This window comes from Pedobacter terrae, assembly GCF_036946585.1.
GTDB classification, from domain to species: Bacteria; Bacteroidota; Bacteroidia; order Sphingobacteriales; family Sphingobacteriaceae; genus Pedobacter; species Pedobacter terrae_C.
This window is the reverse complement of record NZ_JAQIIV010000012.1, coordinates 57,672-115,342: the sequence shown is the minus strand read 5'-3', so window position 1 is coordinate 115,342 and position 57,671 is coordinate 57,672. Positions and strand designations below refer to the sequence as shown.

Sequence of the window (57,671 nt, the reverse complement as noted above, 5' to 3'; positions counted from 1 at the left end):
AAAAAGATAGAAGCTGAACTTGAATTGACTGTTTTTGGTAATGATATCATGTTAAAAGGTTCGTTGGATATTGATAAAGCTATGAGTGATATCGGTGCTTTAATTACAGGTTTTGTAAAGGATAAACTATCTGCTAAAACGAATGAGGTAACCTCAAATATCAATAACGGCATTTTTAGAACGCTAAGTTCAGAAACGGATTATAATTCACTAACGCCTAAGTTACAAAGTATTGCACAAAATAAAAAAGACTATTACGACTTGCTGGAATTTCATGAAATGATAGATGATTTCCTGATCGAATCGAATAAAAGATACCTGGTTGAATATGAAAAACAACCCGATAAGTGGCAACAAAACATTTGCGAAATAGAAGAAGTGAAACTCAAAAACGAAGTGATACAGCGCCAATGTGTGGAAGCCTTTGATGATGAGTTTGTAAATTCATTGGACGAGGTAATTACAGTGGTACGGGATAGTCAGGTTAGGGGCGCCAATTCTGCATTGGACCAGCAGATGACTGATCTGTTGGACCTTGTTAGGAGTATAAATAATCAGAAAATTGTTGCGAGAAGTTTGCGGGGTGAAAAGCGTTCTTTGTATTCAAGAGTGGAGCGTGTTATCGAAGAAAATAATGAAGTTAAAAGATCATTTAAGGCCACTAATGATTTCGACATTGATCAGGCCAATGAGAATTATGCAGACGGACTGTCGGAATTGTTAAAAAAAACATTCCCAGATAATGCGAATGATTATGGTGATAAATTTAAAGATGCTGTGGCTGCAGCCATTTATCAATTTAGAAATCCTCCACAAGTTAACCCGAGAAGATAATGGACTTCCTCCGAAAAAATATTTATTTACTGCTCATACTGGTCGGACTATTAAGTTGCGGCAGTATCAGCAATGCCCAAAACTTGGAGCCTAAACGTAGTTTTGTACTGCTAATTTACATGAATGGATCAGATTTGGAGAGCGAGCATCAGTTGGCTACTGAAGACGTTAATGAAATTATCCATTGCTATAAAAACACGGATGATAATTTTGCAACGGTTATTCTGCATGGCGGAACTAAAAAATGGCATCTTTCTACGCCGATTTCCAGCGATAGCCTGACCTATAGTAAAGTGACTAAGGATGGTTTTGAAAAAGTAAAAGTAACAGCAAACAAAAGTATAGGAAATCCATCAACCTTGGTTGATTTTATTTCTTTTAACAAAAAGAACTTCCCGGCAGAAAGATATGGACTAATTTTTTGGAATCATGGGAGAGGCAGTGTACATGGTTTTGGTTATGATGAGGTATTTCCTGAAGATAGCTCGCTCTCGCTAGTTGAAATGGGAGAGGCTTTTGCTGATTTGAAAGGTAGTCAAAATGATTTAAGCCTGGATTTTATAGGTTTTGATGCCTGTTTAATGGCCACCATTGAAACCGCCACTGTATTGGCACCCTATACCGATTATATGGTAGCCTCTCAGGAACTAGAACCTGGCAACGGATGGAATTATCAGTATATTATCAACTCCTTATCTACTAATCCAAACCTTAAAACAACTGATCTGTTAGAAGGGATTGCAATATCGTATATTGATGCTTATTCTTCTCAACCTTATCTGCAAGCAACGTTATCCGTAATCGCGCTGAATAAAATAAATGCGTTGAACACAAGTGTAGGAAAATTGATCAGTAACATTTCTGCAAATTTAAACTCAACATATTCAGCTAAACAAGCTTTTAGACAGAAATCCAACTACAGGGCTAAATCCAAATCATTCGGGCTGCCTTCTTTTTCCTTCGTGGCTGAAGACATGATTGATATTTTGAGCTTTTTTAAGACCGCGACTAAAAGTACAGACACATTATTTATCGATTTCAAAGGGAAATTGCGAGATGCAGTTTTATTCAATATTTATTCAAAAAATTTGGATCAGGACGACATTTCGGGGCTTTCGGTATATTTCCCCTATTACAACAGAAAAACAGCAAGTCAATTAGCGGATTATCTGCTGACGCCATTCAACATAGAATTTAAAAAATTTATTGAAACATATGTAGCTGAATTGATTGGCGAAGACGCTGATAGCATTTTTGTTAAAGATTCGGGAAGAAAGCTAAATGCAACGATGTTAGTTAACACCAATAAGATTTACTTAAATATTAGAAGATTAACAGACGACAGTACGTTGGTGTCATACGGCTTGGATGCCTACGATACGAATGTAGACGACAGTGGGTATATCACCTTGTATGGTGGGAATCAAAAGTGGGATGCCAGGTGGATCAGTATCAACGATATCCATGTTTGTGTATTTATGGGACTTTCCAATCAAACGGGTATATCCTATAATGTACCTGTGCTTTGGAATGGAAAACAAGCCGAACTGATGGTGAAGTATTTTACTGTGGATGGGGAAAATCTGGCGAAGGTAATCGGATTCCGGGAGATTTCTGCTGATGGGGTTACCGATAAAATTAAGAGCCTTCAGGTACATGACGAAGTTGTTTTTCTAGGTCAGAATGTCATGAATGAATCGAAGAGTATCGAATTGGGTAAACTGATCATTACTGATCCTTCAGCTTTGGATATTAAACTTTTAGCTATGCCAAAAGGAAATTATCAGGTAGGATTTTGTATGCTGGATTTCTATGGAAATAAACACTATACCAAATTTGAAGATTATAAAATCAATTAAAAGATACATTAAGATATAGTTACTAATTAATAACTGGATGGTCAATCTGACCTAACTTTAGCATTAACTTTTCAGCATTAGATATAAAATAAAACATATGAAATTAACGCCTCAACAATACAAGGAAATCCTTTCGGCGGCTACCCATACCTTGCTTTTTGAAGAAAACTATCTGCATATTAAAAATGCAATTGACCAACTCCACCTGCTTTTTGCTGGCGTAACCGGAGTACATGCTGGTGACATTACTGATGAAGATATTTATCTGCCAGGTGGTATAGCCGTTTCAACTATTAAAGCTGCGCATTGTCTTAGAGAACTGGAACGAACACGAAGATTTATCAGGGGCATTAATCAAGCGATTGGACATTTATTAAACACCATGCCGGGACATACCATAAATATATTATATGCAGGCTGTGGTCCTTATGCCACATTGCTTACGCCCTTAACGTCCAGATTTAACGCGACAAAAATCAATTTTATTTTAATGGATATCAATCCTGATTCGCTGAATGCTGTAAAAGCCTTGTATGAGCAACTGGGTCTGTCAGACTATGTGATTGACTATGTTTGCGCCGATGCGACTATTTATAAATTTCCTCACAGCATGCGTATCGATATGGTAATTTCAGAAACCATGTTAAATGCTTTACGGAAGGAACCTCAATTGGCAATTATGAATAATTTAACCCCACAAATGCATCAAGAAGCTATATTTATTCCAGAAAATATTTCTGTTGAGGCGGTATTAACACAGTGGGAAGAAGAATATCGCCATTTTACAATACCTGATTATCAACCTAAAAGGATAAAATCAGGATTGTTATATCGTGCCAGCCGTCAGTTTAAGCTTCCTCAGCCAGTGGTTGTACAGGTGCCTGCCTCTGAAACCCATAACCAGCTTGATTTATTTACAGAAATAACTGTATTTGGCGAAGAGGTGCTAACTGCCTACAATTGCAGCTTAACAATGCCATTAGCCGTTTGTAAATTAGAAAATCAACAAGAGGGTAAGAGCGTGACATTTGAATACGTAATGTCTGATAATCCTGGCTATACTTATATATATTAAAAACTATACAATTATAGCCAATTTTTTTTCTGTGATAAATCTGAAGGCTGATAGTTGATATATTGTACAAATCTTGGTTTTGACGAAGTGTTTGGGCGGCTTCCATGTGGCAAAGCCTGGTGCCAGATAATAAAATCGCCCGCCTGTGCCGCAATAGGTAAACTGCCCAGTGCATGCAGGTCCTCTCTTCTTGGATTGGTACCCTCAGGAAGTGAGTTCAGCCATGCCGAAATACGATGATGAAATCCCGGAACTAAAGTAAAAGCACCCTGATTTGGCGCTGTATCAGCAAGATATAGTAAGCCTTGTAGGTTAAATGGAATAGGTAATTCCAGGCTGCAATCCCAATGTAGATCTGGACCAGGAAATTTCCATTTTTCTGTTTCTGGAGGATTAAAACCTACGCGATCAGTAGTTACCCAGATATCGGTACGTTGCCATAGTTGTTCATAAGCCATCCTGATGCGCTTTGTTTGTCTGTTTTTTTGTAGTAAGGGGTGTTGAAAAAGCTGTACCATAATACCCCGTCGAGAAGTATGGTCACCATACCAGGTGTCAGGGTCATCAAGTTTGACGTTCAGAAAGTCACATATCACATCAACAGTGCTTTGGCAATCATCCTTCGGAACGGCATTTTTAAGAATCAGATAGCCATTTTCTGCCCAAAAGGTAAGTTCTTCAGCACTTAGGACTGATGGTACGGGTTTGAGAATATCTGGCATTTCGTCAAACATGTTATTGAATTTATTAACCTGTTCGCTTGTAGGAACACCAGCGGTATTCACAATCCATTGTTCAAACTCTTCAAATGTAGGAGCATACTGAAAAACATAGGTGAGTGTTTGTTCGAGGCCAAGCCCCAATACGCTTAACAAGGTTTTATCCAGTTGCCATTCGTTTTCCCACTGTTCTTCATCAAATTGACCTGATCTTCTGAACATCATCTTTCTCCAAAACCGCTTTAGATGCATAAGGCCTGAAGCACTGGTTTCTGTTGATGGTGGTAAAGTAAAAGCTGATGTCATCTTTATTCTTCTGCTGTATGGTTAATATACATGTTTTGTTTACAGGTCCAGTGGATCATTTGTGGAAAAGATAGGTTGTTTTCCTGTCCTGGAGGATAAGTCATTCCATTCCACTGTAACAAAGGCACACCAAAAAAATTGCCGTTCTTAAAGTTATCCACAAGATTCTGGCCTCCACCTTTATACCCGTTATCATGGAAAACGATACGGGGATCAATATCCAAATTTACACATGCGGCGTACGACCAGGCAATAGCCATCATTTCGCCACCATTGTTGAGGTCATCGTTCGGTAGCGAATCGCTCATCTCCATGCGTATTTCAGCTGGCATACAGGCCAAATGACCAGCCTCGTGTAAGATATCCCCTGGATACAATAGCTTTTCGGTATCAATAATTAAAGTGCCGCCGCTAAGTTTGAGCCCGGGTAAAAACGTTTCTTCTATAATTTTCTCCAATTGGTATTCTAATCCGATTTCAGAAATAAAATTAAGTAGTTTAGCCGTTAATTGATTGGTGTATAACTCTTTTTCCATTTCATCAGCCAGATCGTTTGTAGTAGATGTGTTTGCCTTTCTCAAGCTTTTAATTACCTGTTGGGCGGTTTCAGGATCCTTTTTTATAAATACTGTTTTTTTTGTGCCGATAGTAATCTGTTTGGCAAGCCAGTCGTTTACCTTGCAGTCAATAACCAGGTGTATCCGGTCTCTTGTACCGCGATTGGCTACCTGGTGTTTTATATTGGCATTAATATACCAACAGTCTCCTTCGTTCATCAAAATGCGGTCTTTATCCACATAAAATTCAACTTGCGGATTAGTGAATATAGGAACGTGCAAACGTGCTTCTCCATGCTCAAAAGACAGTTCGAGGTCTCTATGTGCCTTAATAACCGATCCTTTGTGAAGATTCAACAAGCGAACGGAAAGTTTTTCGCACTCCAGTTCTGCTAAAAAACGAGTAGTTTCTGACAGTTTATTTAACAGTATGGTATCTTCAAAATCATCTTGGCTAAAAAGATCGGCAAAAGGATTATCAGCCTTTCCTCCAGGTGTACGCAAAGGCAATACGTGCCAGTTACCTACATAATCTGCAGTGCTGTAATGTGGCATCCATGTGTTGTTAGTTAATAAATCATTCAATTCCTTTTGGAGCGATTGAATGTTGACGTTGAGGTTTAATTTAGAGAAGCAGATCATGATGTTTACAAATTATGAAATTATTTAATACCAATACATCTATTGCACCTGATAAAAAAAGAGATAGCGCTTCTGCCGGTGTTTCCACTATAGGCATCCCTTTACGGTTGAGCGATGTATTTAATAAAACGCCAATACCCGTTTGAGCTTCAAAATGGCCAATGAGCTTATAAAAATCAGGATTGAAAACGCTTGTTACCGTTTGTACCCGGCAGGTGCCGTCTTGATGAACAATGCCTTCAAGCTGATTTTTCCATTCCGGCTTAATTTCATCAATCAATATCATATATGGGCTTTCCCATCCATGGATAAAATATTTTTGTACATCATCGATTCTTACCGATGGGGCAAAAGGTCTGAAATCTTCCCTGAATTTTATCTTACTGTTAATGTGATTTTTTATGCCTTTAATGCGCGGATCGGCCAATATGCTCCGATGGCCCAACGCTCTTGGTCCGAATTCGGCTCCTCCCTGAAACCAGCCTACCACTTTGCCTCGGGCAAGTTCGGCGGCGGTAAGCGCTACAAAATCAGGTGTTTGTTTGATGGAGAATGCTGTGTTACGAATAAGCCCAGCATCAAGAATGGCTTTTTCCACGTCATCATTAGGATAATTACGCCCGAAAAAAACATGATCAGGTACACTTGTTTTCGGCTGGCTTAAAATCTTATGCCAGCCATAATAGGCGCAGCCAATGGCAATTCCGTTATCTCCAGCTGCCGGTTGTGTATACAAGTTTTTTACAATGCCCAGACTGCGTAGTTTATAATTGGCAACAGCATTTAAGGCTACTCCACCGGCATAGGCAAAGTTGGTGTGTGGGTGAAGTTTAGACCGTTCCTGAAAGAGATAAATAATTGCCTTTTCCGTTTCATCCTGTACCCAGCGGGCCATGTCGGCATAATGCATAAAATCATTCTTAAAAGTATCGTATCCTGACGAAGGTTTGTTGAAATACAGATCGACATTTTTGTAAATTACTTCGACGGTTCCATTATTCAATTTAAATAGTGGCGGTTTCCCGTTCAAAACACCATAGGGTGCCAAACCCATTAATTTTCCAACATCGCTCAGGTTACCAAAGCAGTATTGACTAGCTGCATGATAAAGTCCCCCAATGGAATGATAATTAGTTGGCAGTTTTAAAGAGGAATTGTCCTGAAATAACTTAACCTCCGAAAAATCTTTAAATAACGGAGTCAGGTCTTTTCCATCGAAATAATAAAAACTGTCTTTTTCACAATACATATCATGACCAAATGTTTTTGGAGTAACCATTGTATCCTTGAGATCAATACAATGGTGATAAGGACTACCAGCTCCATCGATAATTATGACATTACATTCCTTAAAGGGCGACATGCCTATTGCACTCCAGGCATGAGCCAAGTGGTGAGATAGGGTGATCACAGGTATTTCAATATGTTCATCGAAGTATCTGCGCCCGGCATATTGGTGTGGTAAAATGTTGCTTTCAAAATTTGAAGCCTGCACAATTAGTGTTAAATCGCTTGCGCTGATCCCAGCAAAATCAAGGCAATATCGAACAGTATCAAAATCGTTACCTCCATCATGCTTGATCCTGCTAAGCCGCTCTTTTTCAATAGCAACTATTATTCTACCATTTTTTAGCAAAACTGTCGATCCATCGTGTGATAAGCCTGTTCCCAGAATATAGGTGTCCATTAGTGCTTTTTATAAGTATTTGAGAGAAATTTCAGCCTAGGCATATAAAAGAATTTAAATGATTTTAAGTGCTAAAATAATTTGTCTGTTAAAGTAGACTTATATTTAGTGGGTATATATTTATGTGTGTCAAATTATTTTTACTGTTATAATGCAAAATATAAAAAATATTAATAGATTTACATTAATCTAACCAAATATATCTTATTAATGAACTCTCAATCTATAAATACTAATATAGAGCATACATGTATTTTAAATGGTACATATATATGTATTTCCTCTTTGCTTAGTGATAATGAATTAAAAGACATTCAATTTCTTCTCAGATCCGGAGTATTTGACGACGGTAAATTAACGGCACAAAACGCTGCAAAAGAGGCAAAAATTAACTTGCAGCTTAATCATCAAACCCAGGAGCATGCTGCTATTCAACAAATGATTTTAGCTGCTCTTAACCGCAACCATTTATTCAGAAACGCCGTACTACCACAAAGCATTCATCCTTTTATCATTAGTAATTATAAGTCTGGTATGCATTATGGCTGGCACGTGGATAGCCCGGTTATGGGTAATATGATCCGCACTGATGTGGCCCTAACCATTTTTTTGAATGATCCGGAAGAATATGATGGGGGAGAGTTAGAACTCCAGACCGGGAATGGAAATGTTTTGTATAAGCTAAATAGGGGTGATGCTATCTGTTACCCCTGTACTCAGGTTCATCGCGTAAGAGAAGTTACGCGTGGCGAACGGAACGTTGCAGTAAGCTGGGTACAATCACTGGTTAAAGAAACTGTACACCGAAAAATGTTATTTGAAATTTTCCAGATTACTGAAAATCTCCGTAGCCAAGCATTGGCTGAGGATGAATATCTTTTATTGCAACAGCATTATAGTAACCTGTTGCGGATGTGGGCAAACTAATTAAAATGAATGGAAACTGAAAAAATAACGGTAGGCGTTTTGCTTCCCAACTCAAGTATACTGCCTATGGCTAAGCACTTTAGCGCAGGTTTAAAAAATGGTCTAAAAGAGCTAAGTCAGGAGGTTGAACTGGAGATTGTACCAGAATTTATCGGCCAGGGATCGCGAGAATTGGCTGAGAATGCAATTACCAAACTGGTTGGTTTTGACGATGCCGATATAATTACAGGTATCGTTTCCAACAAAGTAGGTGTAGATCTTTCGGAGAAGATCGCAAATGTTAAACGGCCCTTCATCATCAATAATATAGGTGAACACTTACCTGATCCTGAAAAATTTAACGATTACATGTTTCTTAATTCTATCCATACCTGGCAGCAATTGTGGTCTGTTGGTCAATGGGGAGTGAAGAATTTTGGCAAAAAAGGAATGTATGTTTCTGGTTTGTACGACTGTGGCTATTCATTTCAGAGCATGTTGAGTGCTGGTATGGAATCGGCAGCAAGTGGCGTAAGTATGCCATTTGCTATTGCACCTACACCAAACCCTAAAGAAACAGGCGATATTGCCGCTGTATTTGAGCATATACATCAATATAAACCTGATTTTATTCTGGCTACTTTTTGCGGAAAAGAGGCTGAGATGTTCTTAACACAATATGTGGAGCAGGGTCTGCATAAAACCACCCCACTGCTTGGCTTGCCTTTTTTGCTTGAGCCATTTAGTGCAGCCGAGCCAGTTGAAGTTTATACTACACTTTCTTTAAACAGGGCACTAAAACAAGAGCAGCTTGATGAGGCAAGTAAGATGATGGCAAACCCATTTACGCAATTCGGCTTTGAAACAGGTTTGTTAATTGCGCAGGCAGTTAAAGGCCTGAGCGGAAAATCATTACAAAAAGCTATTGCAGAAGCGGCAATTGAAACAGAACGGGGCAGGATTGAAGTTGCACCCCGTTCAAATGCAGTGCAAAGCAGGGTCTATTTAGTTAAAAATACATTTAATGGTGTTACAGGTGAAGTATCGCGGCAACTGGTGGCTGAATTAGAAACGATTGATACTGAACATGCAGATGTGCTGCGGGTAAATAAACAGTCTGCATCGTGCTGGATGAACCCTTATCTAGGTATCTAATATGAAGATAACAGTTATTTGCAATTCAGATTCGCTGGCCTTTCCCGTCATTCAAGCGCTGTATGCCCAAGGGCTTTTAGACACTGTCGCTATTCTTGAACGGAGTGAAAAGTTATTACTCGGGCCTTTATTGGCTATTGGAATAGCCAAAGAAAATGTACTGCGGTTAAATAAAGCCACATGGCAGCATCAGATAAAGCAATGGCTGGCAGCAACTGGTTCAGATGCCGTTTGGATATTTGGCTTTCCCTGGCTGATACCTGAACACCTTTTGCAAACCGTACCGAGAGGGTTTATCAACTTTCACTTTGGTGAACTGCCAAAATACCGGGGTGCCGACCCCATATTCTGGCAACTTAAAAATAAGGAAGCTGTTGCAATGCTAACCATCCATCAAATGACGGCGGATGTCGATGCAGGTCCTGTTTTATGCACAAAGCAACTACCCATTATAAAAGGTGAAAATTACGGGCTGCTTTGCCAGCGCCTGGGGTTTGTGGCTATTGAAGCAATACCTCAGCTGCTAAATGAAACCGGATCACCCCCTGCTCTTGATAGAAGTAATGAGGTTGCCGCACTTTTTGATAAGAAACCCAATAATAACGATTTGGCTATCAATTGGCAGCTACAGTCTGCAGATGAGATAGAATGGCTCGTAAATGCTGCGAACCCTAAATATGACGGAGCAACGGCTTGCATTAAAAATACCGAATTACGTATACTGGAAGTTTCACCGGCTGAAATCCAATTGCAGGGTGAGTTTAAACCCGAGCCAGGTACTATAGTTTACGCCGATGCCCTTTATGGATTGATTGTAGCATGCATAGAAAATCGTTTTTTAAAGATCAACACTGTACATATGCGTGAAGGCTACTTCTCCGGGGCTAAGCTTTTTCACATGGGCATACAATCAGGAGAAAAATTTATAAACCTAAATTAAAACACAATGGAAGGAACACTAGCTGAAGTCCGGATTTTTGCCGGTAACTTTTCGCCCAGAACCTGGGCTTTTTGTCAGGGACAACTATTAAATTTAAGCGCTAACCAGGCGTTATTCGCCTTGTTAGGTACCACATACGGTGGTGATGGGCGGACAACATTCGGATTACCTGATCTTCGTAGCAGAACCGTGATCGGTGCGGGTACTGGTGCTGGTTTATCGACTTACACGCTTGGGCAGCCGGTAGGATTAGAAAAGGTAACGCTTACAGTAAGCCAGATACCGGCCCACACGCACCAAACCGTAGTAACCCCAACCTCTGGTCTTCCAGCTGCGACATTTTTTGCCAGTCCCGATATTGGGAGTCAAGTGGATGGTTCAGACGCATATGTTAGTGAGGATGGCACCGGGCAGGTTGCTTGTTATACCAACGATGGCAGCGCGCTGACACCTTTAAGTCCAAAATCTGTTGAAGTAACCAATTTGAACATACCTGCTCCGACTGTAAGCCTGCTCAATGTGGGAGGTGGTAATTCCCATAATAATATTATGCCGAGTATCGCATTAAATTATATTATTTGTTTACAAGGCCTTTTCCCCTCAAGAAATTAATTATAAACCTTTAAGAAAAAAATTATGGAAGGAACAATCGGCGAAATCCGTGCTTTTGCAGGTAATTTTGCACCACGCACTTGGATGTTTTGTACAGGACAATCACTATCTATTTCAATGTATACCGCGCTTTATGCGATACTTGGCACCAACTATGGTGGCGATGGGGTTAATACCTTTAAATTGCCAAATATCGCCAGTCGTATTGTGGTAGGAGCAGGCCAGGGGCCAGGTCTTAGTTATTACAGCTTGGGGCAGACAACCGGAGAAGAGAAGCATGCTCTCATTCAACTTGAAATGCCTACGCATACGCATTTAACTACGCAAACAAATACCACAACCGCTGCGGCCGTCGATATTTCATTGAACGGTGTTGCTGTAGATGGTACATTGCCCAGCCCTCAAAGTAATTACCTGGCGCAGGATTCATCTGGAAATGATAGTATTTATGCTGATCCGGATAATTCACCAAATCTGGTGAGTCTTAATAGCCAGGCTGTACAGATTACTAATCTGGCACCACCTAGACCTGTCGTAACCGTAGGCGTAACGGGCGCAAGTTTACCACATAGCAACATCCAGCCGGTACTTGGCGTAAACTATGTCATTTGTGTGGAGGGTTTATTCCCATCTAGAGATTAATAATTGATTAATTCATACTAAATTTTATCAAAAATGGAAGGAACTATAGGCGAAATAAGAATGTTTGCCGGGAATTTTGCACCGTATTCATGGGCCTTTTGTGCCGGACAGGCATTTTCTATACGAACATACACTGCACTTTATGCAATAATTGGAACATACTATGGCGGTGATGGAACAACCACATTTAAGCTGCCAGACTTGCAGGGACGTACTATTGTAGGTGTAGGGCAGGGAGCAGGGCTTTCACCCTATAATATTGGCAATAGTGTAGGAGTTGAAGGTGTTCCGATTGATACTACTCAAATTCCTGCGCATACACATGCGGTAACTTATACTCAAACCGGTTCCGCCAGTGTAGCAATTAAGGCATCTGCAGATCAAAGCGGTGAGCCCAGCCCTTCTGGCAATCTTTTGGGTGCACCTGCGGCGGTTTCAGAGACTTTATATAGCACTCCGATTCCTCCAAATCAACCTGTGGCTATGGGGCAGGGTACGCTAAAGGTAAATAGTGTGAGCGGCCCCCAGTTAACGGGCCTTACTGTTCAACCCACCGGGGGCTCAGGTTCCACTTTGGCACATGAGAACAGGCAGCCGGGATTGGCGCTTAATTATGTGATTTGCATTAACGGAATATTCCCGGCGAGAGATTAGAAATCAAACCACTATAAATCATTTTTTGGGTATAACCGGTGTCCTTCAATCCCGGTTATACCCTGTAGTTATTGCAAGACACCCGTATTGAAGATTTAGAAAAAAAGTTGTTATATGAGGAAATTTTACATTTTAAAAAAGATATATCGTTTTTTATTAATTATCCCGCTGCTTTTAATTGGCGTAATGCATGCTAGGGCTTCTTTATCTAAAGGTGATCTTGCGGTGATCGGCATGAACGGCGATGTTGATGTTTCATCTACTGTACGTAGTTTTGCTGTAGTTGCTTTAAATACAATTGCGGCTAATGAGACGATCTATATCACAGATAGAGGCTGGGTTAACGGTTCCCCTGGGAATTTTACAACAAGTACTACTTTAGATGGGACTATTCAATGGAAACCATCATCTATCATAACTGCAGGAACAGTAATTATATTCAAACTGAATATGGCTTCGTCAGTAAGTAAAACTATATCTGCAACTAAGGGAGATGGTTCTCCAATTCCTGATGCAGATATATCGATTTCGGGCTGGACAAACTCTGTAGTTACATCATTACCATGGAATAATGCCAGTGGTGACCAATTGTTGATTTATCAGGGTGCAGATAGTAATCCATCTTTCATTTTTGCCTTTAATAACGTTAGAACTACAGGAACAACCAATAGTTCTGGTGGATGGTCTACTGATCCGAACGGGGTTACGGGTAGTGGGTATACGCAAAAAACCAGTATTCTTTACGGCGAATTGCCTTCCGAACTTGCAAACACGGTTTACGCTGTCGGCTTTTTGACGAATAGCTCCACTAGTACACGTTATCCGAACATGAGCTATTCGCCAAGTATATCGAGCGGAACAAAGGCCAGTTGGTTGGCGGATATTACTGATACTGGCAAATGGAAAAATAATCCAGCTGCTAATCCTTTTAACTTCGGGCTAGGCTTCGGTGTTAATAACTCAACACAATTTAATATAACGAGTGGAGTGCAGGCACCAACCGTAACCAGTGTGTCAGTTCCTTCTAATGCCACTTATAAGATAGGACAAACCCTATCATTTACCATAAATTTTTCAAGCGATGTAACGGTAACAGGCACACCCCAATTAGCACTTACTATAGGCTCAACCGGTAAAAATGCTAATTATGTTAGTGGTTCTGGTAGCTCGGCTTTAACATTTAATTATCCAGTTGCAAGTGGAGATCTGGATACAGATGGGATTGCCATTGGTACTTTAAGTTTAAACGGAGGTACGATTACGGATGCTTCAAGTAATAATGCAACATTAACGTTAAACAATGTCGCCCCAACGTCCAATGTGCTAGTGGATGGTGTTGCTCCATCGGTGATGATCAGCAGTACTGCCGGCGCATCAGGCAGTTCGACAAGTACCTCACCAATTCCATTTACGGTTACTTTTTCAGAATCGGTAACAGGCTTTGTGGCAGGGGATATCATACCGGGTAATGCCACAATCAGTGGTTTTTCGGGAAGTGGAACCACTTATACTTTTAATGCAACACCAACAGCTAATGGTGCGGTGACCATTAATATTGCCGCTAATGTGGCGCAGGATGCCGCAGACAATGGCAATACCGCTGCCAGTCAGTTTTCCATTACTTATACACAGGCAGTCGCCGTACCGACGGTAACGGCTTTGAGCCCAACCAGCGGCCCGACCGGTGGAGGTACTAGCGTGACCATTACCGGCACGAACTTCAGCGGAACGACCGCAGTGACCTTTGGCGCTACGGCGGCTACAGGCTTCACCGTTAACTCGGCCACACAGATCACGGCGACTGCACCAGCAGGAACCGGTACAGTTGATGTCCGCATCACTACAACAGGTGGCACCAGTGCGACCAGTGCGAGCGACCAGTTTACCTATATCGCCGCGCCAACGGTAACGGCTTTGAGCCCAACCAGCGGGCCTACCAGTGGAGGAACCAGTGTGAACATTACCGGCACGAACTTCAGCGGGGCGACCGCGGTGACCTTTGGCGCTACGGCGGCTACAGGCTTCACCGTTAACTCGGCCACACAGATCACGGCGACTGCACCAGCAGGAACCGGTACAGTTGATGTCCGCATCACTACAACAGGTGGCACAAGTGCGACCAGTGCCAACGACCAGTTTACCTATATCGCCGCGCCAACGGTAACGGCTTTGAGCCCAACCAGCGGCCCGACCGGTGGAGGCACGAGTGTGACCATTACCGGAACTAATTTCAGTGGGGCGACCGCAGTGACCTTTGGCGCTACGGCGGCCACAGGTTTTACCGTTAATTCGGCCACACAGATCATGGCAACCGCACCGGCAGGAACAGGTACCGTTGATGTCCGCATCACTACAACAGGTGGCACGAGTGTAACCAGTGCCAACGACCAGTTTACTTATGTCGTCGCACCAACGGTAACGGCTTTGAGCCCAACCAGCGGCCCGACCGGTGGAGGCACCAGTGTGACCATTACCGGCACGAACTTCAGCGGGGCGACCGCGGTGACCTTTGGCGCTACGGCGGCTACTGGCTTCACCGTTAACTCGGCAACACAAATCACAGCGACCGCACCGGCAGGAACAGGTACAGTTGATGTCCGCATCACTACAACAGGTGGCACCAGTGCGATCAGTGCCAGCGACCAGTTTACCTATGCCGCACCAACGGCAAGCGTCACCTCAATCACCCGCTTAACACCTTCACCTACAGCTACTGGCACGGTAAGTTACCGGGTGGTATTCTCAAGTGTGGTGACGGGAATTTCCAGCAATAACTTTTCATTAACCACCACAGGCTTAGCCAGTGCCTCGGTGACCAACGTGTCTGGCTCCGGCAGCACCTATACGGTTACTGTTAATACAGGTAATGGCGATGGAACCATAAGGCTCAATCTGGCCAATTCCACCGGACTGAGTCCGAGCATCAGCAATGCGCCTTACAGCTCAGGTGAAATATATACCATTACTAAAAGCTTTGCCTCTGCCCCGACATTGCGCATAGAGGCTGCCGGGAGTGCTTCGGGCAATTCAGATGTTACCGCTTTTGTAGACCAATTACAGGTTCTCGCCAGCGGTTCTGTTACGCCTATCCAAAATGGCATACTGAACAGCAGCTTTGAAACCAACAACGTAGCGCCAAGTAATTACCTCTACCAGTCACAGGGCGTGGTCGCCAGCCCATGGAGTTTCGGTGTACAGGCCGGTGTCTCACGTAACAACAGCGTTTTTGGCTCTATAGCCGCAAATGGCGATGCGGTTGCTTTCTTGCAGAGCACAGCCGGAAACAATGGTGCCATCTCTCAGAATCTGGCGGTGCCAACCGGCACCTACCAAATCCGCTTCTATACCATACAGCGCAATTACACAAGTCTGGATCAACGTCTGAGAGCCTTCATTAATGGTGTGTACATCGGTGAAATTCAGCCAAACAACGTGCCTACTTATGATATCTTTACATCTGCAGCGTTCAGTGTCACCGCTCCAGCGCTAACGGCCACGATAAGTTCTAGTGCAGGCGCATCTGGAAGCACTACCAGCACCAGTCCGATACCATTCTCGGTAAGCTTCTCACAGGGTGTAGGCACGAGTTTTACAGGAAGCGATGTGAACATCAGCGGTGGAACACTAACTACGGGCAGCTTTTCTGGTTCCGGGGCGGGTCCCTACACTTTTACCGTCATCCCAGGTGGCAACGGAACAGTTAGCGTAAGTCTGGCCTCAGGGGTGGCCATTGATGCGAACAACACGGGCAATAGTGCCTCAGCTACCTATAGCCTCAATTATAGTCAGGCCTCCATTACTCCTTCAGCTGCGACCTTTCCATCCGCTTTAAGCACAACTTATGGAACCGCCTCAACATCAACCAGTGTAACCGTTTCTGGTACAGGTTTATCTACAGGGATAACGGCTACGCCATTTTCAACTAGCAATTTTGAGGTGAGTGCTGATAATGTGAGCTATAGTTCTTCGGTTACCATCGGAAGTTCGGGAACAATATATGTCAGATTAAAAGCAAATGCACCAGCAGGTACGAATATTACCGGAAATGTAACGTTAACGAGTAGCAATGCAAGCAGTCAAACAGTGAGCATCCCATCAAGTACAGTTGCTAAAGCGACGCTAACTTATACAGCAAATACTTTATTGAAAGTTTATGGTGATGCTGTTCCGGCTTTATCAGGAACGGTTACTGGATTTGTAAATTCAGAAACCATCTCGACAGCAACAACAGGTACGCTTAGCTGGTCAACTTCTGCATTAGCAAATTCAAATGTCGGTTCTTATGACATTACCGGAACAGGATTAAGTGCTAATAATTATGATTTTGTACAAGCTGCATCTAATGCGACAGCTTTAACAATAACTCCAAAAGCGATCACGGTAACAGCTGCAGCGAAGAGCAAAACCTATGGAGATGCCGATCCTGCTTTGACGTATACGTTTGCTTCGGCACTGGTCACCGGCGACAGTTTCAGCGGAAGCCTGACCAGAGTACCAGGTGAAAACGTGGGTACTTATGCGATCAACCAGGGTACACTTGCACCAAGCAGCAATTATACCGTTACTTATGTTGGTGCTGATCTTACGATCGGTGCAAAGGCAATTACGATAACAGCGGCAGCGAAGAGCAAAACCTATGGAGATGCCGATCCTGCTTTGACGTATACGTTTGCTCCGGCACTGGTAACCGGCGACAGTTTCAGCGGAAGCCTGACCAGAACACCAGGTGAAAACATTGATACTTATGCGATTAACCAGGGTACGCTTGCACTGAATGGTAACTACAGTTTAACTTATGTTGGTGCAGATTTAACAATAACTCCAAAAGCCATCACGGTAACAGCTGCAGCTAAGAGCAAAACCTATGGTGATGCCGATCCTGCATTGACCTATACCTTTGCTCCGGCACTGGCAACCGGCGACAGTTTTAGCGGAAGCCTGACCAGAGTACCAGGTGAAAACGTAGGAACTTATGCAATCAACCAGGGCACATTGGCCTTGAACGGTAACTATAGTATTACTTATGTAATTGCGAACTTGAGCATTGGTGCAAAAACCATCACGGTAACAGCAGCCGCGAAGAGCAAAACCTATGGTGATGCTGATCCGGCATTGACCTATACCTTTGCTCCGGCATTAGTTGGAACAGATACCTTCACTGGAAGTCTGACCAGAACACCAGGTGAAAACGTGGGTACTTATGCGATTAACCAGGGTACACTTGCACTGAATGGTAACTATAGTTTAACTTATGTAGGTGCTGATTTAACGATCGGTGCAAAAACCATCACGGTAACAGCAGCAGCGAAGAGCAAAACCTACGGAGATGCCGATCCGGCGTTGACCTATACCTTTGCTCCGGCACTGGTAACCGGCGACAGTTTCAGTGGAAGCCTGACCAGAACACCAGGTGAAAACGTGGGTACTTATGCGATTAACCAGGGTACACTTGCACTGAATGGTAACTATAGTTTAACTTATGTAGGTGCTGATTTAACGATCGGTGCAAAAACCATCACGGTAACAGCAGCAGCGAAGAGCAAAACCTACGGAGATGCCGATCCGGCGTTGACCTATACCTTTGCTCCGGCACTGGTAACCGGCGACAGTTTCAGTGGAAGCCTGACCAGAACACCAGGTGAAAACGTGGGTACTTATGCGATTAACCAGGGTACACTTGCACTGAATGGTAACTATAGTTTAACTTATGTAGGTGCTGATTTAACGATCGGTGCAAAAACCATCACGGTAACAGCAGCAGCTAAAAGCAAAACCTATGGTGATGCCGATCCTGTGTTGACCTATACCTTTGCTCCGGCATTAGTTGGAACAGATACCTTCACTGGAAACCTGACCAGAACACCAGGTAAAAACGTGGGCACTTATGCGATTAACCAGGGTACGCTTGCACTGAATGGTAACTACAGTTTAACTTATGTTGGTGCTGATTTAACGATCGGTGCAAAAACCATCACGGTAACAGCTGAAGCGAAGAGCAAAACCTACGGTGATGCCGATCCTGCGTTGACCTATACCTTTGCTCCGGCACTGGTAACCGGCGACAGTTTCAGTGGAAGCCTGACCAGAACACCAGGTGAAAACGTGGGTACTTATGCAATTAACCAGGGTACGCTTGCACTGAATGGTAACTATAATTTAACTTATGTTGGTGCTGATTTAACGATCGGTGCAAAAACCATCACGGTAACAGCAGCAGCGAAGAGCAAAACCTATGGAGATGCCGATCCGGCGTTGACCTATACCTTTGCTCCGGCACTGGTAACCAGCGACAGTTTCAGTGGAAGCCTGACCAGAACACCAGGTGAAAACGTGGGTACTTATGCGATTAACCAGGGTACGCTTGCACTGAATGGTAACTATAGCTTAACTTATGTAGGTGCAGATCTAACAATTGGTGCAAAAACCATCACGGTAACAGCAGCAGCGAAGAGCAAAACCTATGGAGATGCCGATCCGGCATTGACCTATACCTTTGCTCCGGCACTGGCCACGGGCGACAGTTTCAGCGGAAGTTTGACCAGGCTACCAGGCGAAAACGTGGGCACTTATGCGATCAACCAGGGTACACTTGAACTGAATGGTAACTATAACTTAACTTATGTAGGTGCAGATCTAACAATAGGTGCAAAAACCATCACGGTAACAGCAGCAGCGAAAAGCAAAACCTATGGAGATGCCGATCCTGCTTTGACCTATACCTTTGCTCCGGCACTGGCAACCGGCGACAGTTTCAGCGGAAGCCTGACCAGAGTACCAGGTGAAAACGTGGGTACTTATGCGATCAACCAGGGTACACTTGCACTAAGCAGCAATTATACCGTTACTTATGTTGGTGCTGATCTTACGATCGGTGCAAAGGCAATTACGATAACAGCGGCAGCGAAGAGCAAAACATATGGAGATGCCGATCCTGCTTTGACGTATACGTTTGCTCCGGCACTGGTAACCGGCGACAGTTTCACTGGAAGCCTGACCAGAACACCAGGTGAAAACGTGGGCACTTATGCGATCAACCAAGGCACACTTGCACCAAGCAGCAATTATACCGTTACTTATGTAAGTGCTGATCTAACAATTGGTGCAAAAGCGATCACGGTAACGGCTGCAGCGAAAAGCAAAACCTACGGCGATGCCGATCCTGCATTGACCTATACCTTTGCTCCGGCATTAGTTGGAACAGATACCTTCACTGGAAGCCTGACCAGAACACCAGGTGAAAACGTGGGCACTTATGCGATTAACCAGGGTACGCTTGCACTGAATGGTAACTACAGTTTAACTTATGTAGGTGCTGATTTAACAATAACTCCAAAAGCCATCACGGTAACAGCTGCAGCTAAGAGCAAAACCTATGGTGATGCCGATCCTGCATTGACCTATACCTTTGCTCCGGCATTAGCTGGAACAGATACCTTCACTGGAAGCCTGACTAGAACACCAGGTGAAAATGTGGGTACTTATGCGATTAACCAGGGTACACTTGCACTGAATGGTAACTATAGTTTAACTTATGTAGGTGCTGATTTAACCATTGGTGCAAAAACCATCACGGTAACAGCAGCAGCGAAAAGCAAAACCTATGGTGATGCCGATCCTGTGTTGACCTATACCTTTGCTCCGGCATTAGTTGGAACAGATACCTTCACTGGAAACCTGACTAGAACACCAGGTGAAAACGTGGGTACTTATGCAATTAACCAGGGTACGCTTGCACTGAATGGTAACTATAGTTTAACTTATGTTGGTGCTGATTTAACGATCGGTGCAAAAACCATCACGGTAACAGCAGCAGCGAAGAGCAAAACTTATGGAGATGCCGACCCGGCATTGACTTATACCTTTGCTCCGGCATTAGTTGGAACAGATACCTTCACTGGAAGTCTTACCAGAACACCAGGTGAAAATGTGGGTACTTATGCGATTAACCAGGGTACGCTTGCACTGAATGGTAACTATAGTTTAACTTATGTAGGTGCTGATCTAACAATTGGTGCAAAAACCATCACGGTAACAGCAGCAGCGAAGAGCAAAACCTATGGTGATGCTGATCCGGCATTGACCTATACCTTTGCTCCGGCATTAGTTGGAACAGATATCTTCACTGGAAGTCTGACCAGAACACCAGGTGAAAACGTGGGCACTTATGCGATTAACCAGGGTACGCTTGCACTGAATGGTAACTACAGCTTAACTTATGTAGGTGCAGATCTAACAATAGGTGCAAAAGCCATCACGGTAACAGCTGCAGCGAAAAGCAAAACCTATGGCGATGCCGATCCGGCATTGACCTATACCTTTGCTCCGGCATTAGTTGGAACAGATATCTTCACTGGAAGTCTGACCAGAACACCAGGTGAAAATGTGGGCACTTATGCGATTAACCAGGGTACGCTTGCACTGAATGGTAACTACAGCTTAACTTATGTAGGTGCAGATCTAACAATAGGTGCAAAAGCCATCACGGTAACAGCTGCAGCTAAGAGCAAAACCTATGGTGATGCCGATCCGGCATTGACCTATACCTTTGCTCCGGCATTAGTTGGAACAGATACCTTCACCGGAAGTCTGACCAGAACACCAGGTGAAAACGTGGGCACTTATGCGATTAACCAGGGTACGCTTGCAATAAGCAGCAATTATACAGTAAGCTATGTTGGTGCTGATTTAACGATCGGTGCAAAAACCATCACGGTAACAGCAGCAGCTAAAAGCAAAACTTATGGTGATGCCGATCCTGCTTTGACCTATACCTTTACTCCGGCACTGGCAACCGGCGACAGTTTCAGCGGAAGCCTGACCAGGGCACCAGGCGAAAACGTGGGCACTTATGCGATTAACCAGGGTACGCTTGCACTAAATGGCAATTACACAATCGCTTACATCAGTAGTAACCTGACCATTACTAAATCAGTACTTACTGTTACTGCTAATAATGCTGTGATGTGTCAGTCAGATGGGTTCCCAACCTTTGGCATCACTTATACTGGTTTTAAAACTGGCGATAATGAAAGTGCTTTAAGTATAAAACCAATTGTAAGCACTACTGCCAACAGAAATGTTGCAGGTAATTATGTACTGGTAGCATCTGGTGGTGCAGCTAACAACTACAGTTTGGTTTATGTAAATGGTACATTAACCATTAATGCCATTCCATTGGTAAATATAGTAAGCAATAAAGGAACTGAAATTAGCAAAGGTGAAACAGCGGTATTAACAGCTAGTGGAGGCACAGCTTACAGCTGGTCTACAGCAAGCGGTATCATTAGTGGACAAAATACGGCATCACTCAGTGTTCGTCCGGTGCAAACTACAATTTATACGGTAAGGGTAACCAATGCCAGTGGTTGTAATAGTTCAGCATCGATCACCATTAAGGTAAATGAAGATTATAAGTTGGTTGCCAATAATATCTTAACACCAAATGGTGATGGTATAAATGATACCTGGATTATTCAGAATATTGATCTGTACCCAAGTAATGAAGTCCGGATTTTCGACCGTAACGGAAGGGAAATGTACAGTAAAAAGTCATATGACAATAGCTGGAATGGAACTATCGGAGGAAATGAACTTGCAGAAGGAACTTATTATTACATTATTACTTATGGCCCAAATAAATTGGTTCAAAAAGGATTTATCACGATTATCAGAAACCGCTAAGAAAATGAAAAGGATAAAAACAACGATTATACTGCTGGCTGCTCTTATCGGTATTTCGAAGGTAAATGCGCAGACTAGTCCATTGTTAAATCAATATTTTAATAACACCTATCTTGCTAATCCGGCTATGGCCGGATTAGCAGAAGGTGCAACAGCAGACCTCACTTTCCGTTCACAATGGAATAATGTTCCCGGAGCCCCGATGGTACAAAACCTAAGTGCCACTTATGGATGGGAAAGGGTTGGGGTAGGTCTGAACATGAATCTGGATAAAGCTGGCTTGCAAAGGCAAACGAGAATTCTGGCGAGTTATGCCTATCATCTTCCACTTAGTGGATCTGCAAAATTACATTTTGGTTTATCCGCGGGTTTTATAAACCAGCGGGTGGATATGCAGGATCTGATCGGAAATCCGAATGATCCGCAGGTTGGTGTGTACAATACCGATCATAGAACCTATTTTGATGGTGATTTTGGAGTTGGATTAACTTCACAGCATTTGGTTGTAGATTTTGCATTGGTAAACCTTAAAAATTATTTCAATAGAGATAACTTTAAATTAATCAATACACCTGCTGTTTATGCAGCAGCAGGATATAAAATTGATCTTGGGGAAGGCTTGTTTCAACCTAAAGTGGCCTATCGCTCTTTTTCCGGAATTGCTGATATTGTAGATGTCGGCGGTCAACTCGGAGTTGCTAACCAACAATTATTGTTTACAGCCATGTATCATACCAGTAAAGCTGCAAGTTTTGGGGTTGGGTTACATTACAAGAAAAAATATATGATTAATACCGCATATACTACGCAAACGGGTAACTTAAGAGGTTATACTGCAGGTAACTTTGAGATCAATCTCGGTATTAACTGGTAGTTAGTAGCCACTTAATCATATCATTATGACCATCATCAGAATGGCCATGGCGTTTAGCAATGGCCATTCTGATTTATTGATCTGCTCTCTTATCTAGTCTTAGCGTCTCGCCAAGACACTTTCAAAAACAGACTTTTTATAAAACATCGGAACGTCGTATTGGGAAACCTGGTCAGTAGCCAACAATGCGATCAGTACAGGTCACAGTTAATAAACCCGACAGAGCGAGTTAGCCCACAGTGAAGCGCTACCTGTACCGATTTTCATCGGTAGCGCAACGAGGAAACGAGCGATGGCGGGGCTGCCAGGGCCATGGAAAGTAGCCTTTCGTTTCCAAATGTAAGATGGCTTTACTACAGCACCTTTCTTTTGAAAAACCTTCTCCGGGCTTATTATGAAAGTGCTTATTAATGATCGACCTAAATATTTATTAGATAAATCTTTCGCATTTTATCATTAAATTACAATAAACTACAACGCTAAAAAACAAAAACAACCTAACCGCGGTTAATTTCGTATTAAGGTTACAATGTTGGCATAACGGAAGTTGTCAATCACTACCTGATAAAATTATTAAATGATGTCATGTTCTTTTTGTTTTTCTGTCAAAACTTGTAAATTGCTTTAATAAAAAGATACATATTGTCAGTTGCTGACGGTAAAGAAATCCTTACAATAAACCGACAATATCGTATCTGCAATCGGATGTTTTTGGTAAATGTCCCTTTAAAACCTTTAGAGCATATATTACGTATATAGATATAGACAAAGTAATATTTATCAAAATAATAATCTTATATAAAATTTCGGGTTCTCAGGCATTTGAATGCCTCTTTATCCACCCATATGGCGCAATTGTTGATAAAATAAAGAAAACAGTACATTCGTTTTTATAAAGTTATTTTATAGTTTAGGGACGTAGCTGTTAAGAAAGGTATTATGGAAGCAAAATTTTCACCACAGGTTAAAGATGTAATCTCTTTTAGTAGGGAGGAAGCGCTCCGCTTAGGGCATGATTACATTGGAACCGAGCATTTATTATTGGGCCTCATCCGCGAAGGCGATGGCATGGCTATAAAAATTTTACGATCGTTAGGGGTTGATACCAGTAAGTTGCGCCGCTCAATTGAAGATGCTGTTCGCGGTACTTCGAGTGTTACAGTAAACTTGGGTAATATTCCATTAACGAAACAGGCAGAAAAGGTTTTAAAAATTACTTACTTAGAAGCTAAAATATTTAAAAGTGATTTAATTGGCACCGAACATTTGCTTTTATCGGTTTTGAGAGATGATGATAACATCGCCTCGCAGATTTTATTGCAATACGGTATTACTTATGATGTTTTTAAACAGGAGGTTGAAGTGAATAAAAATGGTTTCAGAGATGATATTTCAAACAGTGCTTCTACAGGAGGCGATGATGATTATCGCGAAGAGGAAAGCTTTAGCACACCTAAAAAAGTGTCGGATATAAAATCTAAGACTCCTGTTCTAGATAATTTCGGTCGCGACTTAACTAAAGCTGCGGAAGAGGGAAGGTTAGATCCAATTGTTGGTCGCGAAAAAGAAATTGAACGTGTATCACAGATTTTATCCCGTAGAAAAAAGAACAATCCAATTTTAATTGGAGAACCAGGAGTGGGTAAGTCTGCAATTGCAGAGGGCTTAGCCTTGCGCATCGTTCAACGTAAAGTTTCGCGCGTACTTTTTGGCAAACGTGTAGTTACCTTAGATTTGGCATCATTGGTAGCTGGTACAAAATACCGTGGCCAGTTTGAAGAACGTATGAAAGCCGTGATGAACGAGCTTGAAAAATCTACTGATGTAATTTTATTTATTGATGAGATTCATACCATTGTTGGTGCAGGCGGAGCTTCAGGCTCATTAGATGCATCCAATATGTTCAAACCTGCTTTGGCAAGGGGCGAAATCCAGTGTATTGGTGCTACTACACTAGATGAGTATCGACAGTATATTGAAAAAGATGGCGCTTTAGACCGCCGTTTCCAAAAAGTAATGGTTGAGCCGGCTACACCAGATGAAACTGTAGAGATTTTAACCCGTATTAAAGATAAATACGAAGAACATCATGGAGTAACCTACACGGAAGAAGCGATATTAGCCTGTGTCACTTTAACCTCACGTTATATTTCTGATCGTTTCTTACCAGATAAAGCCATTGATGCTTTAGATGAGGCAGGTTCTCGTGTTCACTTAACCAATATCCATGTTCCACAGAATATTATTGATATCGAAGCCAAAATTGAAGATATCAAATTAGAAAAGAACAAGGTAGTACGTAGCCAGAAGTATGAAGAAGCTGCAAAACTCCGTGATACAGAGAAAAATTTAATTGAAGAATTAGATAAAGCTAAAGCAGAGTGGGAAGCAGAAACAAAAACTAAGCGTTACGAAGTTTCAGAAGATAACGTAGCCGAAGTGGTATCCATGATGACTGGTATCCCGGTACAACGTGTGGGACAAACAGACAGTGCAAAACTGTTGAATATGTACGATAAAGTGGCTGAAAAAATTATTGGTCAGAACGATGCGATCAAAAAACTGACCAAAGCCATCCAACGTACAAGAGCAGGGTTAAAAGATCCTAAAAAACCGATTGGTTCTTTTATTTTCTTAGGTCCAACCGGGGTGGGTAAAACCGAATTGGCAAAAGAATTGGCCCGTTTCATGTTCGATAGTGATGATTCACTGATTCAGATTGACATGAGTGAGTACATGGAGAAATTTGCTGTTTCGCGTTTGGTAGGAGCGCCTCCAGGATACGTGGGTTATGAAGAAGGCGGACAATTAACTGAAAAAGTTAGAAGAAAACCTTATGCCGTAATTCTATTGGATGAGATTGAAAAAGCACACCCTGATGTATTTAATATCCTGTTACAGGTTTTGGATGAAGGGCAGTTAACGGATAGCTTAGGTCGTAAAGTTGATTTTAGAAATACCATCATCATCATGACTTCTAACATCGGTGCACGTCAACTTAAGGATTTTGGTCAAGGCGTTGGTTTCTCTACAACAGCGAAAACAAGCCAGGCCGATTCCCACAGTCGCGGTGTAATAGAAAGTGCGCTAAAACGTGCTTTCGCTCCTGAGTTCTTAAACCGTGTTGATGATGTAGTGGTGTTCAACAGTTTAGGTAAAGAAGAAATCTTTAGAATTATCGACATCGAGTTAAAAGCTTTATTTGGTCGTGTTCATACGCTTGGTTATGAAATTGTGTTGACTGATAATGCGAAAGAATACATTGCCGATAAAGGTTTTGATAGTAACTTTGGTGCCCGTCCATTGAAAAGAGCAATTCAGAAATATTTGGAAGATCCGATTGCTGAGGAGATCCTTAAAGGCGAGTTAACCGAAGGTGATGTTTTAGAAATTGATTACGATAAAACTACCGAACTCGTATCAATCAATCACAAAAAAGGCGAAGGCAAAAAAGAAGAACCAAAGCAAGAGGAAGACTCTTCAAGTAAATAAGAAAAAACTCCCGATGAAAATCGGGAGTTTTTTTTTACATCGGGCTAGAGCTTAGTTGCTTTGATACGTGAAAAAGGAATGTAATAAGTCGGTTGCCAGTTTGTAATATTTGACCGCACGGGGCAATTATATCAGTTCTTTTAACGCCCTATAATACCGGTCATAACTTTCCGGTGATGTGTTCAAAAATAGAAATGGCTCTATAAGTTCTAACTCCATTAGCAGAAATTCGCCATTTACAAAAGTACCATCAACGCGGGCATACAGACAGTTTTTAGCAAACAGATCAATGTATTGCTGTGCCGTAGCAATTAAATCATGACCAGGGTTTTGGGTATGTACCGATCCACCATGTGCTGGTTGTACCCTGAAATCGCCTGGTTTTGCTTTTTTAATTAGAGAATGACTGTAAGTCCCATTAAAGAAAATAAATGACCATTCTCCGTTTTCCAAAATTTCTGGTAAAAATGGCTGAATGATAAAATCTTCTTCTTGTATAAGTTGGTTCAACTGATGGTTCATTGCTTCAACATGGTCAATTGTGGCCTTGAAGGTATTTTTTGCGCCACCACTAATACAAGGTTTTACAATTAACCTATTGGTGTTAAATTTCTCAAAGTAGTGTTTAAGCGTTACGCCGTTTCGTTTGTTGATAAAGACACTGGGTATAATTTTTAACCCAGCTGCTTCAATCTCCTTCAAATAGCGTTTATCCGAATTCCACCTCACCACCCCAATTGGGTTAAGTAATTTTACTTTCTTAGTTTCTAAAAGATCGAGCCAGATGTAAAAATCTTCAATCAGGTCAAAATAGTCCCATGGCGATTTCAAAATCGCCAATGAATAATCCTCCCATTTAATATGTACATCATTCCAGATTACTTTTTCAATATTGAGACCTTTTTCTTGCAGGAAGTTTAACAGCTTATCATCTTCACTTTCAACTGTGGTACTGTCATAAGCACCTTTGTCCAGGTAGGTTACCAATGCAATCTTCTTCATGGTGTTAAAACTAAGTTTTATAGTGGTAGTTTACAAATTAGTATTTATAAAGAATTTAATGGTTGTCTGTTCTGTGTTGGATCACAAATCCACAGCTCAAAGGCCCCGATTGCAAATCGGGACCAACAAATTGAGAGGACCGTGATCATAAACCACGGCCCCGAGCGTTAGGGATTTCTCTCCCCGAATGTTAAAAAAGACTCACCTGGTTGCTTGGTATTTTGAACAAGGTGTGGTCTAAAACAATATCTTTTACATTTAGACCATTTAAACGGCAATGTAGCCTGAAGTTGTCTCTGATCATTTGTGAGATATTGCCATCGCCGCGCATACGGTCACCAAAACGGCTGTCATTTACATTACCACCATGACAACTCTGAATGGAATGCCATACTTTGTCAAACCGGTCTGGAAAATTTTTTTGCAACCAATCTTCAAAGATCTGACCGATAGCGCCATTAAGTCTTACCACGGTATAACCTGCTTTAATGGCACCAGCGTTAGCTACCGCTTTTAGAATTTTGGGAATCTCATGATCACTTAAGCCGGGAACGAGAGGGGCAACCATTACGCCCATAGGAATTCCATCTTTACTAAGTTCTTCTACCACTTTTAGCCGTTGTTTGGCTGTTGTAGTGCGGGGCTCCATTACCTGCCGTAAATCTTCATTTAAACTGTTAATGGAAACATAAACCATACAAAGGTTTAACTTGGCCATCTCTTTCAAAATATCCCTATCACGAAGAATAAGCGAGTTTTTGGTAATCATCCCAATAGGCTGTTTATAAGCCAATGCAATCTCTAACAGCTGCCTGGTTAGCTTAAATTTTCTTTCAGCAGGTTGGTAGCAATCGGTATTGCCAGAAAGTGAAATGGTGGTGGCATCCCAGCCTTTTTTCTCCAGGAACTTTTTAAACAGTGTTGGCGCATCTTTTTTAACGATTATTTTTCGCTCAAACTCTATTCCGGCGCTGTAACCCCAATATTGATGCGAATTGCGGGCATAACAATATGTACAACCATGTTCACAACCTTGATAAGGATTTAACGAATAAGCCATGCCTACATCCGGACTATCAACTTTGTTTACGATGGTTTTCGAATTTTCGAAGATAAAAGAAGTTTTACGATCACTTTCCTCCCAGTCATCTATTCCTTCATCATGCTCTTTCACATAAACATCTTTCAAAAATTTGTTATGTGGATTAACCTGAGCACCTCTACCCTTAAAATATTGTTTTTCTGTGTCACCGATCATAATTTAAAATTACTAAAAATATTAGTATTTGTAAATTAAAGTAAAGGTCTACTTTTCAACAATTAATTATTGCCTTTTGGTAGTGGAATGTAATCCATCGGAACCATATCGGCCACTTTCTCATAGGCCCAGTAACCTTCGTAAAGCAGCGACCGGGAATCGTAAATGCCACCATTCTCATAAAAGCGCACACCTTCGCCGGTTAAATAAGCGACTGAAATTTCATTTTCCGGTACATCCAGCGGCCTAAAAATCCAGAAGCCTGTTTTAGAATAGGCAAGCGATTCTTTCTCTTTGGTGTACTGAATCAACAGTGCATCTGTATAGCTCAAGTATTTCAAATTCTGGTTGTAGTAATGTACCAGGGTATCGGTAAGTACGTCAGCCCTTGAAAATTTATCAATGGTTTTGGGCATTTCCTGTTGTTTTGTCCAAAAGGCAAGTAAGGCGGTATCTATTTTTCCTTTCGTTTGCCTGATTCCGGTTTTCTCCGGTATGGCTTTAATTTTTTCTAAATTGGCATTGATTACATACTGTGGATAACGATTTGGGTTGGGGATTTTGATCATTTTATTAATGATAAATCCTTCTTCCTTTGTTTTATTGGCATAAAGTGAACGGAAAAAGTGTTGCGATGAGCCATAATAAGCCAGTTCTCTTGCCGCAACATATTTTTTCTTTTTAGCAGCAGATACTTTCAATTCTTCAAAAAACGGATGCCCGGAGTAATAAATGATATGTGTACGGGAATTATACTCAAAATGATCGAGCATATATTTAAGGCGATAGCCCAATGCTTTATTTTCTACAATTAAAAATTCAGTAGTAGATACTGTTAAAGTGCTTTTGGTAATATCAAAATCTACATTTAAAACCTGCGGATTTAATATCTTGCACTGTGCTGCATTTGGCGTTTTACCAATAAAAAACTCCTTAAACTGGTTAATATATTTTTGGCGGTTAGGATCGGCCCTAATAACCACTTCATCAAGCTGAGCAACATTTTCTTTTAAAACCAACTCTACCTGAACCGATTTATCGGATATGATGACGCTTTTAGAATAGGGCAGGTAACCAACAAGCTGCACAAGCAGGTCGTAACTGCCTGGCCTTAGGTTTGAAAGTTTAAATTTTCCTTCATTATCGGCAACAGTTGCAATTTTATAGCCGCTTAGGTAGATACTTGCACCAGGCAATCCATCTTGTTCATCCCTAACCAAACCAATGATTGAGAAGGTATTTTGAGCAATGGCATTAGTACCCAACATGATCAGCATAAAGGATACTAAAAGGCTTTTAATCATGGAAACGAATGTAACCAAAAGGCGTAATATTTATTAAAAATGTAGAAAGTTTTTAACAGATTTAACATTTAGTTCAGGCATGTTATCGTGGGGGATAATTTATGGTATAAAAGTCAATATGATTAATAGATAAATTTAAAAAAGTAATATCTCTGGAGAAATAGTCATTCCCAACTTGATCCAACGGATGGGAAACACGAAGTGCTCATGATTGCCATTAAATAAAAAAGCTCATGAATAATCTTAATACGTTTGCTTCAAAATTCCGGCATGCGTGAGAATGACGACCAAGCTGGGTTTATCCTATCAATAGTAGATTTTAAAATTCTCGAATACATCGGAGTGTTGGTGACAGATATACAATAGGCGTCATTTCGACCGCAGTGCCTGCAAGTAAAGGCTTAGAGAAATCTTTGGACTATATTAAAAGATTTCTCCATTTCGCTGCGCTTCAGTCGAAATGACGGCGATTCTTTAAATCGGTCAATGGTAGCATAGCGATGGATTTCCGAAAGAACTGCTTTATAGCAACTGCATTTTGTTTGGAAACGAAAGGTCTGTTTTACGTGGCTATAGTTGCCCCGCAATCCCTTGTAGTCTTCGCTACGCTGTGGGCTACCCGGCCCTATCGGGTTTATTTAACCTCATCTGTGCTAATAGCAATGTCCCAAAACCTAAATCATGTTACCAGCCTTGCCAGCCAAACCCGACCCTAGTGAAAAACCCACAGCCCGAAGCATGAGGGCGAGGATTTGTAACAAAGGGTGGGACTGCCGGGACCTAAGAGATCTTGTACCTGCTTTCTAAAAAAAAATACTTTATTGTAAGTCTTAGCGAGACACTAAGGGACCGAAACCCTCTATCATCTTCCTATTTTTTGATATCAACTAGTGGTAGATAATCCATCGGTACGCTATCGGCAATTTTCTCCCAGGCCCAGTAGCCAGCATAAATCATAGCGCGTGGGTTATAGATTCCGCCATTCTCATAAAAATACACGGGTGCTACTTGAAGGCTAATGGTTGATATTTGATAGTCTGGCATATCTAAAGGCCTGCTGATGGATAAGCCTATCCGGTTGGCAAATAATGGATCTTCCTTTTCTTTAGTATAAATGATGTATAATTTATCGGTAAAGTTGATGCTTTTGACGTTTTGATTTTTTAGGCGCACTAAGGTATCTTGTAAAATAGGCCTGCGGTTTAAAATGGAAATGCCGTTAGGGAGATTTTTCTTTCTGATCCAATAGCTGAGTGAATCGCCATGATTAAGGTTTATCTTTTTTTGTAACAAGCCTTCCTGAACTTTAGTTAAACGTCTGATATTTGCCTTGATGATACTGTCAGACGGTTTGTCGGGATTTGGCTGGGTAATTAATTTGTTGATGATAAAGCCTTCTTCAGTTGCTTTCCCATTGTAGAGTGATGTGAAAAAATGCTGTGGAGAACCCAGGTAGGCGGTTAAACGTTTCTTCGCCCAGATCTTTTTTCTCCTGGCTGATCCTTTTAAATCTTCATAATAAGGAAAGCCTTCATAATAGATGATCTTGGTTAGGCTGCTATACTCAAAATTATTCACGAGGTATTTTATACGGTATCCCAGTGCCAGGTTTTCAATAATTAAAAATTGATTCGTTTTTACTGTAAGTTTTGCCTCATCCTTGTCGTAATCAACCAGGAGCACAGTTGGATTAATTATTTTACATTGTTCAGCATTTGGCGTAGTGCCAATAAAAAAATCTTTAAACATGGCGATGTAATGGGCCCTGTTCGGATCTGGTTTAATAGTAACTTCGTTTAATTGAGTAATACTTTCTTGTAAAACCAGATCAAGTTTTATCGCCTTATCAGAAATAATAATGTTTTTATTTAGTGCTTTATAACCAATTAGCTGTACTAAAATATCATAATTGCCTGGTTTAAGCGGCAGGACATATTCTCCATTATTGTTAGAAACGGTTGCGATTTTATAACCACTTACATATACTCCAGCACCAGGTAAAGCCTCGCCATGCTTATCTTTGATCGTACCTGAAAGCAGGTGATTTTGTTGTGCAGAACAAATATGACCAATAAATAGCAAGAGTATGGTTAATAAGGTTTTCATATGTTAAATATAAACTAAATTATTAGTTTAGTAAGTGTTAAAAAGAAATATTATATTAAAAGGCCTCCATCGTCAGAGTAGCGTAGCATGAAGAAGGTTTGTGGGGACAAAGGCTTTGGGATTTAGCAGGAAATTAAGCTAATAATTCTTTTGCATTTTCTATAGCCGATGCACCTGGATTTTTACCACTTAACAGTTAGGCAATTACCTCAATACGTTCCTCTATCGCCGTGGTCTGTGTCTTCACAGACCACTAAATTTATCACTATTAAGCATGAAAAGGTCTGTGGTGGGTACAGAACTTGGAATTATTACAAAATTAAGCTAATAATTCTTTTGCATTTTCTATAGCTGATGCACCTGGATTTTTACCACTTAACATTTCGGCAATTACCTGAATACGTTCCTCTTGTTTCAGTTTACGGATGCCCGTAGTGGTTTTTCCGTGGTCCTCCTGTTTATGAACATAGTAATGAGAGCTGCCTTTGGCCGCAATTTGAGGTAGGTGTGTAATCGAAATTACCTGCATATTCTGTCCTAAATCTGCAATTACTTCTCCAACTTTTAGCGCTGTTTCGCCAGAAATTCCAGTATCAATCTCATCGAAAATAATGGTAGGTAAGGAAGTATGTTTGGCCAATAAAGCTTTTATAGCTAACATTAACCTTGATAATTCCCCACCAGACGCCACTTTATTTACTGGTGCGGGCGCCTGGCCAGCGTTGGCCGTAAAGAGTATGTTCATTTCATCCAAACCATCTTTATTTAGCTCGCTTAATACTTTTTGATGTAAAACCAATTTTGCATTTAGCATTCCCACTCTTTTTAGGGTGATACTGGTTTGTTCCTCTACAACTTTAATCGCTTTTTTGCGGTTGGCACTTAATTGTTCGGCCTGTTTATATAATGCTTTTTGAAGTTGATCTATTTCTTCCTGTAGGTTTTCAATATGCTCATCAGAAGATAAAATTTTGTTCAGGTTTTCTTCCAGCTGTTTTTGAAGTGCCAGTAACTCGGAATTATCTGCAACCCGATGTTTCTGCTGCAGTGAATAAAAAAGATCCAGCCTTTGATTGACCAGTTCCAAACGATCGACACTGTGTATGGTGTTTTCTTCTATCCCAGAAACCTCATCGGTAATATCTTTTATTTCTATAATGGATGAGCGTAACCGTTCGTACAGCACATTAATTGCCGGATCGAATTTTTCGATACTTTGTAGCTGTAACGAAGCCTCTTTTAAAATCTGAAGGGCGGAAGGCTCACTTTCGTTAATTAAACCGGAAGTGGTGAGTAATGCTCTTTTGATGGTTTCGGCATGAGTTAACCTTTCCAATTCCTGTTCTAATTCTTCCTGCTCGCCATCCTGTAGTTTTGCCTGCTCTAGCTCGTTGAATAAAAACTGTTCATAATCCTGTTTATTCCTGGCTTCATCTGCTTCGGCCATGAGTTTCTTTAACAGGCTGGTATCATGTTTAAGCTTTTTAAATCCGCGGCGGTAATCAGTCAACAATGATTTATGGTTTGCCAGTGCATCTACAATCAAAAGTTGAAAATCGGCATCGTTAATTTCCTGTGTAGCATGCTGTGAGTGGATATCGATCAGCTTTTCACCAATCTGTTTTAGAATGGATAAATTTACAGGGGTATCATTAATGAAAGATCTTGTCTTACCATCTATCGATATTTCTCTTCTTAAGATACTTTCGTTTGAGAAATCAAGATCATTTTCTTCAAAAAGCATCTTTAGATTTTCATCTGCCAACATAAAAGTACCTTCAATAACGCATTTTTTGTCCTGATTAAAAAAGTACTTACTTTCTGCCCGCTGACCTAAGATTAGCGATAATGCGCCTAGTATGATCGATTTACCAGCGCCGGTTTCACCTGTAATAATATTCAGGCCTTTATCGAATTCGATATCCAGACTATCAATTAATGCGTAATTACGTATAGAAAGTTTTTGTAGCATGCTAAGCAAAAATATTAAAATTTATTCAACAGGACTCTACAAAACAAAAACAGCGAAGAATAATCTTCGCCGTTCATGATCTGTTTGGTTTATGTGTTGTTATTTTATAGCAATGTTAATGACATTATCATTGGCAATTTTTAGGTCGGATGTCTGTAGATAAGTTTTGATCGCCAATTGATTAGCGTGGGTAAAGTCTGATTTATTATAAGTTACCAAAGCATTTACCGTGTTGAGGGCTTTCTCGGCGTTTGTAAAATCTTTGTTCTTGTAAATCATCACTGCCGGATTCAACTTTGAGCTTTTATTGCTGCTTTCTACCTTTTCCTTTTTCTCTTTCTGCTCTATTTTTTCTTTTAACTCTTTTACCTCGTTATCAAATTTCTCTTTCAATTTTTTATACTCTTCCGTTTGCTTAACCTTACTATTTGCGTCGTCGTCAAATTTTAGGAAAATGCGATCTGAAAGCTGGTAATCTTTTCCTGACTTCAAGGTCTTTACTCTGAGATTTTCAATTTGAGCCTTAAATTCTGGAGTATTCATTGTAGCAGCCATATCTTCACCCATTTTTTTCCATTGAGCTTGGGCTTCTGGTGAGGCGAATTGTTTGTTCATATCTTCACCAAATTTTTTCCATTTGGCCTGTGCCTCCGGCGAACCGAATTCTTTATTTATATCTTCAGCGAATTTCTTCCATTTGGCTTGTGCTTCTGGCGAACTATATTGTTTGGCAACATCTTCCCCAAACTTTTTCCATTTGGCCTGTGCTTCTGGAGAGTTGTATTGTTTGGCCATATCTTCACCAAATTTTTTCCATTTGGCCTGTGCTTCAGGAGAATTATATTCCTTTGCTATATCTTCACCCATTTTTTTCCATTTCGCCTGAGCTTCCGGTGAACTGTATTCTTTAGCAATGTCTTCACCAAATTTTTTCCATTTGGCTAGTGCTTCCGGCGAGTTGTAAGCTTTATTTATTTTGGCAATTAACAACGAATCGTTGAATTTAAATTTAAAACTGCTATCCAGCTGCAGTTTGTAGATATTTTTACCTGCAAACAATTCATCCCTATAAAGGTCTTTCCTTAAGCTATCTGGCATTTCTTTTACCGAGTTATACTCGGTTTTTTTACCATTGGCATCAATGGTTACAATTTTAATTTTACGTTTTTTAGTGGTATCTGTATAAACAATGGTTTTCAGATCATTGTGGTTTACTACACTTAAAACTTCAATTTTAGTTTTTTTAGTGTCTTTTTTATTTTCTGTTGGGTTGATCCAGGCAATAGAAAACAGACAGGCTACCCCTAAAGTTAAGGCTGCCATTTGCTGCTTGGCGTTTAAATAATTTGTTTTCATGTTGGTTATTCTTTTTATACGTTGATACAAATTCTGGGATTTGCCTGTTGCTGCCAGTGCATAAGCCGGACTGTTTTTGTCTTTCAATAATTCGAGTTTAAGTAGGGCATGAGCATAATTCAATGGTTTTCCGGTAATTTTTAATACCAGGTCATCGCAGGCATGCTCGCGCTCAATATGGATAAACCTACCTGCCATCCATACAAATGGATTATAAAATAATATGGTTTCAACAGCCGTTTTAATCAGGTTCAATAAGAAATCGTTTCTTCTGATATGTGATAATTCATGAATTAATATCGATTCTACCTGGTCGTTGTCTAATTGGTTTACAAGGGCAAGTGGAAATAATACCACAGGTTTCAAATATCCGATAACCAAAGGCACATTCACGATAGAAGAAACGTGAAACTGGATAACCTTGTTGATTTTAAGTTGGGCAGTTACATGTTCGAAAATCATTTTCCAGCTATCGGGTATTGCACTTAAACTTTCTTTTTTTAGTTTGGAAAGCTGACCGTAACCTTTAATGATAACAAACAACTGAAGCAAAATACCAATGGCATAGAATACAACTACAATAGGGAAGTATTGCTCTGCTTTGCTACTAAAGGTTGGCGGTAAGTTATTCAGGTATTGGTATACCTGTATGTCCTGTGCATTGATTGGTCCCGATTGTGTATGTGCATTTAGTGTTAAATGATGAATGAAATTATATCCAAAGCCAATAAACATTAAAATAATCGCGCTAAAAGCAAGGTTATGCTTGTGTTTTGCGGCTAGTTTCGGTAGGCTTAGCATGATGATAAATAGGATACCATAAATGATGGCGCTTTGCCAAAGTGAGTTTAAGATACTCCAGCCAAATGCTTTGATAAACTGTTGTAATAAAGTTTCCATAACGGTGGTTTTAATTTTTATACGGATATCATCCGAATTTAATGTTTATTAGGGATCTAAACCCTACACTTTCCAACCTTCATCAATAGCCTTACTTTAGGCTATCCAAATATTTTTTTATTTCGTCAATTTCTGCTGCGCTAGCGCTGTGGTTACCCAATGCCTGCATTACCAATCTGGCTGCCGATCCGTTAAATACATTGTCGATCATTTTGTTAACCAGTTGCTTTTCTGTTTTTTCCCGACTAACGAGTGCTTTATATATATGTGTTTTTAGGGTAGTATCTCTTTCCACCATTCCTTTCTCATGCAAAATCTGCATCAGTTTTAAAGTAGTGGTATAGCCTGAGTCTTTTTTATTTAATGCCTCATGAACCTCTCTTACCGTTGCATTCCCCTTTTGCCAAAGCACCTGGAGGATTTCCATTTCACCTTCTGTTGGTTTGATGTTCTGATTATCCATATGTTACATGTTGTACGAATTATTTCGTATTCAAATGTACGAAGATATTCGTAATATCAAAATATTTTATTGATTTTTTTATGGTCAACTGTAGAAATTGGATAATCGGTTAACCGTGTGGTACGAAATGCCTCATAAACGTTGCCATTTCGCTAGGCGTTGGAAAGGCACCCACCTATGAAAAACTGATTTGAGTGATCTGAACCTGATTGATGCGGATACGGGCCCATTGATAGGGCATCAGGCGCTAGCCTGAACGAACCGGCGGGTAAGAATGAAAGAAGGGCTGGCTTTAATTGAAATGCCGGATTGCTTTTCTAAAATTAACTGCAGTAAATAAAGAAACTACCTAGTAGTAACCATGCTACTTACAATTGATCAATTTAAAAAATTAATCCGTATCAATGTAATTACTTATCAGTACCTAATAATTCAGCCAATTTATCGCGTAGTTCTTTTCCCTTAATATCTTTTGCAATTATTTTTCCGTTAGGGTCAATAAGAACATTTGATGGTATGGAAGTAATGCCGTAAAGTTTAGCAGCTTCGTTTTCTTTTTTTAGATCAGACACCTGCGTCCAGGGTAGCTGATCTTCTTTGATGGCGTTTAACCAGTTGGCTTTGTTCGCCAATACATCGATCGATACGCTGAGAACAGTAAAGTTTTTTTCCTTATACTGATGATAAACAGCTAAAACATTAGGATTTTCTTCCCTACAGGTTAGACACCAGGAAGCCCAAAAATCGACAAGGACATATTTGTTCTGATAAGTTGAAAGTCGGATCGGATTACCATATGTATCACTCTGGATAAAGTCTTTTGCCATCATTCCTACAGTGATTTTTTTACTTTCTGTAATCCTTCTGATTATTTCCTTAGCCTCTGGCATCATTTTAAGCACTGTAGATAATTTGGCAAAACTTTGTTCAACCCGTGGTAAATTTTTGCTTGTACGCGCTAGCTGACTCAATGTTAATAAACTTACATACGAATGAGGATGTCCATTGGTAAAGTTAAACTGTTATTTAGGTTTACAAATGTTTCATCTTTTAGTTCGCCCGGATTTTTTAACTTTTTCCTTTTATTGTAAAGAGGTTTTAACACACGATGTAGTTCGGCATAGTCGTCATTTAATGGAGTCCCAGAAATAATGGAGTTGTTTAAGGTATCTGGTGACTGAAGTATGATCTGACCCTCCTCAATATAAACATCAAAAGAATCAAAAAGCTAGTCCGCGTAACGGGGATTATCATTTCTGCAAATATAACCTCTAACTTTAGTATTAAAAGTACCTTTAAATTCGAATGAGCCTTTATCAATTACAGTAGAATCCTCAAATAATTGATTACCCTGCCGAAAGGATAAAAAGATCTTATCGCCATCTTTATAGGCCTTGCCGAATCCTTTAATGCTAAATGAAGATTGTGCCAGCAAATTTAGCGGTAAAAGACAAATCGTAATTAATAAAAATCTTTTCGTCATTTTTAGAAATTATATTTGAGCTACCACCATACATTAACTGCTTGATCAAAAAAACTAATTCTTCTTTAGCCCCTCGTACTTACCAATATTCGCAGGATCGATTTCTGCCAGCATATTGTAGGCTTTCATGCGTTCTTGTCCGTTGAGTTTAGAAAGCACATTGGTGACCTCTTCGGCTTTGGCAGCAAAGTAAACATTAGGGAAAATAGAGCCCAGTTTCTGCTTATCCATTTGCTGTAGTGCAGGTAGGGCAGCAACAATCTGCGTTAAACCTTTATCATTATCCGTTAGCTGATCCAGTCCGTTTAAATGATAACTGTAAATGAAATTGCGTAGTTCTGCAAAAATGGGGTTTAAAACATTTTCGTTGAACCAAAACCGGTTGCGCAAGCCATCGGCAGCTCGCCAGCCGGTATTGCCCGAGGCTTGTGCCAGGTTAATGATGTTCTGTGCTTTTTTATAATAAGGAGTTCCGCCCATTTTGCCAAAACTATCTTTGTCCATTCCAATGATGGTGTAAGCATAGTAGGTAAGTAGGGCGCTGATGTTGGAGATGTAATTTTGGTCAGAGAAGTCGATTGTAGCCCCATCATTAAAGTTAAAATCGAAATTCTTATCGCTCATATTTAGCAAAGTACTATTGTAAGAACTGTTAAAAACCGGGCGACTGCTTTGAATCTGCGCTTCGGCTGTGTAACCAGAGCCACCATCCCAAGAATTGATGGTGATCACGAAACTACAATCTATACGTTCCTGCGGTTTATAACTTTCGTTGCTGAATTTGTTATTGTTTAAAAAATCGCGGATTGTTTTTTGCAAGGCATCTAAAGTGGGTTTGCTAATGTTTGAAACCTGGGGAGCCAGCAAAGTTACCCTTGCATTTAGTTCTTGCGCCTGTAGCTTTCCAAACCCCATCAATACCAATATCCAAACAATCTTTTTTATCATTTCACAATTTTTAAAATGGCAGTACAAATATCTTTTGCAACAGCTGTTTTCGATTTCATTTCAAATACAGTCCGTTCCAAAGCTTTGTTAAAAATAGTAATTTTATTGGTATCTGATTTAAAACCTGCACCCTTGTCATTCAATGAATTTAGCACAACCAGGTCTAGATTTTTCTTCTCCAATTTGCCTTTGGCATAATTCTCTTCATCGTTTGTTTCTAAAGCAAAGCCAACTAAAATCTGGTGCGATTTTTTTATTGTACCTAAAGAAGCGAGTATATCTGTTGTTTTTTCCAGTTCCAAAAGCAATTCGCTATCTTGTTTTTTTAATTTTTGTGTAGCAATCTGTTTGGGACGATAATCGGCCACAGCTGCGCACATTACGGTAATATCAGTTTCTGCAAAAGCAGCGGAACAGGCCTCAAACATTTCCTGCGCACTTACTACATCAATCCTTTTTAAACTTTGATCGGCTTTTTGTGCAGTGGGTCCGGCAATTAACGTTACATCAGCACCTAGTTTGGCTAACTCATCAGCCAGGGCAAAACCCATTTTACCTGATGAATGATTGCCGATAAAACGTACCGGATCAATAGCCTCATAAGTAGGCCCAGCGGTAACCATTGCCTTTTTGCCATATAGAGGCAACGATTTTTTAATAGAGTTATTTAAAAAAGAGACAATTTCTTCCGGTTCAGCCATTCGGCCTTCACCCCAAAGTCCGCTTGCCAGTTCGCCATTGGCCGGAGCAATAACAGTATTCCCAAAACTGATCACACGATCAATATTGCTTTGGGTAGTTTCGTGTTTCCACATATCCAGATCCATAGCAGGAGCTACATAAACCGGACATTTGGCCGAGAGATAAACAGCCGTTAATAAATTATCACAGATTCCAGTTGCTAGTTTGGCTAAAGTATTGGCACTGATGGGAGCGATGATAATCAAATCAGCCCACAAGCCCAGTTCAACATGATTGCTCCATACGCCCGTTTCTTCTTCGAAATATTGCGTGTAAACCGGATTTTTAGAAAGCGTAGCAAGAGTAAGTGGTGTAATGAAGTTAGCACCATCAGGGGTAAGAATAACCTTTACGTTTGCGCCAGCTTTTACGAGTAGCCGGACCAAAAATGCCGACTTATAAGCCGCGATGCTACCGCAAACGCCAAGGATTACATTTTTATTTTTTAGCATAATGCGCAGCGTATATTAGGCATGGAGCATAGCGCGTAGTGCTAATGCTTTGCCCTAAACGCTATGCGCTATGCCAATTACTTTTGTTCTTTAGCAGGGTTTCTGTGGTAAACTTTGCCATTCAAAAACTCATCCATAGCAACCAAAACAGGTTTTGGCATACGCTCATAATGCTTGCTGATCTCAATCTGCTCACGGTTTTCGAAAATTTCTTCCAAATTATCGTTGCTAGAAGCAAATTCTGCCAGTTTACCGTGTAACTCTTCTTTAACGTTGTTCGAGATCTGATTTGCCCTTTTGGCAATCACCACTAACGATTCGTATAAGTTATCAGTAGTTTTATCTAAATCGTGTACGTTTCTGGTTACTGTAGTATTGGGTACAGCAGGTTTGTTAGTATTCATCTATTACTTGTTTTTAATATCCGTATTATCTGCATTCGTTGGTTTTGTAGAAACAGTATCTTTTAATTTACCGGTTCTGATCAACATCTGCTTGTATTTTTCCTGATCGGCCGCATATAATGCCAATTCTTTTTTAGTAGTTGCAATTCCCGCCTCAACATCACCTTTGAGCGCTTTTGCCTCCTTGGCAAATTTACTGTCAGGGTGATTCTCCGTAAATTCAGTGTATAAAGCAAGTGCTTCATTGTAACGGTCTTCCTGGCGGATGATGTAACTGTTTTTTGCATATAAATATTGCGCCTTAATCATCAAAAAATCCATTTCCTCAGCATATTTAATATCTGGGTAATCTCTTTGCGCATTTTTTAAAGCAATAACAGCTGCCCTATAGTTATCTACATTACTAGGTCCTGTAGTTAAATACATTTTAGCATTTTCAAAGGCCTTATCCTCTAACTTGCCCCTTAAAACAGCAATATATTTGCCGGCAGCTGCAGCACGATCACTGGTAGGGTATAAGTTAATGAATAGTTGTAACGCATCAATGGCTTTATAAGTATTTTCCTGGTCTAATGAGAAATTTGGCGATTCTAAATAGTAGCAATATGCTGCCATGTATCTTGCTTCTTCCGCATTTTTACTAGCTGGGTAGGTATCGGCAAAACTTTTAAATTGGTACCTTGCGGTGGTGTAATCACTTAATCTGTATAGCGTATAGGCATAATAATAGTTCAGATCTTCAGCTTCTGCACGGCCACGATACTTTTGAGAAAGATCCTCAAAAAGTACTAATGCCTTACTGTAATCGCGTTTATTATACAAACGAAGCGCCTCTTGGTATTTTTTTGCTACGTCATTGCTCGCCCTCAATTTCTCGAAACGACTTTTACAGCCCGCAATACCCAAAGCGGTAATAAATACTAAAATAATTAAGTGTTTAACTTTAAACATTCTGCAAAGATAATTAATAATACGATAACATCAATAAAAACAATTGGCCGCTAAGCTATGCAAAGCAATTCAGTACAAATATACAGTTAACAAATTTTAACATATATATAAGGATTGATGCTTATATACTATATCTTATTGTTTTGTTTTTCAGCAAAGCAGGTTGAGTGCTTCTATATAAAGATGTTCCCGCTATTTGCTCCAAATCCTCGGCTCGTTCCTCGCTCCGGGTTTTCCGCTGCTATCGCCTGCTGCTGCAGGCAGGGGGTTAGGTGGCACGGGCTTCCGGAGTTTCAAGGTGCTGGATGCCGGAGAAAGCCTGGCAAAATTAGGAATTGCGGCAAAATCCTGGGTGCTGCCGTCATCCTGAACTTCCGCCCGGCCTTTGTTTCAGGATCTTTTTACTGCACCATATCCATTAGTTTTTATACCCTGCAGGATTTACAAGACAGCTTTAAACAAGTAATCTTCAAAAAAGTTTTAACCCTATAGATATTTTTTCCTGCTGTAAACCATTGAGTTATGCCAAAGTCTGCGTTAAACGCTTAAAAACCTTTGCGGTTGAAGATATTTTTTCTACTTTTGCATCCCGCTCCGGAGGAGAGGGCAACAGACTGAAAAGGTGGAAGGGCGATTAGAAAAGCGAGATTTATTTTAAAATAAATATTGCGGGATAGGAAAAGATTGCTACCTTTGCAGCCCGGTTCGGAAGGAACGGGAAGCTTGAAAAACAGCATATTGAAATAAAGGAATAGCGGGAAAAAGAAAACAAAAAATAAAATTTATTTTATTTGTGATTTACAAAAAGATGCTTACCTTTGCAACCCCAACGGAAACGAAGGGGAAACAAAAGATCGGAACGGCGGATGCCGGAAAGAGAAACAGAAAAGATTGAAACAGGCGGAAACCTGGCAGGACGAACAAGACCTGGCCTAACTGAAGTCTGAAGATATATAAAGATCGGCCGTGAGGTCAATGATCGATAAGTTCTTAAAAGAGATGTCAATGTAGCGTAGCGAGGTAATGGAGTACGGTCAAAGTACATGATTACGTAGCTTTATTTTAAAGGTGTCTGTCTGACAGACAACATAACAAAAGAAGACTATTTTTAACAATAGTTAAAACTGGTCAGCATTGAACAACACATTTTACAATGGAGAGTTTGATCCTGGCTCAGGATGAACGCTAGCGGCAGGCCTAATACATGCAAGTCGAACGATATTTTCCAGCTTGCTGGAAGAGAAAGTGGCGCACGGGTGCGTAACGCGTATGCAACCTACCTTTATCAGGGGGATAGCCCGGAGAAATCCGGATTAATACCGCATAAAATCACAGGATGGCATTATCCAATGATCAAACATTTATGGGATAAAGATGGGCATGCGTGTCATTAGCTAGTTGGCGGGGTAACGGCCCACCAAGGCGACGATGACTAGGGGATCTGAGAGGATGGCCCCCCACACTGGTACTGAGACACGGACCAGACTCCTACGGGAGGCAGCAGTAAGGAATATTGGTCAATGGAGGGAACTCTGAACCAGCCATGCCGCGTGCAGGAAGACTGCCCTATGGGTTGTAAACTGCTTTTATCCGGGAATAAACCTCATTACGTGTAATGAGCTGAATGTACCGGAAGAATAAGGATCGGCTAACTCCGTGCCAGCAGCCGCGGTAATACGGAGGATCCAAGCGTTATCCGGATTTATTGGGTTTAAAGGGTGCGTAGGCGGCCTGTTAAGTCAGGGGTGAAAGACGGTAGCTCAACTATCGCAGTGCCCTTGATACTGACGGGCTTGAATGGACTAGAGGTAGGCGGAATGAGACAAGTAGCGGTGAAATGCATAGATATGTCTCAGAACACCGATTGCGAAGGCAGCTTACTATGGTCTTATTGACGCTGAGGCACGAAAGCGTGGGGATCAAACAGGATTAGATACCCTGGTAGTCCACGCCCTAAACGATGAACACTCGCTGTTGGCGATACACAGTCAGCGGCTAAGCGAAAGCGTTAAGTGTTCCACCTGGGGAGTACGCCCGCAAGGGTGAAACTCAAAGGAATTGACGGGGGCCCGCACAAGCGGAGGAGCATGTGGTTTAATTCGATGATACGCGAGGAACCTTACCCGGGCTTGAAAGTTAGTGAATGATCTAGAGATAGATCAGTCCGCAAGGACACGAAACTAGGTGCTGCATGGCTGTCGTCAGCTCGTGCCGTGAGGTGTTGGGTTAAGTCCCGCAACGAGCGCAACCCCTATGTTTAGTTGCCAGCATGTTATGGTGGGGACTCTAAACAGACTGCCTGTGCAAACAGAGAGGAAGGAGGGGACGACGTCAAGTCATCATGGCCCTTACGTCCGGGGCTACACACGTGCTACAATGGACGGTACAGAGGGCAGCTACATAGCAATATGATGCGAATCTCACAAAGCCGTTCACAGTTCGGATTGGGGTCTGCAACTCGACCCCATGAAGTTGGATTCGCTAGTAATCGCGTATCAGCAATGACGCGGTGAATACGTTCCCGGGCCTTGTACACACCGCCCGTCAAGCCATGGAAGCTGGGGGTACCTAAAGTATGTAACCGCAAGGAGCGTCCTAGGGTAAAACCGGTAACTGGGGCTAAGTCGTAACAAGGTAGCCGTACCGGAAGGTGCGGCTGGAATACCTCCTTTCTGGAGTAGACACACCTACTCGCCACGCAACATGATATTTCGATAAGGTAGAAGGCAAAGAGGTAGAAGGCTTAAGGTCCTGATACCCGATACTTTATACCAAAAAAAGATAAACAAAAAGAAACACCCAGAAGACAACGGTGGGCATACTATAAGGGTATAGCTTAACGGAGACATGAAGGGTAAGCCAAAAAGGGAAGCAGTAGCGGTAAGATACTATATACTGCATACTAAAGCTTACCTTAAAATCAAACAGTCCCGTAGCTCAGCCTGGTTAGAGCACTACACTGATAATGTAGGGGTCTCCAGTTCAAATCTGGACGGGACTACACGTTTAAGTTTGGAGGAAAGAGTTGGGAGATGGGAGTTAAAGCTCGAAACTCCAGACTAGAGACTCAAAACTAAAATCTGGGGGATTAGCTCAGCTGGCTAGAGCGCCTGCCTTGCACGCAGGAGGTCAACGGTTCGACTCCGTTATTCTCCACCATTAAAGGTTGAGGGCTGTAAGGTAGAAGGTTTAGGGTTAGACCCAGGGCTTAGAACTGAAAACACCACAACAGAAAAAAACAATTGCCGGGATCGGTAATGTACATTGACATAAAGATTGAGAAAAGAAGAAACGCCACGGGGCACTTCTAAAGTTTTAGCTACCTGATACCAGGTACTGTATACGAAAGATGAAACGGTTCGAGACCGCAGTTTTTTACTAATAAGCTGAAAGCGAAAAGCTGAAAGGTTAAGGCATCTGAAAAGAAAGCTTTAAGCTTTAGACTTTGAGCTGAAAGCTTAATAAAGTTCTTTGACATATTGGAAGAAGTTAAAAAAGAAGAGCAAACAACAATAGGCGACTGTTTTGTTTGTGCTCACTTAAAGGGATCGTAAGAAACCGATAAGTAATGAGACATCATAACAAGAGCAAAAAAGCATACCATGCGGCGCAAAAGGCGCATGAGTAGAAGAAAGTAAGAAAGAGTACACGGGGGATGCCTTGGCTCTCAGAGGCGATGAAGGACGTGATAAGCTGCGATAAGCTCCGGGGATCTGCAAATAGGAACTAGATCCGGAGATTTCCGAATGGGGCAACCCGGCATGTTGAAGACATGTCACATATAATGAGCAAACCTGCCGAACTGAAACATCTAAGTAAGCAGAGGAAGAGAAAATAACAATGATTTCCTAAGTAGTGGCGAGCGAAAGGGAAAGAGCCCAAACCTACCTTGTTACGGCAAAGTGGGGGTTGTAGGACTGCAACGTGGCATTAGCAGACAGAAGTGGAACGGGATGGGAAGCCCGGCGGTACATGGTGATAGCCCAGTACACGTATAGAATGCTAGCCTAGCAGTATCCTGAGTACCGCGAGGTCGGAGACGCCTTGTGGGAACCAGCCGGCACCATCCGGTAAGGCTAAATACTCCTGAGAGACCGATAGTGAACCAGTACCGTGAGGGAAAGGTGAAAAGAACCCCGAACAGGGGAGTGAAATAGAACCTGAAACCGTGTACTTACAAGCGGTCGGAGCTGGCAGGTCCAGTGACGGCGTGCCTTTTGCATAATGAGCCTACGAGTTACTCTTCTCTGGCAAGGTTAAGTGCTTCAGGCACGGATCCGAAGCGAAAGCGAGTCTGAACAGGGCGTATAGTCAGAGGAGGTAGACGCGAAACCTTGTGATCTACCCATGGACAGGTTGAAGGTGCGGTAACACGTACTGGAGGACCGAACCGATAAACGTTGAAAAGTTTCCGGATGATCTGTGGGTAGGGGTGAAAGGCTAATCAAACTGGGAAATAGCTCGTACTCCCCGAAATGTTTTTAGGAACAGCGTCGGCATCGAGTTACATAGAGGTAGAGCTACTGATTGGGTGCGGGGGAGTCAAATCCTACCAAATCCAGACAAACTCCGAATGCTATGTAATATGGCCGGCAGTGAGGCGCGGGGTGCTAAGGTCACGCGCCGAGAGGGAAAGAACCCAGACCATCAGCTAAGGTCCCCAAGTTACGGTTAAGTTGAACTAACGAGGTCCGATTGCACAGACAGCTAGGATGTTGGCTTGGAAGCAGCCATTCATTTAAAGAGTGCGTAACAGCTCACTAGTCGAGCGATCGGGCATGGATAATAAACGGGCATTAAACTGTACACCGAAGCTATGGGATTGAAATATATCGGTAGGGGAGCATTCTATATGCGGTGAAGGTATCTGGTAATGGGTGCTGGAGGGTATAGAAAAGCAAATGTAGGCATAAGTAACGATAAGGCGGGCGAGAAACCCGCCCACCGAAAGGATAAGGTTTCCTGATCAACGCTAATCGGATCAGGGTCAGTCGGGACCTAAGGAGAACCCGAAGGGGAAATTCGATGGACAACGGTTTAATATTACCGTACTTTTTATAACTGCGATGTGGGGACGGAGTAGTGACACTGCCGCGATCTGACGGAATAGATCGTTGAAGGCTGTAGGTATATCGAACATAGGCAAATCCGTGATCGATGCTGAGAGCTGATAGTACCAAGGACCTTCGGGCGATTGGATAGTGCAGGTAATCAGACTTCCAAGAAAAACCGCTAAGCTCCAGGTTATAAAAACCCGTACCGCAAACCGACACAGGTATCCGGGAAGAGGATTCTAAGGTGCTCGAGTGAATCATGGCTAAGGAACTCGGCAAAATGGCCCTGTAACTTCGGGAGAAGGGGCGCTGTCAGCAATGTCAGCCGCAGTGAAAAGGCCCAGGCGACTGTTTAACAAAAACACATGGCTTTGCAAAATCGAAAGATGAGGTATAAGGCCTGACACCTGCCCGGTGCTGGAAGGTTAAGAGGGGATGTCATCGCAAGAGAAGCATTGAATCGAAGCCCCAGTAAACGGCGGCCGTAACTATAACGGTCCTAAGGTAGCGAAATTCCTTGTCGGGTAAGTTCCGACCTGCACGAATGGTGTAACGATCTGGGCGCTGTCTCAGCCATGAGCTCGGTGAAATTGTGGTCCCGGTGAAGACGCCGGGTACCCGCAACGGGACGGAAAGACCCCATGCACCTTCACTACAATTTAACATTGACATTGGGTACAGGATGTGTAGGATAGGTGGGAGGCTTTGAAGCGGTGTCGCCAGGCATCGTGGAGCCAACGTTGAAATACCACCCTTTCTGTATTCGGTGTCTAATCCCAAAATTTGGGAGACATTGTTTGATGGGTAGTTTGACTGGGGTGGTCGCCTCCAAAAAGGTAACGGAGGCTTTCAAAGGTAAGCTCAGTACGCTTGGTAACCGTACGCGGAGTGCAATAGCATAAGCTTGCTTGACTGTGAGACATACAGGTCGATCAGGGTCGAAAGACGGATATAGTGATCCGGTGGTTCTGCATGGAAGGGCCATCGCTCAAAGGATAAAAGGTACGCTGGGGATAACAGGCTGATCTCCCCCAAGAGCTCATATCGACGGGGAGGTTTGGCACCTCGATGTCGGCTCGTCACATCCTGGGGCTGGAGAAGGTCCCAAGGGTTCGGCTGTTCGCCGATTAAAGTGGCACGCGAGCTGGGTTCAGAACGTCGCGAGACAGTTCGGTCCCTATCTGTTGTGGGCGTAGGAATTTTGAGTGGGGCTGACCTTAGTACGAGAGGACCGGGTTGGACCAGCCTCTAGTGAATCTGTTGTTCCGCCAGGGGCATTGCAGAGTAGCTACGCTGGGAATAGATAAGCGCTGAAAGCATCTAAGTGCGAAACTAGCCACGAGATGAGAATTCCATATAGGACCGTAGCAGACTACTACGTTGATAGGCTACAGATGTAAAGCTGGTGACAGCACAGTCGAGTAGTACTAATCATCCGAAGCTTTCAAAGCAACAACATTCGTTGTTTGTTCTTCATAATAACTTCTTTCAATAATATGTCATTTGAGGCTGGAAGGCCGAAGGTGTAAAGGCTGAAGGTAAAACCTCCATCCTAAAACCCTCCCTCCCTCAACCTTAAATAAAAACATTCAGGTGCCTATATCGGTGGTGTCCACCTCTTCCCATTCCGAACAGAGAAGTTAAGCCCACCAGAGCCGATGGTACTGCGGTAACACGTGGGAGAGTAGGTCGGTGCCAGATCTTAAAGAGAAGCCCTTCAGCAGAAATGTTGAAGGGCTTTCTTGTTTTATGGCAGAGAGCATAGGGCATGGGGCATGGAGCGGTTTCCAAACCTTAAGGACTCAAGGCAGCTTAAATGCTTTTCCCGCAGAAATGCTAAACTGCGCAGAAGCCATTCCATCACCCATTTTCCATCTTACATCAGCTAGGGGCAGAGAGCCAGGAGCATAGGAAGGTTTCCATCATTATGGTCTTAAGGGTTTGTTCCCACAGAAAGCGCTGATTATCGCAGAAGCCATTCCATTATCCATCTTACATAATTTCCATTTTCCATCCTTGCATAATAGCCCTGATGGGAGCGGCATCCCTTTTGGTAAGGAAAAATTATTTATGGTACAGGGTTCCCCAAAAGGATAAAGCGTACAGCAGGACGGGACCCAGCCTAAACGCACAGGAAACTGCGCTACGAAAATAAATTATGTAATGCAACGACTTATATTTTTCTATTAAACATCTTATATACAAGAAATAAAATTATCTCTCTAAAAGATTTTAATTGTGGTTAAATTTAAAACTGAATAATGCTAAATATGTTTAATATCACAAGGTTTGCCACAATATTTGGTTATCTTTGTTTTTAACAAAAATATAAGTATAAGTAATGAGTTTTTTTGCAGATAAAAGAAGGGAAGTGATGGTGCATATCGAACAGTATATGCTGGAGATGATGGATACCTATCTTAAACCAATTGATACAAACTGGCAACCGTCTGATTTTCTTCCTGATTCTACGAGTGAAACATTTTATCAAGATATTAGAATACTAAGAGATAATGCAAAGGACCTTTCTTATGACCTTGTAGCGGTATTGATTGGCGATACGATTACTGAAGAGGCTCTGCCTACTTACGAATCCTGGTTATCAATGGTACAGGGGCCAAGTATGAAAGAAGATGGTGGCTGGATGAAGTGGAACAGACACTGGACTGCTGAAGAGAACCGTCATGGTGATTTGTTAAATAAATATTTATACCTTTCTGGTCGTGTGGATATGCGCCAGATGGAGATTTCTACTCAATATCTGATTGCCGACGGTTTCGATATCGGTACAGGTCATGATCCTTATCGTAACTTCATTTATACTTCTTTCCAGGAGATGGCCACAAATATTTCGCACAGAAGGGTAGCTTCTTTAGCTAAAAAAGATGGCGATACTTTATTATCAAGAATGTGCGGAGTAATTGCTTCTGATGAGGCTAGACATGCGAAAGCTTACAAAGATTTTATGAATCGTATTTTTGAGGTTGATCCTAACGAAGCGATGTTGGCTTTTGAAGATATGATGCGGAAAAAAATTGTAATGCCGGCACATTTTTTACGTGAGGTGGGTTTAAAAATCGGTCAAACATTTGGCCATTTTACTGATGCCGCCCAACGTTTAGGTGTTTATACTGCAATTGACTACGTTGAAATTATGCAGCAGTTAATTGAGGATTGGAAAATTGAAGGTATGCGTGATTTAAATGAGGCGGGTGAAAAGGCGCGTGATTATATTATGGCATTACCTTCGCGTTTGTTACGCGTCGCCGAACGTATGAAAAATCCTACTATAGATTATAAATTTAGCTGGATTGCTGGATAGGCAATTGAAAATATATGAAGTCCCTCGATTCGCATCGAGGGCTTTTTTTTGACTTGTTTACACTACATATTTCTTCTATATTGACCGCCCACTTCGTAAAGGGCATGACTAATCTGGCCTAGAGAGCAGATTTTGCATACCTCCATAAGTTGTTCAAAAATATTTTCGCCTGCAATTGCAGATTTTTGAAGTTGTTTTAGCAGATCTGTTGCAAGGTCTTCATTACGATGCTGGAATTTTTGCAATGCAGCAATCTGATATTGTTTTTCATCTTCTGTAGCACGAATTACCTCTCCCGGAACAATAGTAGGGGAACCATTTTTATTTAAAAAGGTATTTACACCAACAATCGGGTATTCTCCTGTATGTTTTAAGGTTTCATAATACAAACTTTCTTCCTGGATTTTTCCGCGTTGATACATGGTTTCCATTGCCCCTAAAACACCACCACGATCGTTGATGCGTTTAAATTCAGCGAGAACAGCTTCTTCTACCAGATCAGTCAGTTCTTCGATAATAAAAGCACCTTGTAGCGGGTTTTCATTTTTGGCCAAACCCAATTCCCTGTTAATAATCAATTGGATGGCCATGGCTCTCCTTACCGATTCCTCTGTAGGGGTAGTAATGGCTTCATCGTAGGCATTGGTGTGTAGCGAATTGCAGTTATCGTATATGGCATATAAAGCCTGTAAAGTGGTTCGGATATCGTTAAAATCGATTTCCTGGGCATGTAATGAACGGCCTGAAGTTTGAATATGGTATTTAAGCTTTTGTGAACGGTCGTTTCCTTTGTATTTATTTTTGATGGCTTTTGCCCAGATCCTTCTGGCCACGCGGCCGATTACCGCATATTCCGGATCGATACCATTGGAGAAAAAGAAAGATAGGTTAGGAGCAAAGTCATCAATATGCATACCTCTGCTTAAATAATATTCAACAAAAGTAAATCCATTGCTTAAAGTAAAAGCGAGCTGAGAAATTGGATTAGCACCTGCTTCTGCAATGTGGTAGCCGGAAATAGATACAGAATAAAAGTTTCTCACTTTTTCATCAATAAAGTATTTCTGGATATCGCCCATCATTCTTAAGGCAAATTCAGTAGAAAAGATACAGGTATTCTGCGCCTGGTCTTCTTTTAAAATGTCGGCCTGGACCGTTCCGCGTACGGAACTAATGGCTTTGGCTTTTATATTGATATAAACATCAGCAGGTAAAACCTGATCGCCGGTTACGCCTAAAAGCATCAAACCTAGGCCATTGTTTCCTTCTGGAAGCTCACCATTGTATGATGGTCTTTCTATATTTTTGGCCTTATAGATTGAAACAATTTTAGCCTCTACTTCTTCTGTTAAACCATTTTCAATAATGTATTTTTCGCACTGCTGATCAATTGCTGCATTCATGAAGAAACCCAATAACATGGGGGCGGGTCCGTTAATGGTCATGGATACTGATGTGGATGGCGCACAGAGATCAAAACCGGAGTACAATTTTTTGGCATCATCTAAAGTAGCGATGCTGACTCCAGAATTTCCAATTTTGCCGTAAATATCGGGGCGAATATGCGGATCTTCCCCGTAAAGGGTAACAGAATCAAAAGCGGTAGATAAGCGATGTGCTGGTTGACCTAATGACACATAGTGAAAACGTTTATTTGTTCGCTCAGGGCCACCTTCTCCGGCAAACATCCGGGTAGGATCTTCTCCATCTCTTTTTAAAGGAAAAACGCCTGCCGCATATGGAAATTCGCCTGGAAGGTTTTCTGTTAACAACCATCTTAAAATATCGCCCCAATCTTCATATCTTGGTAAGGAAACCTTCGGGATATTCAGTTTTGAGAGTGATTCGTAAAATAAAGGCTGCTTAATTTCCTTATCGCGGACTTTATAAATGAAAAACTCCTCTTTGTATGCTTTTTTGGTTTCCGGCCATTGACGTAATAATCTTTTGCATTCGCCATCTAGTCGTTCTTCGAAGAACTTATAGGTTGCGTTTAGGCTTTTTGACACCCCGTCTTGCGTCCCCCCCTCCGTAAGTGGGGAAGTATTCTCGCTTAATAAATCGATCACACCTTTAAGCTGATACATTTTACGGGCGATGGTGGCCTGTTTGTCTACCCACTCATTATAGGTTTGGCTTGCTTCGGCAATTTCTGCCAAATAGCGGATGCGATCGGGAGGAATGATATAAATCTTTTCGGATTGATCGGATGTTAACTCCATTTTGGCATTGAAATCAGCTCCGGTTTTTAACCTGATCTGTTCCATTAAAGCCACAAATAAGTTATTCATGCCTGGATCGTTAAACTGCGAAGCCATAGTTCCGTAAACGGGAATTTCATCGTCTTTGGCTTCGAAAAGATTATGGTTGCGCTTATATTGTTTGCGTACATCACGCAAAGCATCTAAAGCACCTCTTTTATCAAATTTATTAATGGCTACCAGATCAGCAAAATCCAACATATCGATTTTTTCAAGTTGTGTAGCTGCACCAAATTCAGGTGTCATTACATACAATGATACATCGCAATGTTCGGTAATTTCTGTATCTGATTGACCAATGCCCGAAGTTTCTACAATAATTAAATCATAACCTGCGGCTTTACAGATATCAATACTTTCCTGTACGTTTTTAGATAAAGCCAGATTGGCCTGCCGGGTAGCGAGTGAGCGCATGTAAACCCTGGGATTGTTGATGGCGTTCATGCGGATTCGGTCGCCAAGTAGGGCACCTCCTGTTTTTCTTTTTGAAGGATCGACAGAAATAATAGCCAGTGTTTTATCTTTTACCTCAACTAAAAAACGCCGGATCAATTCATCTACCAAGGATGATTTTCCTGCACCACCAGTTCCGGTAATACCGATAACAGGAGCGGAGTTATTTTCAGATAAACGCTTTAATTCGTCAACAAATTTCTGGGCAGCTTCAGGATCATTTTCTGCAATAGTAATTGCTCCGGCGATGGCTTTAATCTCTTTTGTAGGAATGGTTTCGAGCTCATTAGTGATATTGATTCTAGTTACAAAATCGGTTTGGATGAGCATGTCGTTAATCATACCCTGCAAGCCCATTTTACGGCCATCATCAGGCGAGTAGATTTTAGCAATTCCATAAGCCTGTAGTTCTTCAATTTCTGAAGGTAAAATTACACCGCCACCACCTGCAAATATTTTGATATGGCCTGATCCTCTTTCCTGCAGGAGGTTGTACATATATTTAAAATATTCGATATGGCCACCCTGATAAGATGTCATTGCAATGCCCTGAACATCCTCCTGAATGGCACAATTTACCACTTCTTCAACTGACCGGTTGTGGCCAAGATGAATGACCTCTGCTCCAGAAGATTGCAGGATACGGCGCATGATGTTAATGGTGGCATCATGTCCGTCGAAAAGGGAAGCAGCAGTTACAAAACGGATTTTATGTTTAGGCTTATAAATTTCTACTTGTTGCATACTATGGGATTTTAGGACGGTATGGCAGGTTACCGTTCCTTGTTTCCAAATATTTGGATCACAAATGTAATAAATTAAGCAGCTTAAATAGCGAATACCCTATACCGTTATGGCTTTTGGTTCAGTTGCAAATTTTGCCCGAATTGCAATAAATAGCCGTTGTTATCGTAAATGGCAAACTCCCTCATACCATATTCGAAATCTTCAAGCGGGTAACAGATTTCGCATGCATCTTTTAAATTTTCCCAGAGTGCTGAGACCTCATCTGTTTTGATATAAAGTGAGCCGCTCATTATTGGTTTAGAAATGTTACGATGTTCGTTGGGCGTTGAAAACATGATTTCTATAGCATCTTTGCGAAGGCTAAACCAGCTAAGGTCATTTAATTTTGAATCGCAGGTAAAGTTTAATATTTCGGTATAAAAGGTTAAGGTTGCTCGCATATCATGTGATTCAAGCATTGGGGTAAGTTTGGTAGCGGTGTATGTAGACATGACGTTAAGATAAAAAATATATTTATTTTTACCATATAAGACATTTGAGAACAGCTAAGCTTTAGTTCGATTGATAATTATTTACAATCATCAATTTTGCTTCTTGCCCAAAGCGATCATCATGCTGAATTTATTTTATAAGTAGAAATTAGTGTTTTTAATTGCCTTGTAGCTACTTCGTGGTCAATATCTTTCCCGCAAAATAGACTTTGAAATGAATTTACTGCATGCTTTCCGCTGCGCTACAGGTCAGGGTGAGGACTCTAGTGTAATAAATTCGGTAAAAAAAAACTATGCTGTTGGGCATAGTTTTTAAAAATTATTTATTGGTGATTTCGGTGATCGGTTCTCCAACTGTGCCGTTTGGCATTTGAATATGGAGCAGTGCGGCCAATGTCGGTGCAATGTCAGTCATATAATGTGTTTTATTGGAAGCTCCTGGCTTGATTCCCCATCCCATAAAAACCAACGGAATGTGGGAGTCGTAAGGGTTCCAGTTACCATGTGTGGTCCCGGTGCTGCCGCCATTAAACCAATTGGGTTGTAAAACATAATAAATATCGCCACTTCTACGGGCATTGTATCCATTGGTAATCATTTTCTTTTGGATTTCTTGCAGGGTTGCCTGCGATATTTTAGCAATGTCTACCGCATTCTGGAAACCGTCTAATCTCTTTAGGAATTCAACAGATGCAGATTTGATCACATCGAAGCTTATATCTGCTTTGTTAGTTTTGTCATGATCGAAGATGATCTGATTATTCATTGATTTTAAAACCACATTGTTCACCTTAAATTTATCGTTTAGGTATGAATTTAATTTACTTGCAATATCTCTGTCGCTTACTACACCAGACGGAAGTTTATTCTCTTGCATAAAGCCCGGTACATGGGCAGCGCCGTGGTCGGCGGTTAAAAATACAGTGTAATTTCCTTTACCAACCTTTTTATCCAGGTAGTTAAAAAACTCTTCGAAATCTTTGTCCAGGCGTAAATAAGTATCTTCTGCTTCTATAGAGTTAGGTCCATAGGCATGGCCAATATAATCGGTTGAAGAACAGCTTACCGCTAAAAAGTCTGTAATGTTGTCCTGCCCCAAGTCTTCGGACAGAATAGCGAGTTTAGCAAGGTCTAAAGTGATGGTATTGCCATAGGGTGTACTTCTGATGGCGTCGAAATTTTTATCAATGTTTTGCGTTAACTGGTGTGGAAAGGTACTTGATTTGCCTTCATAAGCGTTCTCATCTTTTGAACTGTTTACATAGGTATTAATTGGGTATAAAGTTTCCCAGTTTTTTGCATAAAATTTATTTGCTAGTTTCAGTTTATTATAATCAGCAATCCAGGTGGGTACCTCTTTCATATAAAAGGTACTGGTAATCCAGTTTCCGGTACTGCCCTGATACCAATATGCCGCATTTGCCGCGTGACCAGCAGGAAGGATTGAACCTCTATCTTTTAATGAAATGCCGATTACTTTACCTTTAAAGTTTGTAGCCAACCTTAACTCATCAGTAATGGTTGTGGTGAGCATATTTTTGGGCGACATATTGCCTTCTGATGAAGGTGTACTGCCAACAGTAGACGCTGAAGAATCTTCCGTGCAATAAACATTCTTTTTGGTTTCAGGATCGTACCAATCATTACCAATAATACCATGAACAGCCGGAACTGAACCGGTGTAAATGCAAGTGTGGCCACATGCAGTATAAGTTGGTGTATAGGGAATATAGGTATTTTCAACAGAAAAACCTTCGTTGATCAACCTCTTAAAACCCCCATTAGTGTAGCGGTTATAATAGCGGTATAAATAATCCCAACGCATTTGGTCGACCACCAGGCCTACCACCAATTTTGGACGTGCAACTTCTGCAGGAAACGCTTTGGCAGAGGTTATGGTTGTTTTTTTGGTTTGAGCAGAGGATAGTGAGATTGAAAAAATAGAGAAAGTAAAGATTAAACGGGATATTTTATTCATTATGCTTTAGTTAAAGGGCTAAAGTAATGAATTTAGATAAAGCTACTTTGAAGTTAATGTAAAGATTTTATATCGCTTCGGCCACTACAAATGTGCTTCCTCCAATAAAAACCAAATCTTTGGGGCCGGCTGATTGGATAGCAGTTGCTTTTGCTTCATAAACTGATGTATAACTCTTTCCTGTTAGACCAAATTTGGCAGCCTGTTTCTTTTAGGCTGTCAGCTGCTAAACCGCGTTCTAAAGCGGGTTTACAAAAATAATAAGTGGCATTTTTGGGCATTAGCGACAACACTTTCGAAATATCTTTATCATTAACCATCCCGAAAACAATATGTAAATGCTGATATGGCGTTTGTGAAATATTTTTAATCACTTCGGTGATTCCGGCTTCGTTATGCCCGGTATCGCAAATTACTAATGGATCTTTGCTTAAAGTTTGCCAACGTCCCTGTAAACCGGTTTGCTTTTTAACCTGACTGATGCCTTTATAAACACTTTCCTGATCAGTTTTAATTTCGGTTTCATCGTTCAGCACAGTCAATGTTTGAAGAACGGTTAATATATTTTTATGCTGATAAATTCCGGTAAGATCACTTTGAAGATCTTTGAATTTGATTTTTTCCTCCTGATAAACAGATAATGAAAGTTTATTGTTTTTGACTTTAAAATCCTTTGCGGTTAACGTTTGATCAGCAAACACAATAGGTGCATCTTCAGTTTTGGCCTTTTTAATAAAAACCGGTGCCGATTCTTCCTGCGTTTCACCAATAACCACCGGGATATTCTTTTTGATAATGCCCGCTTTTTCACCTGCAATTTCTGCCAGGGTATTGCCAAGCATATTCATATGGTCGAGGCTGATATTGGTGATAACTGAAATTTTTGGTGTAATGATGTTAGTAGAATCCAACCTTCCGCCCAAACCTACTTCAATTATCGCTATATCTACCTGATGTTTTGCAAAATGATCGAATGCAAGCGCAACGGTCACTTCAAAAAAGGAAGGCTCGGTTTTTTCGATGAGTTTTTGCTGTTCTTTTACGAATGATACTACTTCTGTTTTGCTGATCATTTTTCCGTTGATGCGAATGCGCTCGCGGAAATCTTTTAAATGGGGTGATGTGTATAATCCTGTTTTATATCCCTGAGCCTGTAGTACGGAGGCCAGCATGTGCGAAGTTGATCCTTTTCCATTTGTACCGGCTACATGGATGCTTTTAAATTTATTTTGAGGATTATCCAAAGCTTCGCAAAGGATGATGGTATTGGTTAAATCTTTTTTGAAAGCAGACGCGCCAACGCGGGTAAACATCGGGAGTTTACTGTATAAAAAATCAAGCGTTTGTTGGTAGTTCATAATTATGCTTCAAATATAAGCGATTGGCATTT

General features: G+C 41.3%; 34 protein-coding genes, 2 tRNA genes and 3 rRNA genes (1 of these 39 only partly in view). 19 read left to right on the top strand and 20 right to left on the bottom strand.

Annotated features, from left to right (window positions below):
• The 3 genes from PGN18_RS15880 to PGN18_RS15870 all read left to right on the top strand — a co-directional run.
• A protein-coding gene (locus PGN18_RS15880) for a hypothetical protein (protein ID WP_335320570.1) crosses the window boundary here: on the top strand, positions 1–834 show its 3' portion. The gene continues 2,319 nt to the left of window position 1, outside the view; 834 of the gene's 3,153 nt are visible here — the last part of the coding sequence; its start codon lies beyond the left edge, outside the window; its stop codon occupies positions 832–834.
• Positions 834–2,693, top strand: coding sequence for a clostripain-related cysteine peptidase (locus PGN18_RS15875; protein ID WP_335320569.1), 1,860 nt, complete (start codon positions 834–836; stop codon positions 2,691–2,693). Before PGN18_RS15880 ends, PGN18_RS15875 begins: the two co-directional genes overlap by 1 nt.
• Before the next feature lie 97 nt (positions 2,694–2,790).
• Positions 2,791–3,768, top strand: a complete 978-nt coding sequence (locus PGN18_RS15870; protein ID WP_335320568.1) for a methyltransferase domain-containing protein — start codon at positions 2,791–2,793, stop codon at positions 3,766–3,768.
• An 11-nt stretch (positions 3,769–3,779) separates the two neighbouring features.
• Here PGN18_RS15870 and PGN18_RS15865 read toward each other — a convergent pair whose 3' ends face one another.
• From PGN18_RS15865 to PGN18_RS15855, 3 genes are read right to left on the bottom strand one after another with little or no spacing between them, the layout of a single operon-like run.
• Positions 3,780–4,793 carry a phytanoyl-CoA dioxygenase family protein gene (locus PGN18_RS15865; RefSeq protein ID WP_335320567.1) on the bottom strand — a complete coding sequence of 338 codons (1,014 nt, stop codon included), beginning with the start codon at positions 4,791–4,793 and terminating at the stop codon, positions 3,780–3,782.
• A gap of 2 nt (positions 4,794–4,795) precedes the next feature.
• Positions 4,796–5,992 carry an aspartyl/asparaginyl beta-hydroxylase domain-containing protein gene (locus PGN18_RS15860; protein ID WP_335320566.1) on the bottom strand — a complete coding sequence of 399 codons (1,197 nt, stop codon included), beginning with the start codon at positions 5,990–5,992 and terminating at the stop codon, positions 4,796–4,798.
• Complete coding sequence (locus PGN18_RS15855; protein ID WP_335320565.1) at positions 5,976–7,679, bottom strand: carbamoyltransferase family protein; 1,704 nt, start codon at positions 7,677–7,679, stop codon at positions 5,976–5,978. The genes PGN18_RS15860 and PGN18_RS15855 overlap by 17 nt, the downstream gene beginning before the upstream one ends.
• A 210-nt stretch (positions 7,680–7,889) precedes the next feature.
• Between PGN18_RS15855 and PGN18_RS15850 the strand changes: the two genes are divergently transcribed.
• From PGN18_RS15850 to PGN18_RS15810, 9 genes are all read left to right on the top strand, one after another.
• On the top strand, positions 7,890–8,606 hold the full coding sequence (locus PGN18_RS15850; protein ID WP_335320564.1) for a Fe2+-dependent dioxygenase: 717 nt from the start codon (positions 7,890–7,892) through the stop codon (positions 8,604–8,606).
• A 9-nt stretch (positions 8,607–8,615) separates the two neighbouring features.
• Entirely contained in the window at positions 8,616–9,740 is a 1,125-nt protein-coding gene (locus PGN18_RS15845) for an ABC transporter substrate-binding protein (protein WP_335320562.1), read from the top strand.
• A 1-nt stretch (position 9,741) separates the two neighbouring features.
• Positions 9,742–10,680 carry a formyltransferase family protein gene (locus tag PGN18_RS15840; RefSeq protein WP_335320561.1) on the top strand — a complete coding sequence of 313 codons (939 nt, stop codon included), beginning with the start codon at positions 9,742–9,744 and terminating at the stop codon, positions 10,678–10,680.
• Positions 10,681–10,686: 6 nt separating this feature from the next.
• Positions 10,687–11,292 (top strand): phage tail protein, encoded by a 606-nt coding sequence (locus PGN18_RS15835; RefSeq protein ID WP_335320560.1) that lies wholly within the window; start codon positions 10,687–10,689, stop codon positions 11,290–11,292.
• A gap of 24 nt (positions 11,293–11,316) precedes the next feature.
• Complete coding sequence (locus PGN18_RS15830) at positions 11,317–11,934, top strand: phage tail protein (protein ID WP_335320559.1); 618 nt, start codon at positions 11,317–11,319, stop codon at positions 11,932–11,934.
• A gap of 33 nt (positions 11,935–11,967) precedes the next feature.
• Positions 11,968–12,588 (top strand): phage tail protein, encoded by a 621-nt coding sequence (locus tag PGN18_RS15825; RefSeq protein ID WP_335320558.1) that lies wholly within the window; start codon positions 11,968–11,970, stop codon positions 12,586–12,588.
• Positions 12,589–12,702: 114 nt separating this feature from the next.
• Complete coding sequence (locus PGN18_RS15820; RefSeq protein WP_335320557.1) at positions 12,703–22,269, top strand: MBG domain-containing protein; 9,567 nt, start codon at positions 12,703–12,705, stop codon at positions 22,267–22,269.
• A 4-nt stretch (positions 22,270–22,273) separates the two neighbouring features.
• Complete coding sequence (locus tag PGN18_RS15815) at positions 22,274–23,143, top strand: PorP/SprF family type IX secretion system membrane protein (protein ID WP_335320556.1); 870 nt, start codon at positions 22,274–22,276, stop codon at positions 23,141–23,143.
• 939 nt (positions 23,144–24,082) lie between these two features.
• Positions 24,083–26,635 carry an ATP-dependent Clp protease ATP-binding subunit gene (locus tag PGN18_RS15810; protein WP_335320554.1) on the top strand — a complete coding sequence of 851 codons (2,553 nt, stop codon included), beginning with the start codon at positions 24,083–24,085 and terminating at the stop codon, positions 26,633–26,635.
• Between the two features lie 126 nt (positions 26,636–26,761).
• Here the strand turns inward: PGN18_RS15810 and PGN18_RS15805 are convergent, their stop codons facing one another.
• From PGN18_RS15805 to PGN18_RS15745, 13 genes are all read right to left on the bottom strand, one after another.
• On the bottom strand, positions 26,762–27,637 hold the full coding sequence (locus PGN18_RS15805; RefSeq protein WP_335320553.1) for an ATP-grasp domain-containing protein: 876 nt from the start codon (positions 27,635–27,637) through the stop codon (positions 26,762–26,764).
• Between the two features lie 190 nt (positions 27,638–27,827).
• Entirely contained in the window at positions 27,828–28,895 is a 1,068-nt protein-coding gene (locus PGN18_RS15800; RefSeq protein WP_335320552.1) for a PA0069 family radical SAM protein, read from the bottom strand.
• A gap of 62 nt (positions 28,896–28,957) precedes the next feature.
• On the bottom strand, positions 28,958–30,199 hold the full coding sequence (locus tag PGN18_RS15795) for a carboxypeptidase-like regulatory domain-containing protein (protein WP_335320551.1): 1,242 nt from the start codon (positions 30,197–30,199) through the stop codon (positions 28,958–28,960).
• A gap of 870 nt (positions 30,200–31,069) precedes the next feature.
• Positions 31,070–32,305, bottom strand: coding sequence for a carboxypeptidase-like regulatory domain-containing protein (locus PGN18_RS15790; protein ID WP_335320549.1), 1,236 nt, complete (start codon positions 32,303–32,305; stop codon positions 31,070–31,072).
• Between the two features lie 319 nt (positions 32,306–32,624).
• The gene (gene recN / locus PGN18_RS15785; RefSeq protein WP_335320547.1) at positions 32,625–34,277 is read right to left on the bottom strand and encodes a DNA repair protein RecN; all 1,653 of its coding nucleotides are present in this window, start codon (positions 34,275–34,277) and stop codon (positions 32,625–32,627) included.
• Positions 34,278–34,376: 99 nt separating this feature from the next.
• The gene (locus PGN18_RS15780; RefSeq protein ID WP_335320546.1) at positions 34,377–36,533 is read right to left on the bottom strand and encodes a M56 family metallopeptidase; all 2,157 of its coding nucleotides are present in this window, start codon (positions 36,531–36,533) and stop codon (positions 34,377–34,379) included.
• Between the two features lie 91 nt (positions 36,534–36,624).
• Positions 36,625–36,996, bottom strand: a complete 372-nt coding sequence (locus PGN18_RS15775) for a BlaI/MecI/CopY family transcriptional regulator (protein WP_335320545.1) — start codon at positions 36,994–36,996, stop codon at positions 36,625–36,627.
• Between the two features lie 410 nt (positions 36,997–37,406).
• Positions 37,407–37,967, bottom strand: a complete 561-nt coding sequence (locus PGN18_RS15770) for a peroxiredoxin family protein (RefSeq protein ID WP_335320544.1) — start codon at positions 37,965–37,967, stop codon at positions 37,407–37,409.
• 257 nt (positions 37,968–38,224) lie between these two features.
• The gene (locus PGN18_RS15765) at positions 38,225–38,479 is read right to left on the bottom strand and encodes a DUF4369 domain-containing protein (protein WP_335320543.1); all 255 of its coding nucleotides are present in this window, start codon (positions 38,477–38,479) and stop codon (positions 38,225–38,227) included.
• 54 nt (positions 38,480–38,533) lie between these two features.
• Positions 38,534–39,427, bottom strand: a complete 894-nt coding sequence (porD, locus tag PGN18_RS15760) for a type IX secretion system protein PorD (protein ID WP_335320541.1) — start codon at positions 39,425–39,427, stop codon at positions 38,534–38,536.
• Positions 39,424–40,620, bottom strand: a complete 1,197-nt coding sequence (gene coaBC / locus PGN18_RS15755) for a bifunctional phosphopantothenoylcysteine decarboxylase/phosphopantothenate--cysteine ligase CoaBC (protein ID WP_335320540.1) — start codon at positions 40,618–40,620, stop codon at positions 39,424–39,426. The genes porD and coaBC overlap by 4 nt, the downstream gene beginning before the upstream one ends.
• Positions 40,621–40,697: 77 nt before the next feature.
• Positions 40,698–41,024 (bottom strand): DNA-directed RNA polymerase subunit omega, encoded by a 327-nt coding sequence (locus tag PGN18_RS15750; RefSeq protein WP_090988294.1) that lies wholly within the window; start codon positions 41,022–41,024, stop codon positions 40,698–40,700.
• 3 nt (positions 41,025–41,027) lie between these two features.
• Positions 41,028–41,975 carry an outer membrane protein assembly factor BamD gene (locus PGN18_RS15745; RefSeq protein ID WP_335320538.1) on the bottom strand — a complete coding sequence of 316 codons (948 nt, stop codon included), beginning with the start codon at positions 41,973–41,975 and terminating at the stop codon, positions 41,028–41,030.
• A 1,150-nt stretch (positions 41,976–43,125) separates the two neighbouring features.
• Here PGN18_RS15745 and PGN18_RS15740 point away from each other — a divergent pair.
• The 7 genes from PGN18_RS15740 (at position 43,126) to PGN18_RS15710 (ending at position 50,351) form a co-directional block, all read left to right on the top strand.
• Positions 43,126–44,647: ribosomal RNA gene (locus tag PGN18_RS15740) — 16S ribosomal RNA — on the top strand.
• Positions 44,648–44,901: 254 nt separating this feature from the next.
• A tRNA-Ile gene (locus PGN18_RS15735) sits at positions 44,902–44,976 on the top strand.
• Between the two features lie 81 nt (positions 44,977–45,057).
• Positions 45,058–45,134 (top strand) — tRNA-Ala (locus PGN18_RS15730).
• 469 nt (positions 45,135–45,603) lie between these two features.
• Positions 45,604–48,479 (top strand): 23S ribosomal RNA (locus PGN18_RS15725).
• A 139-nt stretch (positions 48,480–48,618) separates the two neighbouring features.
• Positions 48,619–48,730, top strand: a 5S ribosomal RNA gene (rrf, locus tag PGN18_RS15720).
• Together the 16S, 23S and 5S rRNA genes with 2 tRNA genes alongside form the textbook arrangement of a ribosomal RNA operon.
• 48 nt (positions 48,731–48,778) lie before the next feature.
• A complete protein-coding gene (locus PGN18_RS15715) occupies positions 48,779–48,940 on the top strand; it encodes a hypothetical protein (RefSeq protein WP_335320536.1) in 162 nt (53 codons plus the stop codon).
• A 430-nt stretch (positions 48,941–49,370) separates the two neighbouring features.
• On the top strand, positions 49,371–50,351 hold the full coding sequence (locus PGN18_RS15710; protein WP_335320534.1) for an acyl-ACP desaturase: 981 nt from the start codon (positions 49,371–49,373) through the stop codon (positions 50,349–50,351).
• A gap of 62 nt (positions 50,352–50,413) precedes the next feature.
• Here PGN18_RS15710 and PGN18_RS15705 read toward each other — a convergent pair whose 3' ends face one another.
• From PGN18_RS15705 to PGN18_RS15690, 4 genes are all read right to left on the bottom strand, one after another.
• Positions 50,414–53,809: a methylmalonyl-CoA mutase family protein gene (locus PGN18_RS15705; protein WP_335320533.1), complete on the bottom strand. Its 3,396-nt coding sequence runs from the start codon at positions 53,807–53,809 to the stop codon at positions 50,414–50,416.
• Positions 53,810–53,916: 107 nt separating this feature from the next.
• The gene (locus tag PGN18_RS15700; protein ID WP_335320532.1) at positions 53,917–54,303 is read right to left on the bottom strand and encodes a VOC family protein; all 387 of its coding nucleotides are present in this window, start codon (positions 54,301–54,303) and stop codon (positions 53,917–53,919) included.
• Positions 54,304–54,622: 319 nt separating this feature from the next.
• The gene (pafA, locus tag PGN18_RS15695) at positions 54,623–56,281 is read right to left on the bottom strand and encodes an alkaline phosphatase PafA (protein ID WP_335320531.1); all 1,659 of its coding nucleotides are present in this window, start codon (positions 56,279–56,281) and stop codon (positions 54,623–54,625) included.
• A gap of 155 nt (positions 56,282–56,436) precedes the next feature.
• Positions 56,437–57,639 (bottom strand): bifunctional folylpolyglutamate synthase/dihydrofolate synthase, encoded by a 1,203-nt coding sequence (locus PGN18_RS15690; protein WP_335320530.1) that lies wholly within the window; start codon positions 57,637–57,639, stop codon positions 56,437–56,439.
• Between the last annotated feature and the right edge of the window lie 32 nt (positions 57,640–57,671).

Bases quoted from the DNA above. Each gene is read 5' to 3' on its own strand.
- PGN18_RS15875 (WP_335320569.1), top strand. From the start codon at position 834: ATGGACTTCCTCCGAAAAAATATTTATTTACTGCTCATACTGGTCGGA.
- PGN18_RS15870 (WP_335320568.1), top strand. From the start codon at position 2,791: ATGAAATTAACGCCTCAACAATACAAGGAAATCCTTTCGGCGGCTACC.
- PGN18_RS15865 (WP_335320567.1), bottom strand. From the start codon at position 4,793: ATGACATCAGCTTTTACTTTACCACCATCAACAGAAACCAGTGCTTCA.
- PGN18_RS15860 (WP_335320566.1), bottom strand. From the start codon at position 5,992: ATGATCTGCTTCTCTAAATTAAACCTCAACGTCAACATTCAATCGCTC.
- PGN18_RS15855 (WP_335320565.1), bottom strand. From the start codon at position 7,679: ATGGACACCTATATTCTGGGAACAGGCTTATCACACGATGGATCGACA.
- PGN18_RS15850 (WP_335320564.1), top strand. From the start codon at position 7,890: ATGAACTCTCAATCTATAAATACTAATATAGAGCATACATGTATTTTA.
- PGN18_RS15845 (WP_335320562.1), top strand. From the start codon at position 8,616: ATGGAAACTGAAAAAATAACGGTAGGCGTTTTGCTTCCCAACTCAAGT.
- PGN18_RS15840 (WP_335320561.1), top strand. From the start codon at position 9,742: ATGAAGATAACAGTTATTTGCAATTCAGATTCGCTGGCCTTTCCCGTC.
- PGN18_RS15835 (WP_335320560.1), top strand. From the start codon at position 10,687: ATGGAAGGAACACTAGCTGAAGTCCGGATTTTTGCCGGTAACTTTTCG.
- PGN18_RS15830 (WP_335320559.1), top strand. From the start codon at position 11,317: ATGGAAGGAACAATCGGCGAAATCCGTGCTTTTGCAGGTAATTTTGCA.
- PGN18_RS15825 (WP_335320558.1), top strand. From the start codon at position 11,968: ATGGAAGGAACTATAGGCGAAATAAGAATGTTTGCCGGGAATTTTGCA.
- PGN18_RS15820 (WP_335320557.1), top strand. From the start codon at position 12,703: ATGAGGAAATTTTACATTTTAAAAAAGATATATCGTTTTTTATTAATT.
- PGN18_RS15815 (WP_335320556.1), top strand. From the start codon at position 22,274: ATGAAAAGGATAAAAACAACGATTATACTGCTGGCTGCTCTTATCGGT.
- PGN18_RS15810 (WP_335320554.1), top strand. From the start codon at position 24,083: ATGGAAGCAAAATTTTCACCACAGGTTAAAGATGTAATCTCTTTTAGT.
- PGN18_RS15805 (WP_335320553.1), bottom strand. From the start codon at position 27,637: ATGAAGAAGATTGCATTGGTAACCTACCTGGACAAAGGTGCTTATGAC.
- PGN18_RS15800 (WP_335320552.1), bottom strand. From the start codon at position 28,895: ATGATCGGTGACACAGAAAAACAATATTTTAAGGGTAGAGGTGCTCAG.
- PGN18_RS15795 (WP_335320551.1), bottom strand. From the start codon at position 30,199: ATGATTAAAAGCCTTTTAGTATCCTTTATGCTGATCATGTTGGGTACT.
- PGN18_RS15790 (WP_335320549.1), bottom strand. From the start codon at position 32,305: ATGAAAACCTTATTAACCATACTCTTGCTATTTATTGGTCATATTTGT.
- recN (WP_335320547.1), bottom strand. From the start codon at position 34,277: ATGCTACAAAAACTTTCTATACGTAATTACGCATTAATTGATAGTCTG.
- PGN18_RS15780 (WP_335320546.1), bottom strand. From the start codon at position 36,533: ATGGAAACTTTATTACAACAGTTTATCAAAGCATTTGGCTGGAGTATC.
- PGN18_RS15775 (WP_335320545.1), bottom strand. From the start codon at position 36,996: ATGGATAATCAGAACATCAAACCAACAGAAGGTGAAATGGAAATCCTC.
- PGN18_RS15765 (WP_335320543.1), bottom strand. From the start codon at position 38,479: ATGACGAAAAGATTTTTATTAATTACGATTTGTCTTTTACCGCTAAAT.
- porD (WP_335320541.1), bottom strand. From the start codon at position 39,427: ATGATAAAAAAGATTGTTTGGATATTGGTATTGATGGGGTTTGGAAAG.
- coaBC (WP_335320540.1), bottom strand. From the start codon at position 40,620: ATGCTAAAAAATAAAAATGTAATCCTTGGCGTTTGCGGTAGCATCGCG.
- PGN18_RS15750 (WP_090988294.1), bottom strand. From the start codon at position 41,024: ATGAATACTAACAAACCTGCTGTACCCAATACTACAGTAACCAGAAAC.
- PGN18_RS15745 (WP_335320538.1), bottom strand. From the start codon at position 41,975: ATGTTTAAAGTTAAACACTTAATTATTTTAGTATTTATTACCGCTTTG.
- PGN18_RS15715 (WP_335320536.1), top strand. From the start codon at position 48,779: ATGGCAGAGAGCATAGGGCATGGGGCATGGAGCGGTTTCCAAACCTTA.
- PGN18_RS15710 (WP_335320534.1), top strand. From the start codon at position 49,371: ATGAGTTTTTTTGCAGATAAAAGAAGGGAAGTGATGGTGCATATCGAA.
- PGN18_RS15705 (WP_335320533.1), bottom strand. From the start codon at position 53,809: ATGCAACAAGTAGAAATTTATAAGCCTAAACATAAAATCCGTTTTGTA.
- PGN18_RS15700 (WP_335320532.1), bottom strand. From the start codon at position 54,303: ATGTCTACATACACCGCTACCAAACTTACCCCAATGCTTGAATCACAT.
- pafA (WP_335320531.1), bottom strand. From the start codon at position 56,281: ATGAATAAAATATCCCGTTTAATCTTTACTTTCTCTATTTTTTCAATC.
- PGN18_RS15690 (WP_335320530.1), bottom strand. From the start codon at position 57,639: ATGAACTACCAACAAACGCTTGATTTTTTATACAGTAAACTCCCGATG.